Below are 57,671 nucleotides of genomic sequence, written 5' to 3' on the forward strand. Positions count from 1 at the left end.
CCCATCCCGAACAGGACCGTGAAACGACTTTGCGCCGATGATAGTGCTGCAACCAGTGTGAAAGTAGGTTATCGTCAGGCTAATTAATAGCAGTAAGTAAAGTAGTAATGCAAAACCCCACTCAGCAAGCTGAGTGGGGTTTTTTGCTTTTTGTTACCGAATTTCACAACGCGCTCGCCGTATTCCCAGTATGTGTATACTCGGGATATTTCTGATGTCGTCGTCCCATGGCTGCTGATCAACAAGACAGAACATCCCGTTTGCCCGCGCGCGCGCGCCGCGCGACTGCCGCCTACGTGGCAGCGGCTCTCCTTTCATTGGCTGCCGTGGCAGGCATCCCATCCGTGTCGGCACAGGCAACCAAGCCCCCTTCACCTGCCGCTCCCGCGGCTCCGGCTGCACCCCCACCGGTCAAGCTCGACACCGTCACCGCCCAGCGCGGCGACATCCGCGACACGATCGCGGCGACCGGCAAACTGCAGCTGCACAAATGGGCCGACGTCTATCCACAGATCGGCGGCCAGGTGAAGGATGTGCCCGTGGCCATCGGCGACACGGTCAAGGCCGACCAGCCCTTGATCGAAATTACCCCCACCCAGCAGCCGACCAAGGCCGAAAGCAATCGCGCCCAGATGGCCCGGCTGCAGGCGGACCTGGCCGACCAGCGTGCGCAACTCGATTTTGCCGAACTGCAGTTCAAGCGCCAGACCCAGCTCAAAGCCCAGAACGCGACCCGCGAGGAAGCCTTCGAATCCGCACGCATGAGCGCATCCTCGGCAAGCGCGCGCGTCGATGCGATCACCGCCCAGATCCGCGAACTGGAAGCGACCTTGAAGATCGACGAGGAAGCGCGCCAGAAAACGACGGTGAAGGCGCCGATCGCGGGTACCGTCGTATCGCTGGCCGCGCGCCCCGGACAAATGGTCACGGCGGCACAACCGGCCGCGCCGCTGCTCCGCATCGCCGACCTGTCCGACATGACGGTGGCCGCGCGCGTTGCGGAAAACGACGTGACGCGGCTGCGGCCCGGCATGGACGCGAGCTTCACCACGCCGGGCTACCCCGGCAAGCACTGGTCCGGGAAGCTGCGCCAGGTGATCCCGATTCCGGCGGACGGCACCGGGGACCAGGGCAAGCAGGCTTTTTATATCGTCCTGTTCGAAGTGAAGAATCCGAATCATGCACTGATGAGCGGCATGAGTGCGCAGGTGCAGTTCGTGGTCGCGCAGGCCAGGGATGCGCTGCTGTTGCCGGCGAAAGTCCTGGGTGCGCCCGACGACGATGGCCTGTATGACGTCAACGTCGTCGACAATGCCCGGCAGATCAGTCCGCGCAAGCTGAAGGTGGGCGTGCGTACGGGCCAGCAGGCACAGATCCTGGCCGGGCTGGATGACGGCGACAAGGTGCTGGTCGGTCCGGTGCCCAGGGGGCTTGCGCTACCCGTTGCGCCGAATGCCGGCACCAGGCCGCCGGTGGCGTCGGCGCTCGAGGCGCATCAATGAGGTTGCGCGCCCTGAAGCTGCCACTGCGCGGTGTGCCGGCAGCAACGGCATTGGCACTCGCCGGCGCCGTGCTGGCCGGCTGTGCCAGCCGCGGCCCGAGCGCCGAGCCGCCGCCCAAGGTCGACCTGCCGGCCGGGTGGTCGGCTGCAGGTACGCCTGACCATGGGGCCTGGCCCGACAAGCAGTGGTGGCAGCGCTTCGGCAGCGCCGAGCTGACCCGCCTGGTCGATGAAGGCCAGGCCGGCAACCTGGAACTGGCGGGCGCGCTCGAGCGCGTCAAGCAGGCGGAAGCCGGGGCCCGCATCGCCGGCGTGTCGCTGCTGCCGACCGCGAGCTTTTCCAGCGGCGCCAACCGGTCGGTGCCGATCGGCAGCGGCAGCGGCAGCACCTCCGCCAGCAGTGCCTTGCAGGTGTCCTACGAAGTCGATTTCTGGGGCAGGAACAAGGCCAGCGTGGCATCTGCCCAAGCCTCGCTCGCGGCCAACCGTTTCGACCGCCAGACCGTCGCCCTGACCGTCACCAGCGGCATCGTCGCGACCTATCTGCAGGTGCTGTCGCTGCGCGACCGGCTTGCCGTCGCGCGCCAGCACGTGGCAAATGCCGAGCAGTTGCTGGCCCTGGTGGAAGCGCAGAAGAGCGCAGGCGCGGCGTCGTCGCTCGACCTGGCGCGCCAGCGTTCTGCCGTGGCGCAGCGCAAGTCCGACATACCGGACCTGGTGCAGCAGGAACGCGAAGCGCAGTCGGCGCTGGCGATCCTGCTCGGCAAAGCGCCGCAGACCTTTTCGGTGGCCGAGGGAGGACTGGCGGCGATCACCTTGCCCGAGGTGGCGCCGGGGCTGCCGTCGGAACTGCTGGCGCGCCGGCCCGACATCCGCCGCGCCGAGGCCGACCTGGCGGCCGCCAATGCCAACGTGGCCGTCGCCCGTGCCAACCTGTTCCCCAGCATCAGCCTGACCGGGGCGATGGGCACGCAAAGCAGCGCCTTGCTGTCGCTGCTGAACGCGCCGAACCTGGTCGCCAACGTCAGTGCCTCGCTGTTCACGCCGATCTTCGACGGCGGCCGCCTCAAGCGCGAACGCGACATCGCCATCTCGCGCAAACAGGAAGTGGTGCAGGCCTACCGTGCGACCGTGATCGCCGCCTTGTCGGAAGTGGACAACGCACTCGGCCAGGTCCACAGCCTGGATGAGCAGCAGCGCCTGAAGACGGTCGAACTCGACCAGGCACGCCAGGCCTACGACCTGGCGGAAATCCGCTACAAGCTGGGTGCCGAGGATTTCATGACGGTGCTCGATACCCAGCGTGCCTTGTCGGACGTGCAGAACGACATGGGGATCCTGAAACTGCGGCGCCTGCAGGCGACGGTGTCCCTGTACAAGGCGCTCGGCGGCGGCTGGCAGGACGAGCCGACCGCCGGCAAGCCGGCTTCCGCAAAATCCTGATCCTTGGAGTCCTGAGGCTTTGCGGCCCTAAGGCTTTGCTAAGTCGGGTTGACTACGATTGCGGGATCTTGTTTCCCTATCGCACGTCCTTGGCGACGGCGCGCACCTGTCTGGTCGACCTCATGAAATTGTTTGCTTCCGCTCTCCTGGCAGCGGGCCTGCTGGCCGCTACCGCATCCGCAGTACAAGCCCGTGACAGGCAACCCACCCCGGTGCCGCCGGCCGCGCGCCTGACGGCGCTGCGCTCGAGCGCAGTCCTCATCCTCGATCCCAAGACAAAACAGGTCCTGTACCAGAAACATGCGGATGCGGTCATGCCGATCGCATCGCTGACCAAGCTGATGACGGCGCTGGTGGTGCTGGAAGCGAAGCAGGATATGGCGCAAACGCTGGCCATCACCGCTGCCGACGTCGACCGCCTCAAGTATTCGTCGTCGCGCCTGCGCGTCGGTACGCGCCTGCCGCGTTCGACCATGCTCCACCTCGCGCTGATGAGTTCCGAGAACCGGGCGGCGTCGGCACTGGGCCGCAACTACCCGGGCGGCACCAGGAAGTTCGTCGCCGCGATGAACGCCAAGGCGCGCGCCCTCGGCATGCGCCACACGCGCTACGTCGAGCCGACCGGCCTGTCGAGCGCGAACGTCTCGACGCCGAAAGATCTTGCCAGGCTCGTGGTCGCGGTCGAAAAACATCCGCTCGTGCGGCGCTATTCGACCGACCGCGAACACACGATCAGCCAGGGCAGGGAGCGCACCGTCTACCACAACACCAATCGCCTGACCGCCAGCCGAAGCTGGAAGATCCGGATGCAGAAGACCGGCTATATCTCGGAGGCGGGTCGCTGCATGGTCCTGCATGCGGCCGTGCGCGGACGCCCGACCGTGATGGTGTTCCTGGACGCGCAGGGCACGCGCGCGCGCGTGGCCGATGCGAACCGCGTACGCGCCTGGCTGGCCAGTCTCAATCCCTGGGCACGGAATTAGCGGCAATCTCGGTTAAGATGGACCGCTATGGAATTCCGCCAGATTAACTACTTCATCGCCCTCTACGAAGAGGGCACCGTGACCCGCGCTGCGCACCGGCTCAACATCGTGCAGCCGGCCCTGAGCATGCAGATCGCCAAGCTGGAAGAGCAGCTCGGGCAGCAGTTGTTCGAGCGCTCCAAGCAGGGCATGGTGCCGACCGCGGCCGGACGGCAGATGTACCGCCTGTTCCTGCCGATCATGCGCGACTTCTCGAACGCGCACGCGCAGCTGCTCAGCAGCGACGGCGCCATCCGCGGCGAGGTGAACGTCGGCCTGATCGCCTCGGTGACCGAGGGGGTGCTGGTCGATACGCTGAGCGAGTTCTCGAACCGCTATCCGGAGGTCGACGTGTCGGTGGCCGACGGCTATACCAGCATGCTGATCGACTGGGTGACGGCAGGGCGGCTGGATGCGGCCATCATCAACAAGCCGCGCCGTCCGCTCGCGCTCGACGTCGAGCACATCGTCGACGAAGAGATGGTCCTGATCACCAGCGCCGCATCGGACCAGGGCGTGCCGCAGAGCCTGGCCCTGCGCCAGCTGTCCTCGCTGGACCTGGCGCTGGTGCTGCCGACGCGCGGGCACGGCCTGCGCGGCACCATCGACGCGTTTGCGGAAAGCGAGAACATCGAGCTGGCGCCGAAGTTCGAGATCGATTCGCTGGTGGCGACCGTCAAGCTGGTCGAGCAGGCCCGGGTGGCGACGATCGTGCCGCGCATCGCGGTGCACCGCCAGCTCAGCAGCGGTACCCTGCGCGAGCATGCGATCACGTCGCCGCGGCTGGTGCGGCGGATGGTGAGCGTGTCGCATCCGCGGCGGCCCTTGAGCCCCGCGGCACGGCTGTTCCTGTCGATGCTGGCTGCGAACCTGCGGCTGCGTGCGCCGGCCGAGCCGGCGGGCGCAGCCGAGGCGGCACCCGGGTCGGCGCCGCCGGCCTGAGAATCAGACCAGGCCCACGCTGCGGTAGATGTGCTTGGTCTCGAGGAAGTCGTTCAAGCCCTCGTAGCCGTGCAGTCGGCCCACGCCGCTGCGCCGGTAGCCGCCGGTCTCCGCTTCCGCGAACAGCCGGTTATGGTCGTTGATCCACACCGTGCCGTTGCGCAGTGCGCGCGCGACGCGCATGCCGCGGTCGCCGTCGAGGGTCCAGACGCTGGCCGACAGCCCGAACACCGTGTGGTTGGCGCGCGCCACCGCGTCTTTTTCGTCCTCGAAACGCTCCAACACCACGAAGGGGCCGAAGATCTCGTCCTGCACGAAAAAGGCGCTGCTGTCCTGGTGCGCCACCAGCGTCGGCGTCAGGAAGTGGCCGTCCGCCAGCCGGCCGCCCGGACGGCCGCCCTGCAGCACGACCTCGTCGCAGATGTCGAACGCGCGCTCGGCCGCGCCGGCCACCTGCTCCAGCGCCTGGGCATCGATCAGCGGGCCCATGCCGGCACCCGGCGTGTCGCCCGGCGCCACCACGATGCTGCTCAGGGCGTGCTTCAGCGCCTGCTTCATCTCGTCGTAGCGCGAGGCGTGGACCAGCACGCGGCGCGCGGCCGTGCATTGCTGGCCCGAGATGACGGTCGCGGCCGCCGCGATGCGCTGGGCGCTCGCGCCGATGTCGGCGTCGGGGAACACCAGGCAGCAGGATTTGCCGCCCAGTTCCAGCGACAGCTTCTTCATGGTCGGCGCTGCCGCCGCCATGATGCGCTGGCCGGTGCCGTTGGAGCCGGTGAAGCTCAGCACGTCGACGTCCTCGGAGGCCACCAGTTCCTGGGCGGCCTCGCTGCCGGTTTCCAGCACCAGGTTCACTACGCCGCGCGGCAGGGTCTCGACCGCCGCCAGTTCGCGCAGCACCTGGGCCGTGATCTGGGCGGTCTGGTGGGCCGGCTTGACGACGACGCTGCAGCCGGCCGCCAGCGCCGGTGCCAGCGAGCGGATCAGGAGCACGACCGGCGCGTTCCAGGGAATGATCAGTCCCGCCACGCCGGCCGCCTCGCGCAGCGTCGCCGAGTAGGCACCCGGCTCGACTTCCGTGAAGTGGCCCGGCATGTGGCGCGCCAGGCCGGCGTAGTAGCGGATTTCCGAGATGGCGGCGGCCATCTCGCCGCGCGACTGCGCCATCACCTTGCCGTTTTCCTGGGTCAGCAGCGCCGCCAGCTCGTGGCGCCTTTCCAGGCGCTCGGCCCATTGCAGCAGCACGTTCTGGCGCAGGCGGGCATCGTGCGGCCACAGCGAGGTGTCGAAGGCGTGGCGCGCGCTGGCGATCGCCGCGCGCGCGTCCGCCAGGCCGCCGGCCGCGAGGCTGCCGATGACGCTGCCGTCGGCCGGATTGCGGCTGGTGGCGACGCCGCCGCCCACCGCGCTCTGCCACTGGCCGTCGATGTAGTTAAGGGCGTTCAGCTGGGTCATGCTCAGCTGCCCTTGAATTGCGGTGCGCGCTTGCCGTGGAAGGCTTCGACGCCTTCGCGGAAGTCGTCGGAAGCGCGCAGGCGGCTGTAGCAATGGCCTTCCAGTTCGATCGCGATCGACAGCGGCGAATCCTCGGTGTCGTTCAGCAGCTTCTTGGCGGTGCGCTGGGCCAGCGGCGAGAACGCGACCAGTTCCTCGACCAGGCGGTCGGTGGCGGCTTCCAGTTCCGCATCCGCCACGAACTCGGTGGCGACGCCCCAGTCGTAGGCCTGCTGGCCGGGGATGCGGCGCGAACGCATCACGATGTCCTTGGTGCGGGTGATGCCGACCATCTTCTGCAGGCGCGCCGAGCCGCCCGAACCCGGGATCTGGCCGAGCTTCTGTTCCGGCAGCGCGTAGAAGGTGGTGTCGGTGACGATGCGGAAGTCGCAGGCCAGCGAGATCTCGAAGCCGACGCCGAAGCAGAAGCCGCGGTTGGCGGCGATCACCGGCTTGCTGCAGCGCGTCGGCGCCGCGATGTTCCATGCCAGCTTGGAGACGTGTTCGGGCGAGGCTTCCAGGAAGCCCTTGATGTCGCCGCCGCTGGAGAAGTGCTGGCCTTCGGCGCGCAGCACGATCACGCGCACGCGCTCGTCCTCGTCGAGCGACTCGAACACCAGGCGCAGCTGCTCGCGCTGGCGCATCGAGATGATGTTGAACTGGCCGTTGGACAGGACGATGTCGGCGCGCTGGCGCTCGGCATCGACATCCACGCGGAAGCCGTCGAGGTTCTCGAGCAGGTCGTGGGCAGGGTGTTTCAGTTGGGTCATGCTGTTCTCCTTGGTTATTCTGTGGTGTCGTTTGCTTGCTTGGATTCGGTGGTGGCGCCCCGCGGCATGCCTTCCCAGCGCCTGACCAGGCCCTCGTGCGGCAGGTCGAACAGGTCGAGCAGGCGCCCCACCGTGTGGTCGACCAGGTCGTCGAGCGAATCCGGACGGGTGTAGAAGGCCGGCACCGGCGGGAAGATGATGCCGCCCATTTCGGTCACGGCCGTCATGTTGCGCAGGTGCGCCAGGTTCAGGGGCGTCTCGCGCGCCACCAGCACCAGCCGGCGGCGTTCCTTCAGGATCACGTCGGCGGCGCGCGATACCAGGTTGTCGGCCAGTCCGTGGGCGATGCTGGCCAGCGTCTTCATCGAGCACGGCGCCACCACCATGCCGGCCGAGCGGAACGAGCCGCTGGCGATCGTGGCGCCGATGTCCTTGACGTTGTGGACCACGTCGGCCAACGCCTCGATGTCGGCGCGGCGCATGTCGAGTTCCTGCTGCGCCGTCATCACGCCGGACGACGACATCACCAGATGGGTCTCGCAGGCGCCGGACGCGCGCAGCGCCTGCAGCATGCGCACGCCGTACACCGCGCCGCTGGCGCCGGTGATGGCGACGATCAGGCGGGGCTTGCTCATTGCAAGCCCACCCCGTGCCAGTCCACCGCGGCGCCGGGCACGATTTCCTGGGCGAGGTCGATCTCGAGTTCGCCCGGGATGCGCACCTTGGTGAAGATGTAACCGCGGTAGGATACCGGGCGCGTCGCGTCCAGGCCCATCTTGGCGCCGACGCCCTGCAGGTGCGGCGGGGCCGGTTCGTCGATGTCGTGGTGGCCGGTGGCGACGGTGGTGGAGGGATCCAGCACCGAGCCCTGGGCACCGCTGATCACGATCAGGTCGCGGTCGGCCTGGAAGCGCGTGGCCACCGCCCACTCGACCTGCTGCGGATCGTGCACGTCGACGTCGTCGTCGACCACGATCACCTGCTTGATGTCGTAGTGGGCGCCGAACGCGCCGAGGATCACGTTCTTCGGCTCGCCCTCGCGCGCCTTGCGGAACTTGACGAACAGGTGGTAGCGGCCGACGCCGCCGACCGACAGGTGAACGTCCGTCACGCCCGGGAAGCTGCGCTGCAAGTGGGCCAGCATGGTCGCCTCGCGCGGGATGGAACCCAGCAGCAGGTGTTCCATCTCGGCCGGCACGATGGTGTGGAAGATCGGGTTGGTGCGGGTGGTCACGGCATCGACCACGATCACTTCGCGCTTCTCCTGGGCGCTGTAGTACTTCGGGAATTCGCCGAACGGGCCTTCGGCTTCGCGCACTTGCGGCAGCAGCCGGCCTTCGATGACGATTTCCGCATTCGCCGGCACGCGCACGGCATTCGTCGTGCATTTCACCACCGGCAGCGGGGCGCCGTGCAGGGCGCCGGCGATTTCCAGTTCGTCGTGGTCGATCGGCGTGATCGCCTGCGACGCCAGCAGCGTGAGCGGATCGGCGCCGATGACGACCGCGACGTCGAGCGCCTGGCCTTCGGCTTCGGCCGCTTTGTAAAACGCGAGCAGGTGGCGCGGCAGCATCAGGATCGCCATGCGGTCGCGGCCGTGCACCTGGATGCGGTTGATCGAGACGTTCTGCACGCCGGTCGCCGGATTGCGCGCGATCACCAGGCCGGCCGTGATGTAGGGGCCGTTGTCATGCTCGCTGTGGGTCGGGATCGGCAGCATCGTGTTCAAATCCTTCGATGCGTCCATCGGCGTCACCACCTGCTGGCAGGGCGCCTCGCTAGACGCCACTTCGCGCCATGGCAGCGGGTGCTCGGCGGCGTGGCGGAAGGCCGCCAGCAGGCCATCCTGCTCGACGCCCATCGCCTCGGCGATCCAGCCGCGTTTCGACACGAAGCCCGACACCACCGGTATCGTGTGGCCGGCCGGCTTCGGGAAATAAGCGGCCTGCTTGCCGTCCAGGCGCTTGGCGATGGCGGCCAGGCGGTGCTTCAGCGGCACGCCCTCGCGGATCACGGCCAGGCGGCCGGTGGTCTGCAGGTGCGCGAGCCAGGTGCGCAGGTCGGTGGCCTTCGGTTTCGGCGTATCGTTTCTCATTGTTGTGCCTTTCCTTCTTCATGGGCCGGCAGGGCTTCGTAGTCGCCGGCGATCAGCTTGCGCCGCAGGATCTTCCCGACCGGCGACTTGGGGATTTCGCGCACGAACACATAGTCGCGCGGACGCTTGAAATTCTGCAGGTCCGACTGGCGCACGTGTTCGTTCAGCGCTTCCGGGCTGGTGTCGCCGCGCGGCTTGACGAAGGCGACCACGCGCTGGCCCCAGCGCTCGTCCTGCAGGCCGGCCACCGCCACCTCGTCCACGTCCGGGTGCAGCGACAGTACCGATTCGATGTCCACCGGCGAGATGTTTTCGCCGCCGCTGATGATCATGTCGTCCACGCGTCCCGTGACGAACAGGTCGCCGTCCGGGTCGAGGTAGCCGGTGTCGCCGGTGAAGTACCAGCCGGCGCGGATCGACTTGGCGTTGGCGTCGGGACGATTCCAGTAGGCCTCGAAGGCTTCGTCGCCCTGCAGTTCGCAGACGATCTGGCCTTCCTCGCCCGGTGCCACCACCTGGTCCGCGGTGTCGGCGCCGAGCGCCACCACGCGGATGCGGGTGTTGATGCCGGCGCGTCCGGCGCTGCCGGCCTTGCGGGTGGCGTCCTGGTCGAATGCGAAGGTGAAGACTTCGGACGAACCGTAGTGGTTCACGAACAGCTCGGGCTTGAAGGTCTCGTTCAGGCGCTTCAGCAGGCCGTCCTGCATCGGTGCGCCGGCGAAGCCGAGCTTGGTCACCGAGGCGATCTCGGCGCCGTGCTGCGCGCGCCATGCCAGCATGTCGTGGTACAGCGTCGGCACCAGGTACAGCGCCGTGATGCGCTCCTGCTCGATCGACTGGAAGGCGGCGGCGCAGTCGAACTTGGGCACGCACACGAACACGCCGTCGACCAGCGCCATCGCCAGCAGCGAGCGCACGCCCATCGTGTGGTACAGCGGCATGACGCCGAGCGTGCGTTCGCCGCGGCGGTACAGGTTCTGCGCCACGTGGCCGAGGGCGGCGGCGCGTTCGGCGCGGTGCTTGCGCGGCACGCCTTTCGGCTTGCCGGTGGTGCCCGAGGTGTACAGCATCAGCGAGATGTCCTCGCTGCTTGCTGCCAGCAGCGGGGCGGCCGGCGCGTGCTCGAGCAGCTGTTCGTAGCGTACGGTGCCGTCGGCGCCGCCCACGGCGATGCGGGTGAGGCGGGCCGCGGTCGGGCTGCCGGCCACCGCTTCCGCGCTGACCGGTTCGTAGACGACGGCCTTGGCCGCCGAGTCGGTGGCGCAGTATTCGACCTCGTCCGGCTTGGCGCGCCAGTTCAGCGGCGTGACGATCGCGCCCAGGAACTGGCAGGCCCAGTGGATGGTCGCCATCTCGATGCGGTTCTGCAGCACGACCATCAGGTGGTCGCCGCGTGTGACGCCGAGCACGGACAGGCCCTCGGCCACGCGTTGAATGCGCTCGTACCATTCGGCATACGTCAGGCGCTGCGCGCCGTCGACCACGGCCAGCGCATGCGGGCTGCGTTCGACGCTTTGCAGGAAGGTGCGTCCTAGATCCAGCACGGTGTTCTCCTCTATTGTCGTTGTATATAGATGTCGGTGTCGGGCGCGATGTCAGGCGTTCACGAGCCTGGCCTGCTCGGCGGCGCCGACGCCCGCATGGCCGGGCTTGTCCGCCTCCGGCGTGGCGCCGACCGGGCGGCCCAGGCGCGACGCGGCGGTCTCCAGCACCGCCTTGACGATGTTGGTGTAGCCGGTGCAGCGGCACAGGTGGCCGGACAGCATCTCGCGCACTTCCTGTTCGTTCGGATCCGGCTTGCGCGCCAGGTAGTCGGCGCAGGACATCATGATGCCGGCCGTGCAGAAGCCGCACTGCAGCGCGTGGTTGCGGCGGAAGGCTTCCTGCAGGTCGGCCAGGCCATCCTGCCCGCGATTCAGACCTTCCACGGTCTCGATGCTGCGGCCCTCGGCCTGCACCGCCAGGCTCAGGCAGGTGCGCGAGGCCACGCCGTCGATGGTGACGGTGCAGGCGCCGCACACGCCGTGCTCGCAGCCGACGTGGGTGCCGGTCGCGCCCAGCTCGTGGCGCAGGAAATCGGACAGCAGGGTGCGCGGTTCGCAGGTGCCGCTGCGGCGCTGGCCGTTCAGCACCAGTTCGATGCGCACGACGTCGTTCTTCTGGTAAGTCTTCATGACATGGCCCTGTCGATCGCGGTGCGGCCCAGGTGGCGCACCAGTTGTCTACGGAACTTGGCGGAGGCGTGGTGATCGTCCTTGGCACCCAGTTCCCATGCAAAATCGTTGATTGCCGCGTCCAGGTCGGCCCGCGACAGGCAGCCCCAGGACTTGACGCGCGGCCGGTCCGAGACGCCGCCGACCGCCAGCCGGATGCCGTCCGGGCGCACCACGGCGGCCACCGCGCAGATCGCGAAGTCGCCGTGGCGGCCGGCGAATTCCTCGAAGGCATAGCGCACGCCGGATTCCGCCAGCGGATAGCGCACTTCCTCGACCAGTTCGTCGGGCCGGCGCGCGGTCATCAGCATGCCCTGGAAAAAGTCGTCGGCAGCGACGGTGCGGCGCCCGCTGCGGCTGCGCAGCACCACCTGGCCGCCCAGCGCCAGCAGGCACAGCGGCAGTTCCGCGCTCGGGTCGGCGTGGGCGACCGAGCCGCACACGGTGCCGCGGTTGCGGATCTGGAAGTGCGAGATGTGCGGGAAGGCCTGGGCCAGCAGCGGGACTTCCGCCGCCAGGCCAGCGCGCCACTCGACGCTGCCCTGGGTGGCGGCGGCGCCGATGGCCAGCACGCCGGCCTCCTGGCGCACGTAGTCCAGGTCCGGCACGCGCGAGATGTCGATCAGCACGCTGGGCTGGGCCAGGCGCAGGTTGAGGACCGCCATCAGCGACTGGCCGCCGGCGAGGATGCGCGCGTCTTCGCCGGCATCGGCCAGCAGCGCGACCGCTTCGGCGGCGCTGTCGGGGCGGGCGTAATCGAAGGCTTGCGGTTTCATGCTTTGACTCCAAACAGGGCTTTCAGGCGCTGCCACAGGCTGCGTGGCGGCGTGGCGGCGGCGTTCCCGGTGGCGGCCGGCGCGGCGGTAGCGCCGTTCTCGTCGCGCTTGCCGCTGCCACCGGCCTCGCGGCCGAGCTGCTCGAACAGCTGGTTCAGCACGATCCTGGCCGCGCCTTCCAGCATGCGGCTGCCGACCGCCGCGACCTTGCCCGAGACGTCGGCCTCGTAGTCGTAGCGCAGCAGCGTGCCGCTACCTTGCGGTTCGAGCGTGACCAGGCCGCTGCCGCTGGCGCTGCCGACCGAAGACAGGCCGGAACCGGCCAGGCGCAGGCTGCGCGGCGGGTCGAGTTCGGACAGGGCGACTTCGGCCGAGTAGCGCGCCTTGATCATGCCGACGCCGACCGTGACGTCGGCGCGGTAGCGGTTCTCGCCGTTCGGTTCGAGTGCGTTGCAGCCGGGGATGACCTTGGCCAGCGCGGCCGGATCCAGCAGCACGCGGAACACGGCTTCCGGGGTCGCGTCGAGCACGACTTCGCCGCGCGCGCCGAGGGATTTGCCCTTGCCGGTTTTGGCGCCCTTGACCGCATCGACGGCGGCGGTCGACGGAATCGCATCGCCGCCCGCGACCGGCACCGCGCCGGTCGACGGCTGCTGTGCCTGCGCCACCGCCTTCGACGGCGGCGGTTCGTCGGCGCCGATCAGGTCCATCACCTTCGATGGCGTCAGCGGCAGCGTCAGGTCGGCCACGCCCAGGGCATCGGCGACGGCATTCGCGATGCACGGAGGCGTGCTCATGTTGTTGCCTTCGCCGAGGCCCTTGGCGCCGAGCGGCGTGAACGGGGAGGGCGTCTCGATGTGGATGATCTGCGGTTCCGGCACTTCGCAGGTGGTCGGCACCAGGTAGTCGGCGAAGGTGCCGGACTGGAAGCTGCCGTCCTCGCCGTAGCGGAACTCTTCCATCAGCGCCGCGCCCAGGCCCTGGGCGAAGGCGCCGCGGATCTGGCCGTCGGCCAGCGCCGGATTCAGGATCTTGCCGGCATCGTGGGTGGTGACGTACTTGTCGATCGTGATGCGGCCGGTGTTGCGGTCGATCTCAATGCCGCAGACGTCGAAGGCGAAGCCGTAGGCGGCCGAGGTGTTGACGCGGTCCTGCTCGTCCGGCGCGCCGAGCGATTCGGCGGTCCAGAACGCGGTTTCGCGCAGGCCCGGCTCGACCCCCTCGGGCAGCAGCGCCGGCGCCCAGTGCGGGCTGGCGGCCATGCGCAGGAAAGGCAGCGATTTACCGGGATTGGCGGGTGAGTACACCTTGCCGTCCCTGAACACGACGTCGGCGGCGGCGCAGTCGAGCTGCGGCGCGGCAATCAGGGCCAGCTTGTCGCGCAGCTTGACGGCCGCCAGGTGCAGGGTGCCGGCCACGGCGCCGGCAAAGCGGCTCGAGTAGTTGCCGGCGGCGACCGACCAGGCATCCTTCTGGGTATCGAATTCGACGTTGACCGCGACCTGGTCCGGCTGCAGCCCGAACACGTCGGCCACCACCTGGGTGCACACGGTACGGTGGCCCTGGCCGGCCGGCGCCGACGCGATCACGACGTTGATGCCGCCGAGCGGGTCGATGCCGACCGTGGCGGAGGCGATGGCGCCGTTCTTCGGGCCGGCCTTGGCGCGCGCTTCCTTGGGCAGCACCGTCGTGATGTAGCCCATGTTCGAGATCGACGGCTCGACGATGGCGGCGAAGCCGATGCCGTACAGCCGGCCTTCAGCGCGCGCCCGCTCCCTTTTCGCATAAAGGCCGGCCAGGCCGCCTTCGCTCTGCACCAGTTCCAGCGCACGCTGGTAGTTGCCGGAATCGATCAGGGCGCCGGCCGCGGCGCGGTAGGGGAAGGCGTCGGCCGGAATGAAGTTGCGGCGGTAGACCTCGAGCGGCTCGAGCTGCAGTTCGACCGCGATGCGGTGCATCAGGCGTTCCAGCGCGATGTACACCTGCGGGCCGCCGAAGCCGCGCACCAGGCCGGCCGGGGTCTTGTTGGTCAGGACCACGCGGTTGCGCACCGACAGGTTCTGGATCGCATAGGCGCCGGTGAGCACGCCGTGCATGCGGTAGAAGGTGGCCGGTTCCGGTGCGCGCAGGTAGCCGCCGACGTCGTCGAGCTGGTCGTAGTCGAGGGCCGTGATGCGGCCGTCATTCTCGACCGCGGCGCGGATCGTCGACAGGCGGTTGGTGGCCGACGTCAGGCCGACCAGGTGCTCGAGGCGGTCTTCCACCCACTTGACCGGGGCGCCGGCCTTGCGCGAGGCGAGGCACATCAGCACCGCGTACTGGAACACGGCATGCTTGACGCCGAAGCTGCCGCCCGAGTCGCGGAAGTAGCGGTGGCGCAGCTTGTGGCCGGGCACGCGCAGGGCCAGCGCCATCACGGTGTGCAGCGAGAACGGTCCCATGAAGTTGGAGCTGACGTCGTAGCCTTCTTCCTCGGACAGCCAGCCGGCGATGACGACCGCGCATTCCATCGGGGTGCACGAGTTGCGCGGATAGCGCTGGGTCAGCGACACCACGTGCGGTGCGGCGGCGAAGGCGGATTCCGGGTCGCCGTAGCGGAAGCTGCGGTCGCTGACGACGTTGCTGCCGACGCCTTCGTGCAGTACCGGTGCGTCGGCCAGGATGGCGTCGTCGATGGTGGTGACCGCCGCCAGCGGTGCGTAGTCGACCAGGATCAGGTCGGCCGCGTCTTCGGCCAGGTAGCGGGTGTCGGCGACGACGACCGCCACCGGCTCGCCGACGTAGCGCACGTGTTCGCGCGCCAGCGCCCACATCTCCATCTGCGCCTTGACGCCGACGACGAAGGGTTTCGACCAGTCGGCCAGGTCGGCGCCGGTCAGCACGGCGCGCACGCCCGGGGCGGCGTCGGCGCGGCTGCTGTCGATGCGGGTGATGGCGGCATGCGCATGCGGCGAGCGCACGATGGTCGCATGCAGGGTGCCGGGCTTGACGCCGACGTCGTCGCCGAACTGGCCGCGGCCGGTGAGCAGCGAGACGTCTTCGATGCGCTGCAGGGGGCGTCCGAGGAAGGGGCGATTCTCTGCCGCCTGTGCCGCTGATGCCTGCGCACCGTCGCCGGCGGCTGGGTGGGTTTTCATGTCCATTGTTATTGCCCTGTTACAGGTGCCTGTCTCTGTGAAACCAGTATAGGGAGACAGGCACATCACGACAAATAATGTTTGTTTATCTTACCTATCAGTGTTTGTGATTCAGTGGGCCTGAGGCTCCTGCGGCGCGTCCAGCTTGCCGACGGTCTCCGGAATCACCATTGCACCGATCAGGAACAGTACGCTGATACCGCCCAGGAACAGCGCCAGGGTGTGCGGAATGTCGGTGGGCGACGGCGAGGCCAGCGACACGAAGGTCGGCATGATGCCGCCGAGCGCGAAGCCGATGTTCCACGACAGCCCGGTGCCGGTGGCGCGGATGGTGGTGGGGAAGCGTTCGTTCAGGAAGATCAGCAGCGGCGCATAGCCGATGCTGCCGAGGGCGCCGAACGCGATCACGCACAGCGCCAGCTGCACCGTGTCGGTCACGCCGGGCATGTACAGCGCCAGTGCCGGCAGGGCGAACAGGCGCAGCAGGCCGGTGCCCAGGAAGGCCTTCTTGCGGCCGATGAAGGTGCTGAGGTGGCCCACGGCGATCGAGGCGACGATCACGCCGATGCTGGACAGCATCAGGACGAAGCCGGCGGTTTCGCTCGGGGTCTTGTTGACGACCTTCAGGTAGGTCGGAAGAAAGCCCGAGGTCAGGTAATAGCCGCTGCCGCCGCCGATGGTCAGCAGCAGGTTCACCAGCAGGATGTTGCGGTACTGGCGCGAAAACAGCGTACGCACCGGCGACACCGGCTTGCCGCCCGCGGCGGGTGCGGCCGAGGCAGCGTTCGCGGCGCTGTTCGCAGCTTTTGCGCGCGCCTTGGCTTCCTGCAGCTTCTTGAACATCGGCGATTCTTCGAGCTTGCTGAAGATGGTAATGCCCAGCACCGCGCTGATGATCCCGGTGAAGAACATGCAGCGCCAGCCCCACTCGTCGAATGCATCGCCCGGGAACAGCGCCGACATGCCGTAGAAGGTCAGCGACGCGATCAGCGCGCCGATGCCGGCACCGCCACCGCCGATCAGGCCGGAAACGGCGCCGCGGTAGCGCGGCGCCACCGATTCGGTGCCGATCGTGTGCGTGGCCGCGACCACGCCGCCGACGAACACGCCCTGGACCAGCTTCAGGACGATGAACAGGACCGGGGCCAGCACGCCGATCGTATGCACGGTCGGCAGCACGCCGAAGGCGGCGGTCGAGACGCCGACGCCGACCATCGCCGCGATCATGGCGCGCTTGCGTCCGTGGGTATCGGCGTAGGAACCGAACAGCGCCGAGCCGAGCGGGCGCATCAGCAGCGTGACGCCGAACGACGCATACACGGCCGCCAGCGACAGCATCGGGTGTTCGGACGGGAAGAACAGCCTGCCGATCACCGGTGCCACGAACAGCAGGATGAACAGGTCGTACAGGTCGAGCGCCCAACCCAGGCAGGACGCGACCACCGCCCTGAGCACGTGGCGCTGCTCCTCGCGGTCGCTGATTGCTTCTTGATTCGCTACTATAGCCATGATCGTCTCCTTGTCATTCCCGGGGATATGGCGGTGCCCCGGGTGGGGTGGGGGACCGGTTGCCGCTGTGGTTCAGCGGTCTTCTGCCAGCGCGGTCGGGCGCTGGATACCGGCGGGGTGCCGCTGCGCCAGGATGGCGCCGGCGATTTTTTCGGCCATCATGATGGTCGGAATATTGGTGTTGGCGGACGGCAGGCGCGGCATCAGCGAGGCATCCACCACGCGCAGCCCGGCGACCTTGTGCACCCGTCCTTCGCTGTCGGTGACGGCGCTCCGGTCGTGCGCCGGCCCCATGCGGCAGGTGCCGCTGGCATGCCAGACGCCGAACACGCTCTTGCGGATGAAGGCGTGCAGCGCGGCCTCGTCGGCCACCAGCGAGGCCACGGTCTGGCCACCCGTGAGGAAGCGCTCGACCAGCCAGCGCCGCAGCGGCGCCGGGGTGTCGAGCCCCAGGCCCAGGATTCTGGTCAGCCAGGCATTCGCCGGCGTGTAGCGGCTCAGCGCCTTGACGCGCGGCGAGAAGGCGGCCGGGAAGAAGTCGGCGTCATGCCGGTGCAGTTCGGTCTGCTGCACCACCTCGGCCAGGCGGCGCACGCCGATCGCCATGCGCTGCAGGTCGCGTTCGTCGTCCAGCAGGTTGAGCGCGATGTCGGCGGGCGCCAGCGGATCGTTCGAGGCCAACTGCACGCGGCCGCGCGAATAGGGCCGGTTACACCACAGGAAGAACAGGCCGAGGCGGTTGCCGAGCGCATGCCAGGCGGCGCGGGTGGCGCTCGACATGTACATGTCCGAGCCGTCGCAGGCGTCCAGCCCGGAGGAGAAGCGGGCCGCGGTCATGCTGGCGCGGCGGCGCGCCAGCGGCATGCGGAATTCGGGGTCGAGGAAATGGCAGAAGGTCAGCGACGGGTGGTCCTGCAGGTTGCGCCCGACGCCGGGCAGGTCGGCGGCCACCGGGATCGCCAGCCGCTGCAGCATGGGGCCGTCGCCGATCCCGGCATGCATCAGGAGCACCGGCGACTGCAGTGCGCCGGCCGAGACGATGACCTCGGCGCCATCCAGGCGCAGGCGGTTGCCGCTGCCGTCGATCGCCATCACTCCGCGCGCGGTGGTGCCGTCCATCAGGATGCGCTCGACGCGCATGCCGGCGAAGATACGCAGGTTGGGACGGGCGCGGGTGGCGCCGTCGAGGTAGGCCGAGGCCGTGGTCACGCGGGTGTCGTCGATGTTCGAGAAGGCCGCCGGGAACATGCCGTCGCCGAACTGGGCGTTCTGGTCGTCGAAGTAGGGCAGGCCGCTGCCGCGCAGGCCGTCCGCGAACGCATGGCAGAAGCGCGGCCAGTCGGTCGGGAAGATGCGGCGGATCGCCACCGGGCCGGTGTCGCCGTGCAGCGGCGAAGTGCCGAAATCGAGGTCGCGCTCGAGCCGGCGGAACCACGGCAGCACCTCCGGCCACGACCAGCCGGCGGCGCCGGACGCGGCCCAGTCGTCGTAGTCGCGCGGCAGGCCGCGGTTGGCGGCCTGCACGTTGATGCTGGAGCCGCCGCCCATGACGCGCCCCTGTTCGTACACCTTGAGCGGCGCCGCGGCGGTGGCGCGCGCCTTCAGCTGCGGCCAGATGAAGCGTTCGCCGCAGAACACCGGCATCGGGTAGCTGTCGCGAATCTCGGCGGGCACCGCCCCGGGCGGCGTGTCGGGGCCGGCTTCGACCAGCGCCACGCGCAGGCTCGCATCCGCCGACAGGCGGTTGGCCAGCACGCATCCGGCGGAACCGCCGCCAATGATCACATAATCGAACCGCTCGTGGGCAGCCTGCATCTTCGTCTCCTGCTGTTTTGATGCGCAGCCGGCCGAATGCCCGGATTGCCACGCTGTTGCCATAGCGTAGCGTGGATGAACCATCTATTCTAATAATGTTTATTTATGCCAAATATCAGAATAGTTGATAACGAGATGTCATTCGGAAACATGCGTGTGTGCGGCGATGAAGCGGCCGGCCGCCTCCATGACGCGGTCCGGTGCGTCGCGGTGGGGAGAATGGCCACAGGCGGGCAGCACCAGCACTTGCGCGTTTGGCACCAGGCGCCCGATCCCTTCGACCTGTTCCAATGTGCCGTACTCGTCGTCTTCGCCCTGGATGGCGAGCAGCGGCACCTCGATGCGCGCCACTTCGGCACGGATGTCCCAGCTGCGGAATGCCGGGTCGAGCCAGACGTCGTTCCAGCCCCAGAAGGCCGATTCGACGTCGGCATGATGGCGCGCCAGGCGTTCGCGCAGGGGGCCGGCGAGATAGGCGGCGCGCGCCTCGCCGATCGAGGCAATCGACAGGTCCTCGACCATGATGTGGGGCGCCGCGACGATGACGCCGCTCAGCAGCCCGCCATGGCGTGCCGCCAGCAGCAGGGCGATCGAGGCGCCGTCGCTGTGGCCGAACAGCCAGGGTTTCACCAGGCCCAGCCTGGCCAGCAGTGCCGGCACGACTTCCCAGGCCTGTTGTTGCATGAAGTCGACCGGCCAGCGCTCGTCATGCGGGCGTGCCGTGGAACGCCCGTAACCGTAGCGGGAGAAGACCAGGCCGCTCAATCCATGGGCCCGGCACAGCCGTTCCGGGAAATCCTTCCACAGCGATACCGAACCCAGGCCCTCGTGCAGGAACACCACCGGCGGATAGGCGGAGTCTGCCACGCCTACCCAGTCGAGCTCGAGCTGCAGCAGCTTGTCTCTCCAGGGAAGTTCTACGGTACGGGGGCGGGCAACGCTGGCGGAGTCGGACATGGCGGGCAAGGGCAGGAACGAAAGACGCAGTGTACCCGAGACGCATGGCGCGCCGGCAGCCGATACCGGTATCGGTATCGCAACGGATAAAAAAGTTATTGGGCGAGTATTTACTTTCTAACTTAGAATTATTCGCAAGTTAGCGCTAACAAAGTGTTTCAGAACTTGTTCGGAAAGGAGGTCCAGACACCCAACAATCGATTCGCGATCAATGGAAGTCATCGACGGCCTGGCACCGGTGAGCCACACCGGGCCATGTGGACCACTATAAGAACGGAGACACGATGCATACGCCATTCCAGAAATCCCTGGTCAGCCTCGCGGTGGCCAGCGCCTGCGCCATCCTCGCCTTGCCGGCCCATGCCCAGCAGGCCCAGGACGCCCAGCCAACCCAGCAAACCGATGCGGCGGCCACCGGCGCCGCCACCCCAGCGGCCGAAGCGGCCACCGCGGCACCCGCCACCGCTGCGCGCGACACCAGCCGCGACACGGGCGCCGTGAACACCGTCGTCGTCTCCGGCTCGCGCATCGCGACGCGCGGTTTCAACCAGCCGACGCCGACCACGACCCTGTCCACCGCCGACATCGAAAAGGCCGCCAAGCCCAACCTGTTCGATACCCTGACCGAACTGCCGGCCCTGCAGGGCAGCACCGGCCGCACCACGAATACCTTCAGCACCTCGAGCGGCATCCAGGGCCTGTCCTCGCTGTCGCTGCGCGGGCTGGGCACCATCCGCACCCTGACGCTGCTCGACGGCCAGCGCGTGGTCGGCGCCAACGTCACCGGCGTCACCGACGTCAGCCAGTTCCCGCAGCTGCTGGTCAAGCGCGTGGACGTGGTCACCGGCGGCGCCTCGGCTTCCTACGGTTCGGATGCGATCGGCGGCGTGGTCAACTTCATCACCGACAAGAAGTTCACCGGCTTCAAGGCCAACGTCGAAGGCGGCATGACCAAGTACAAGGACGACAAGAACGGCACCCTGCAGGCCGCCTGGGGCAAGGGCTTCCTCGACGACCGCCTGCACGTGACGGTGAGCGGCGAATTCACCAAGCACCAGGGTATCGATGCGCCGCGCTTCGGCCAGGTGAATGCGGGCGGGCGCTCCTGGTACGACAATCCGGCGCTGCAGGAATCGACGCCGGCGATGCAGGCCGCCGGCGCGCCGCGCTACAAGTACATCCACAACGCCCAGCACATCCAGTACGCAAAATATGGCCTGATCACCAACGGCCCGCTGCGCGGCACCGCGTTCGGGCCCGGCGGCACGCCATACCCCTTCGAATACGGTACCGATTGCATGGGCAATTTCTGCGTCGGCGGCGACCGCTCCGGCAGCGTCGGCAACGGCACCAACCTGGCCATGAACTTCAAGCGCCAGGTGGGCTACACCCGCATCTCCTGGGACCTCGACGCCGACAACGAAATCTACGTCACGGGCAACTGGGCCCAGGTGAAGTCGGTGTTCCAGCCGAATCCGGGGGCGGCCAAGCAGGGCAACCTGTCGATCGCCTGCGACAACGCCTACCTGCCGGCCAGCCTGGTCGCCGGCTGCCTGTCCGGCTACCCGAGCGGCGCGATGTCGGTGGGCACCGCCAACGCCGAGTTCCCGGCCGATATCAACGTCCATCCGACCCGCACCCAGCGCCGTTTCGTGGTGGGCGCCGACGGCCGCTTCGGCCTGTTCGGCAAGGACTGGCGCTACGACGCCTACCTGACCCACGGCGAGAACACCACCGTCATCCACGTGCAGGACATCACGCTCAACCGGCGCTACAACTTCGCCATCGATGCGGTGCGCGACGCCGCCACCGGCCAGATCGTCTGCCGCAGCGCGGCGGCGCGCGCGGCCGGCTGCCAGCCGATCAACGTGCTGGGCGACGTCCCGATCAACCTGGCGGGCTGGAACTATATCGCGCCGGTCAACGGGCCGATGCAGCATACCGATTCGAGCCAGGACGTGGCCAGCCTGAACATCAACGGCGAGGTGTGGCAGGGCTGGGCGGGACCGGTGTCGATGGCCTTCGGCGCCGAATACCGGCGCGAGAAATATGCGGTGTACGGCGACCCCTACGGCGCCGGGGTGGCGCTCGAGTCGCCGTACAGCCCGAGCTACCGGTTCGATCCGACGCTGTCGGCCACCGGCGACAACTGGTTCGCGGGTAACTATCACAACGGCAGCGGCAGCTTCAACGTGCGCGAAGCCTACGTCGAGTTCAACATCCCTTTCCTGAAGTCGGACACCTGGGGTGAAGCCAACCTGAACCTGGCCGACCGCGAGGAGAAGTACAGCACCGCCGGCAAGGCCAGCGCCTGGAAGATCGGTGCCACCTGGAAGACCCCGCTCGACGGCCTGCGCCTGCGCGCGGTGAGCTCGAAGGACGTGCGCGCGCCCAACCTGTCCGAGCTGTATGCGGCCATGACCGTCACCAACCAGGCGGTCAACAACAACCAGGGCCAGTCGGTCCAGATCCAGCAGCGCAACGTCGGCAACCCGAACCTGAAGCCCGAGGTCGCGCGCAACAATTCCTTCGGCATCGTGCTGAGCCAGCCGAGCTGGGCGCGCAACTTCAACTTCTCGGTCGACTACTTCGACATCAAGGTCGACAACGTGATCAGCTCGCTGAACCCGCAGCAGGAAGTCGACCTGTGCTACGCCGGCAACCAGGAAGTGTGCGGCTCGGTCTCGATCAACGGCCCGGCCGGCAGCAACTACGTGCTGGCGCAGAGCTTCAACTTCGCCTCGCTGCATACCCGCGGCATCGACTTCGAGACCGCCTACCGCCTGAACATGGCCGGCTGGGGCCTGCCGGGCAACGTGACCCTGCGCGGCCTGGCTTCGCGCACGATCCACGCGATCTCGGATCCGGGCGTGCCGGGCACCACCCCGAGCGAAGGCGCCGGCAACATGACCGGCGCCACGCCGAAGTGGAAGGCACTGGTGTCGCAGTCCTGGGACGGGCTGCTGGACGGCCGCCTCGGGCTGACGCTGAGCGAGCGCTGGATCGGTGCCGGCGTCTTCAACAACGAGTACATCGAGTGCCGCAGCAACTGCCCGCTGCCGACCGCCGCCCACCCGACCATCTACGACAACCACATGCCGGGCGCCGTCTACATCGACTTCGGCGGCAACTACAACATCTCGAAGCAGGTGACGGCCTACTTCAAGGTGGACAACCTGGCCGACCGGGCGCCGGTGCTGGTCCCGCAGACCAACCTCAGCCTGGCGTTGAACCCGGCCGTGTACGACGCCATCGGCCGTACCTACCGCGCCGGCGTGCGCATGACCTTCTGAAGGCGGCCGTCACGATGGATATGACATTCAAAGACAAGCCGAAACATGCGGCCAGGGCAGCGCTGGCCGTCGCCTTGGCCCTGCACGGGCTGGGCGTGGCCGCCGCGCCGCCGTCTTCGGTATCGGCCTACCAGTCGATGCCGGAGGATGCGCGCGCGGTGGTGGTGCAGGCCAGAGGCGACGGCGTCGCCGACGACAGCGACGCGATCCAGCGCGCCATCGACGGCGCCGCCAACCAGGGGCAGGGCGGCATCGTGTTCCTGCCGTCCGGGCGCTACCGCATCACCCGCAGCCTGCTGGTGCCGATCGCCGTGCGCATCTACGGCGTCGGCAAGACGCGCCCGGTGCTGGTGCTGGGGCCGCGCACGCCGGGCTTCCAGAAGGGCGTCGCCAACATGCTGATCTTCACCGGCACCGACACCTACAACATCGGCGGCGTGGCGATGCCGGTGCCGGGCGCCGTGCCCTTCGATCCGGTCAACAAGCCGGTGCGCGACGCCAATTCCTCGACCTTCTATTCGGCGCTGTCGAACGTCGACTTCGAGGTCGGCGACGGCAATCCGGCGGCTGCCGCGGTGCGCATGCACACGGCCCAGCACTCGAACCTGTCGCACATCGATTTCCGCATGGGTTCGGGGCTGGCCGGGGTCTACCAGGTCGGCAATATCGCCTACAACCTGCGCTTTTTCGGCGGCCGCTACGGCATCCTGGCCGAGAAGACCTCGCCGGCCTGGCAGTTCACGCTGCTCGACTCGACCTTCGACGGCCAGCGCGACGCCGCCATCCGCGAGCACGAAGCCGCCCTGACGCTGGCCAACACCGAGATCCGCAACACCCCGGTCGGGATCGAGATCGACCGCGGCTACGGCGACTGGCTGTGGGGGCAGGACCTGCGCCTGGAAAACGTGTCGAAGGCGGGTGTCGTCATCAGCAACGAGAACAACGTCTACACCCAGGTCGGCTTCGAGCGCGTCAGCGCGCGCAAGGTGCCGACCTTCGCGCGCTTCCGCGACAGCGGCAAGCTGGTACCCGGCAGCGGCACCGACTACCGGGTCGGCGAATTCAACCATGGCCTGAAGGTGGCCCAGGCAGGCCTGCCGGGCGCCTTCGACACCCGCTTCGTGAGCGCGGCGCTGCCGGCCAGGGAGAGCACGCGCCAGGTCATGCGCGCGCTGCCGGCCACGCGCGAGTGGGCCAGCGTGCGCAGCTTCGGTGCCAGGGGCGACGGCGTCAGCGACGACACCGCCGCCATCCAGAAGGCGATCGACAGCCGCCGCACGGTCTACCTGCCGCTCGGGATCTATGTTGTCAACGACACCATCCGCCTGAAGCCGGACACGGTGCTGATCGGCCTGCACCCGGGCCTGACCCAGCTGCGCCTGCCGAACGGCTCGCCGCTGTACCAGGGCACGGGCACGCCGCGCGCGGTGATCGAAAGCGCGCGCGGCGGCGACGCCATCGTGACCGGCATCGGCATCAACACCGGCGAAGTCAACGACCGCGCCGTGGGCCTGCTGTGGCGCGCCGGCGAACGGTCGCTGGTGGACGACATCCGCTTCCAGTGGAGCGCGGGCGCCGCCACCGATCCCTATAAAAAGGGGCCGCGCTTCGACACCAGCGCGTGGTGGGACCGCCAGGGCCCGAACCTGTGGGTCGACGGCGGCGGCGGCACCTTCACCGGCGTGTGGGCGCCGGCCGGCCACGGCCAGGCCGGCTTCTACGTGACCAATACCAAGACGCCGGGCCGCGTGTACGAGCTCTCGGCCGAGCACCATATCCGCAACGAGATCGTGCTGGACGGTGTCGAGAACTGGGAATTCCATGCGCCGCAGACCGAGGAAGAGGTGCACGACGGCGCCGACTCGGTGGCGTTGGACATCCGCAATTCGAAGAACATCCTGCTGGCCAACCTGCATTCGTACCGGGTGACGCGTTCGATCAAGCCGGCGCCGAGCGCGGTGCGGATCGCGAATTCGAGCGGCATCCGCTTCCGCAACGTCGCGGTGAATGCGGAAAGCGGCTTCCCGACCTGCGACGAGAACGGCTGCACGGCCTACCTGCGCGCCTCCAAGTACGCCTACGAGAACGCGATCACGGACGTCACCAACGGGCTGGAAGTGCGCGAGCGGATGTTCTCGGTGTTCGACTACGACGGCGCGCCGCCAGCGGCCACGCCCACTGCCACTGCCAGGGTGGACAAGCTGCAGGACGGCTTCTATTCGATCGCCGGCGGCGCGGTCGACGCCGGCGGGCGCCTGTACTTCATCGACCGCCATTTCAAGCGCATCTTCAGCTACGCCGCCGGGGAGGGCCTGAAGACGGTCAGCGACGCCCCCATCGATCCGGTCAACCTGGCGGTGGAGCGCAGCGGCAAGCTGCTGATCCTGTCTTCGAGCGGCAAAGATGCCACGGTGTATGCGCTCGATCCTGCCATGCCGGGTGCGCGGCCCGTCATCGTGGCAGCCACGCCGGCGGCGCCGCGCGCGGGCGCGCGCTTGGCCCTGCCGGTGAACTTCTGGAACAACGGCGAATTCAAGGACCAGCTGAACCTCGACACCTACGAGTTCACCACGCTGGACGAGATGTTCGCACGCGACGTGGCGCAGGCCAAGACGCGCGAGTACGTGTCGCCCGACGGCAGCCTAGTGCTGCCGGCCTTCCGCGTGGTACGCCACGGCAGCCTGGACCACCTGGGCTACCGCTGGTCGGACACGCTGGATGCCAACGGCTTCGTCACCGCGCCGGTCGGCGGGCGCGCGGTCTTCACCAATGCCTCGCGCAACCTCACCTACAGCGCGCTGGTGGGCGAGGGCGGGGCGCTCACCGGGCTGGTCAAGGTGGCCGACCGCGGCGGCGAAAGCGCAGCCCTGGGGCCGGACGGCAAGGTGTACGTGGCCAACGGCCAGGTGTTCGTCTACGGCGCTGACGGCAAGCAAGTGGGGCGCATCGACGTGCCGGCGCGTCCGCTGCAGCTGGTGTTCGGCGGACGGGACGGGCGCACGCTGTTCATCCTGACGCACCACGCGCTGTATTCGACGACGATCTGATCGTGCATGGGGGATCCGGCACGCGGGCCTATAATGGCCCCGTGTCGATTCCTGCGCGCGCCCATGCACACCTTATTGGTCTTCGATTTTGAAACGACAGGCACGGATACGGTCCGCGACCGGCCCGTCCAGTTCGCATGCGTCCGGACCGACCTCGATCTCGAGATCGTCGGCAATCCCACCACGCTGCATTGCCGGCCGACGCCGGATCACCTGCCCGATCCGGCGGCCTGCCTGCTGAACGGCATCACGCCCCAGTTCTGCCAGGACGTGGGCCTGCCCGAACTGCAGTTCGTCGATGCCGTCCACCGAGAACTGGCCGCGCCGGGCACCATCAGCTTCGGCTACAACTCGATCGCCTTCGACGACGAGATCGTGCGCTTCATGTTGTGGCGCAACCTGATGGACCCTTACGCCCGCGAATGGAAGGATGGATGCCGCCGCTGGGACCTGCTGCACCTGGTGCGCGCCACCTACGCGCTGCGCCCCGACACCCTCGAATGGCCGCGCAACGAGGACGGCACGGTCTCGTTCAGCCTGGCGCGCATGAGCGCGGCGAACGGCCTGCTGCACCAGTCGGCGCACGACGCCCTGTCCGACGTGTATGCCACGCTGTCGCTGGCGCGCCGCATCCGCGAGCGCCAGCCGCGCCTGTATGCGCATTGCTTCTCGATGATCGACAAGAACCTGGCGCTGGGCGAAATGGATGTGGCGCTGCACCAGCCCTTCATCCACGTCGGCCGCAATAGCGGGCGCGCGGCCGGCGTGCGCATCCTGCTGCCGCTGGCCCAGCATCCGGTCAACCGCAACGAAGTCATCGCCTGGGACCTGGCGGCCGATCCGCGCCAGCTGCTCGACCTCGATGCGGAAACGCTGCGCAGGCGGCTGGCGCCCGCCGGCGACGAAGGGGAGGTCGAGCCGATCCCGCTGGTCTGCATCGCTGCCAACCAGTCGCCGCCGGTGTTCCGGAACCTGAGCGTGCTGTCGCGCGAGCGCGCCGCCGAACTGGAGATCGACGTCGCGGCCGCGCTCGCCAACGTGCCGGTGACGCTGGGCGTGCTCGAGACGGTCGACCTGGCGCGGCTGCTGCAGGCCGCGTTCGACCGCCCCGCGCCCGAATGCGATCCCGAGCAGGCGCTGTATGCCGGCTTCATCGGCAATATGGACCGGCGTGCGCTGGATACGCTGCGCACCATGGACCCGGGCAACCTGGCGGCTTTCGAGCTGGAATTCAGCGACCCCAGGCTGGGCGCGCTGTTCCTGCGCTACAAGGCGCGCCATTATCCGCAGGCGCTGTCGCGGCGCGAACGGGACAAGTGGGAAGAGTACCGCTTCGACAAGCTGGTCACCGGCGAGTGCGGCAGCCGCACGGTGGCGGCGGTGCGCGCCTCGGTGGCCGGGCTGCGCGGCCAGCCGGCCGATCCTGCGGCCGCCGCGCTCCTCGACGACGTCGTGGCCTGGACCGACAGCCTGGCCGCGGAAATCGATCCTTTCGACAGCGGCACGCCGGCGCCGCCGGTCGCGCCGGAAACCCTCGCAGCGCCCGAGGCCGCGCTGCAAGCGGTGCCGCCGCAGCAGCCGGTCCAGCCCGACTTCTTCGGCGGCGCCGACACGGCGCCGGCCCCGGCCAAACGCCGCGCTACGGCGCGCCGCCGCTGAGCAGGCGCGCGACGACCAGCGCCGGGTCGGTCCCGTCGTCGAAATCGAAGCGCTGGCGCCCGGTGTCGAACACGCCGCCGGCCTGTTCCAGCAGGCGCCGGATGTCGGCGAGCCGGCTCAGGTCCTGGATCGGCAGGTTCAGGCTGCTGCCGTCCGCTTCGAGCGCGGCCAGCTGTTCGCGCAATTCCTCGTCGCTGTGCGGCGCGGGCGCTGCCGCCAGGGTAGGGAGGGGCGGCAGGTCGGGCGGGGCGCCGGCGCGCAAGCCGGCCAGCACCGGATCGGTGCCGTAGACGGCCGCCAGCCGGCCCACCAGTTGCTCGACATCGAAGCTGCCGGCGTAGCGGCGACCCGCGTGGACCCGGCACCTGAGGAACAGCCTGCCATCGTCGCCGGCTTCGAGTAGGTAGTCGTCGGCCAGGTGGTCGACGACGGCCGGGCCGCAGATGCCGACGCGGTCGATGAAGTCCGTGAGCTCGCCTTCGGCCTGCACCCGCACCGGGAAGCCGGCAGCGAATACCCGCACGTCGCCGGGATCCAGGTCCGCCAGCCCGAGCGCCTGCGTGCGGATCGCGTCGCCGACGTGCAGGGACAGTTCGCCGCGGCCATGCGCCGGCACACCGGTCGCATAGCGCACTGCGCCGGGGCTGTCGGGACGCGGCAGCAGCAGGGAGGCGAACAGCCCGGCAATGGCCTGGTCGCTGAGCACAGTGCGATAGCGCGGATCGAGGGTGGCCAGGGTGACGCCGCCGCTCAGGCCGTCGGCCAGGCAGCGCTCGCGCAGCGCACGGTAGGCCGGATCCGCCTCTAGGGCCGGCGCGGGAAAGCGCAGTTCGCGGTCGATGCGCTGGCCGTCGTAGTCGTGGACGCGCGCCGCCCGGAATTCCTCGCGGGTCGACTCGGCTGTCGGCCAGCGCTTGTGGTAGGTCGCGAAGACCTTGCCGAGGCCGATGTAATAAGACAGGTCGTGGGCGGCTTCTTGCGGGCCGAGCGGGAGTTGGAGCTGGGCCGCCGATGCCTGTGCCGGATGCGCTTTTCGCTTCATGGTCGTTCGCCTGGAAAGCTTGTTCTTTGCCTGCCAAGATACAGGATCGGCGCCGGGCCCGGCGCCGCCGTCAGGACAGCGGGCCGTCCAGCATCCTCAGCAAGGTATCGCCGAAGCCGTCGCGTGCGCGCGCCGATCCGCATTACATCGTGCCATTGATTTGCCGAATTTGAACGCTCCGGATGCGTCGGTGACAATTTCGGGGCGCGAAAACGGCGCGCCCATCGCGTCCAAATGATGAAGATGATGAAGTTCGTAGCGCCGCCCGTACGCCAGCGCGACCGTCACTGCTGCGGGCACGGCACGCGGCGCGTTCATGACGGCACCGCACCTTGGCCGGAGGTAATGCCGGATTGAACCTTTTGTATACTGCAGGGTATTTACGGCCGGGTTCCCCCAATCACGAAGTCAGTATGGCATTCAACAAGATCTCGATACCTCCCCAGGGCGCCCTGCGCCACGCCGCCATCGCCTGCGCGGCCATCGTCGGCGGCATTACCCTGTTCCTGCTGCAGGGGCACAGCGCCTCGCGCAGCGCACAACTGGCGGTGCTGATGCTGCCGGGCGTCCTTGCCCTGCTGTGGCCCTTGCCCGGCGCCCGCGCCCATGTGCTGCGCAGCGTTTTCGTCACCCTCTGGACCGGCCTGTTCCTGCTCGACGGCGCCGTGCGCTCCTATATGGGCGACGCCTATGGCGCGGCGCCGGACAGCAGCTTCGTGATCGGCGCCGTCGCCAACACCAACTGGCGCGAGGGCAGCGAATATGCGCGCACCTTCGCGCCGACGATCGGCGGCTGGGCCATCGCGCTGTGCATGGCCGTGGCCGGCGCGGCCTGGCTGGCGGCGCACGGCAACCGCCGCACCCCGGTGCCGCGGCTGGCGGCGCGGGTGCTGGTGGCGCTGCTGTGCGTGTCGGTGCTGGCCCACGCCTTCAAGCCCTGGCGCAGGCTGCAGCCTGTGGTGTTCTGGAGCGGCTGGACGCAGTCGGTGGCCGGCATGCGCGGCGAGTGGGACCGCTACGACGGCGTGCGCGCCCGCGCGCGGGCGCTGGCGGAAAGCGCGCGGCCGGCGGTGAAGGGGGATGGCCCGTCGACCGTGGTGCTGGTCCTCAGCGACAGCGTCAACCGCGACAACATGTCGCTCTACGGCTACGGCCGCGCGACGACGCCGGCGCTGGCGGCCCTCAAGCGCCAGCTCGGCGACGACATGCTGGTGATCCGCAATGCCTGGGCCGGCGAGGCGACCACGCTGCCCGCACTGAACGAACTGTTCGCCCTCGACCAGGGCAACGACGGCGGCGAGGACCTGCACCTGCTGGCGCTGGCGCGTGCCGCCGGCTACCGCACCTGGTGGATCAGCAACCACGACGACATCGGCATCGAGCAGCAGCATGCGCGCCTGGCGGACGTGGCGACCACCACCAACCGCAACCCGGGACGCTCGGGCGGCGGGCTGGACGAGGTGATCACGCACGACGTGCAGGCCGCGCTTGCCGACGGCGCGCCGCGCAAGTTCATCGTGGTGCACCTGCTCGGCGCGCATCCGTATTACAAGCTGCGCTATCCGGCCGGCACCGACGCCTTTGCCGCCGCCGATGCGGTCGATGCCGGGCTGGCTGCGGCGGGGCGTTCCTGGCGCGTCGGCACGCTGCGCAAGGAATACGATGCGGCGATCCGCTATCACGATACCGTGGTGTCGCGCATCCTCGGGCTGGTGCAGGCCGGCGCCGCGCCCCAGCCCGAGGCCAATGTGGCCTGGATGTACCTGTCCGACCACGGGCAGGAAGTCGGCCACGACGCCGACTTCGCGGGGCACAGCCCGGGCACGCCGGCCGGCTACCGGATCCCGGCCCTGGTCTGGCGCAACCGGCCGTGGCCGGCCGCGGCCGACCTGGCGAACCGCGCCTTCCGCGCCGACTGGGCCGGCTGGACGCTGGCCGACCTGCTGCAACTGCAGTGGCAGGGCCAGGCGACGCGCTACAACGTGCTGGCGGCGGACTATGCCTGGAACGAAAACCGTTTGCCCGGCCCGGTGGCGCGCGCCATTCCGGACTGATCACACCCCGAGCGCCTTGAGGCCGGCATCGACCAGCGCCTCCAGCGGATTGCGCTCACGGTAGCCGGCCTGGCCGCGCCCGGGAATCTCCTCGTACAGGTAACAGGCATCGTCCCCGGCGAAGCGGTCGTCCAGCAGCGCGCGCCGCCCCAGCATGTAGGGCAGGAAGGGCCGGGCGCGCACGGTGGAATAATGGGTGTTGGTGCTGAAGCCCAGCGTCGCATCCTGGCTGACCAGCCGTCCCGCGCCCGCGTTCTCGAGCCGGACCCCGCGCCGTCCCTTGACGATCAGCGTCGCCGGTCCTTCGAACGACAGGTAGCGCAGCTGCAGCGTCAGCCAGGCGTGCAAGGTGCCGAGCCGCCAGTGGCTGCGGATCCGGGGACGCTGGCCACGCCGGTACAGCACGCCGGCCAGGCCCCTGGCCTGCAGCACGAAGGCGGCGCCGGCCGGAATCTCGAGCAGGGCGACTTCCTCGAGCGCGTCGACGGTGGACGAGACCACGATCTCGGCCGGGCGCGGCGCGTGCAGGCGGTTCAGCAGCCACAGGTGCGCCGCGATGCTGGGCAGCCAGTAAGACCAGTCGAACAGCAGCTTGGTGCCGACTTCGACCTGTTCGGGCTGGCTCTGGCAATAAGCTGGCCGGATCAGCATCTCGTCCCCGGGACCGAGCGTGACACGCTGCGACACGGCGGAGATCTGCGGCGCGCTGCCGCGCAGGCGCCGCCAGGCGTGGAATGGCCGGTCGTCATCCGCGCGCGGGTCGGCGATGACGATGGGGCGCACCTGCGCCGCCAGCGGCGCCAGCACGAAGTAGAAGACGGCGCGGATGGCAAACGGCACCACGATCCACGACACCAGCACGGCAAGCGCGGTGCCGAGCACGGGTCGCACCGCCTTCCAGGCCTGCCACGCGATGCTCTGCGCGGCAAAGGTCTCGGCACGGCGCAGTTGCTCGGCGAGCGGGGCGGCGGCGGCGGCCAGGCGGCGCTCGTCGATTGCCAGCGTTGCCAGGTCCGGGGCGCGCGGCAGCTGCTCCACCAGCTCCTTCTGTCGACGGAAGCGCGCCAGCGCGGCATCGGTGCGCGCCGTTTGCGCCGCCACCCGGTTCTCCAGGGCGCGCACCTGCCGGCCCGCGGCCGAATACGGAAACAGGCGGCCGAACCATCCTTGCCCTGCATAGGCAGCGGCGAGCTGTTTTTTGGCGTCTTCCTGGACCTGGAATTCGCCCAGGTAGGCCAGCCGCAGGTCCTCCAGATGCCGGCGTGCCGCTTCCAGGTCGAGCGCGACGGCGAGGCGGCTGCGCAGCGTCGCCAGCCAGGCGCGCTCCTGGCGCCGCAGTTCGAGTTCGATGCCCTGCAGCGCCGCCCGTTCCAGCCGCGCGGGCAGGGCGTCCGCGCCGGCGCGCAGCAGCGCCAGCGGATCGCGCATCTGCGCCTGCTGCCGTGCGAGGCGCAGGATGTCGGCGTCGACCTCGCGCATGCGGGCGTCCAGCTGCTGCAGCGTCGCCGCCGACATCCGGCGCGCGTCCTGCATCGTCTCGGCGCGCAGCCTGGCCTGGACCGCCTCGGCGTGCTGCTGCGCGGCCCGCAGCGCCGGCAGCTCGCCGGCGACGGCGCGCACCTGCTGCCATTCGCCGCGCAGCCAGCTCCCGCACACCAGGATCAGCACGATACCGATGAACAGGAGAGCGTAACGGCGCAGCAGGGCGAAGGAGGACGACAGCAGATGACCCATGTGGCAAATCCGGCGAGGGGTGCGGCGCCGAAGCGCGATGTCGAGCTTTATATCACTGCCCGCACCGACCGGTGGTCCGGGTCAGGCAGGCAAGTGTTGTTCGCGCGCCGTCCGCACCACCTCGAGCACGTGGCGGATGCAGGCCACCTTGGGCGAAGTGATGGTGCCGGCCACGCATTTGGCGTACTCGCGGGCGATCAGGCTCGCGGCCGCGGCATCGGCCACATGGTCGCGAAACAGGGTGACCAGGCTGACGACGGCATCGTGGACCACCTGGTAGGACGCTTCGGGGATCGTCTTGCGTGGCGGGTCCTGCATCGCCGAGATCGAAATCACCTGCTCGAGCTGCTGTTCCGCGCCGACGACCGCTGTTCTTATCCGTTCGGATGTCCATGGCTGGCGCATAGTTCTGTCCCTTTCAATAATAATATTGCAACACTTTTGTTGGATCGTATACCCATCCATATAGGCGTACGATTGCAATTTGTTGCAAACCATTACACGAACGCGGGTACCTGTTAAATCCTGAACACCTGAAAATAACAATCGACCCGTATGCAGGCAAGCAACAGGTAAGATGCCCGGAAATTGACGAATTCATGGAAACGCATGACCTTTGCCAGCGATCAGAACAAGGCCCCATCCGCACTGTCCGCGAATGCCCAGCGTATGCTCGAGCTGCGCGACAAGGTATTCCGGATCTGGCTGGAGCGCGTCCGGGAAAGCGTGGCCGAGGCGCGTAACGTGGAGTCGCCCATCCTGATCGATACGCTGCCGGTCTTCTACGACAACATCGCGGAAAGTCTCAGCCCGGACTATCCGCGCACCTCCGGTGTCGACGGCACCACGGTAGCTGCCGAGCACGGCGGCGAGCGTGCGCGCATCACGGCCTATAACCAGGCTGCGCTGATCGAGGAGTACCAGATCTTCCGCGCGACGATCTTCGACGTGCTGCACCGTGAAAACGTGCTGCTCGACTTCAATGAGACCCACGCGATCAACAGTTCCATCGATTCCGGCATCCAGGAAGCGGTGGAAGCCTTTTCGCTGGTCCACAGCGGTTTCCGGGAACGCTTCGCGGCGGCGCTTACCCACGACTTGCGCGGACCGCTGGCCGCCACGATGACGGCGCTGGAACTGATCATGCTCCTCGACGATCCGGTGCGCATCAAGACCGTCGCCGCCAAGGCCCTGTCGAGCACGGCGCGGATGGCGGGCATGGTCGATGAACTGCTGCACACGATGAAGTTCCACAGCGGCGAGAAGATCGAGCTGGAGCTGGCGCGCTTCGATATCTGCGAGGTGGTCCGCGAAGTCCAGGCCGATTCGGCCTTGGGCTGGGGACAGCGCTTCGAGGTCGATGCGCGTACGGTGACGGGTTACTGGGACCGCGCCGCCCTCAAGCGCGCGCTCGAGAACCTGGTCAGCAATGCCGTCAAGTACGGCAGCGAGGGCACGCCGGTCACGATCAAGGTGGACGAGGTGTACGGGCGCCTGCTGCTGTCGGTCCACAACGAGGGCGCGCCGATCCCGCCGGACCAGCAGGAATGCATCTTCCAGATGTACCGCCGCGCGGAGTCCGCCATCAGCAGCGACAGGCAGGGATGGGGCATCGGGCTGCCCTACGTGCGCGCGGTGGCGGAAAGCCACGGCGGCAGTATCGGCCTCGACACCAGCCAGGAGCGCGGGACGACCTTCGTCATCGATATTCCCATGGATGGCAGCCTGTATCCGAACGCGCCGACCCTGAGCCAGCCTGCCTCAAGGTAGGTACAATGATATCGCCATGAACAAGACCCTCATTTCCCTTGCCTGCTGCGCGACCTTGTGCGCTTTGCTGTCCGCCTGCGACGGCAAGACGGCCGCCAACGAAAAGAATTTCGGCATCACGGTCAGCCAGTATTTCGAGAAGAAGGGCGAGATGTGCCTGGACCCGGTCACATGGCCGGTCGACGTCTACGAAACCGACCTGCGCCAGCAGAAGCTGTACCCGGACGGCGTCGCCGGCCAGATGGCGGCGCTGGCGGCGGCGGGCCTGGCCAGGGGCGAGGACGTCGAATTGCCCGGCACCCTGGCCGGCAGCAAGGTCAAGGCGCGGCGCTATACGATGGCCGATGCCGCCAGGCCCTACCTGCACGGCGCCGCGGGGCAGCCGCCGCGCCTGTGCTGGGGCCGCAAGTCGCTGGACAAGGTGGTGCGCTGGGCCGATCCGGCCAAGGCGGGCGACCACGAGGAGTCCAGCGTGATCTATACCTACCGGCTGTCGGACGTGGCCCCCTGGGCCAGGACGCCGCAGGTCAAGGAAGCGTTCCCGGTCCTGGGCCGGAGCGTCGACGGCGAACGCACGCAGCAGGAAAAGCTGTACGTCAGGTCGACGCCGCAGGGGTGGCAGGCGCTCGGCCTGAACGGCTGAGACGCGCCGCCGCCGAATCCCCCCTGGCGCACCACCCCGGTGCACCTGCCCGTGCCGCCTACGGCAGCTCGGTCGCCACTTCCGGCGCCAGCCGATTGATCACGCTGTAGTTGATGGCGGTCCACCACTCCGAGCCTTCGCCCTCGAGCGCCGCCAGCGAGGCGGCGATGGCCGGGTAGTCGGCGCCGACCAGGTAATCCTCGACGTCGTTGAGCGATGCGAACGACAGCACCGAGACGGCATCGATCCGGCTGCCTTCGGGGTCTTTCTGGGTCGAGCCGATGTTGTGCAGCTGGGCGTAGCGGCGCACCAGCTCGCGCGTGCCCGGCTGGCCCAGTACCAGCGGCGCGTGCTCGCGCAGCAGCCGGTGCTGGAACACCTCGCGCGACATGCCGGGAGCGCGCATGTGGATCATCACCAGGCTGACCGGGTCGCGGTGGCGTGCGCTCGGGACCAGTATGTATTCGCGGGTGATTTCGCGCGTCACCATGCGGAAGGCGACTTGCTCGTCGGCCACGATGCGCTTGTCGAATTTTTCCTGGCCCAGCGTGCGCTCGATGTCCGCCTCGTCGGCATAGGCGATGTAGGCGAAGCCGTCCCAGCGTGGACGCCGGTAGGCGGGCACGTGCTTTTCGGGATCGGACGGCAGCCGGCCGTCGCCGCCGACCATGGCCCGGTAGGGCGGCGGGAAGGAGGAGGAGGGGCCGGATGCCACGCGGTGTACCTGGTCGTAGCGCAGCACGGCCGCAGACGAACTGCCCGGCTCGTCCCAGGCAAACTTCGGGCCGTGTACCTTGCGCCAGTATTCGTCCCAATGCTCGTACGCCAGGTTGGGATCGCCTTCCAGCGCCAGCGCATGCGGGCGCCAGTTCGGAAAGTGCACCTCGTGGCCGTGCCGGCTTTTTGATGCGCCGGCATCCTGGGGGCGCTCGCCGCGTGCGGTGTCGTCGACGCGGCTGACGAAGGTCGGCGTGACGATCAGGGGCCTGGGGCTGGACGCCCGGGTGGCGCCCAGCGGCGGGCGGTGCTGGTTGTCGGTGCGGTCGAAATCGGTCGGCATGGGGCATCTTTCTGCTGGTGGAAGCGGAACGATACGTCGGGACAGGCGGATGCTCCGTGCGCTGCTGCACCCATGCTGCCGTCGCGGCGCTTGCCCCGATCGCGCCAGGGCGCAATGCAGGTGTGGTTTATACGCGTCCATCGCGTCGCTTGAAGCCGAATCATCCGTCGTTCGTCTGGGCGGCATCAAGGTCGCGCGCACTCGCCCGGCATGCCGGCCGGCGGCCGGCAGAATGCAGGGACATGCCGGGCCCAATCCGAGGAGATCGCGATGACGTTCCATCCTGCGCGCTTGTTCCTGCTGTCCCTGTTCATCGGCCTGCTGGTCGGCCCGCTTGCCGCCTGCAACCGCGGCGACGGCGCGCCCGGCGCCAGCGTTCCGGTCCAGCCCCAGCCGCCGGCACCGGCCGTCGGCACCCTGGTCGTGACGATCGACAATCTTCCTCCAGGCACGTCCGCATTGGTGCGGATCAGCGGTCCGGACGGTTTTGCGCGCGACCTGGGCGCCACCCAGACCTTGACCGGACTCCATCCCGGCAGCTACGCGATCACGGCGAGACCGGTGGTGGCCGGCGGCCAGACCTGGATGCCGTCCAGCGCCAGCCAGCAGGTCCTGGTCGGCGCCGGCGACACCGCCGGCGCCACCGTGCGCTATGCGGTCAACGACGTGGCGCTGGCGCTCACCCGGGTCGCCACCGGCCTCACCGAACCCGTGTACCTGAGCGCACCGCCCGGCGACACGCGCCAGTTCATCGTCGAGCGGGCAGGCCGCATCCTGGTCATGCAGGACGGCGTGCTACAGGCCCAGCCCTTCCTCGACATCCGTGTCCGCATCGATCCCATCGTGGACGGCCTGATGTCGATCGCCTTCGATCCGGGCTTTGCCGACAACGGCCATTTCTATGTCTACCGCACCGATCTCGACCGCAACATCGTGCTCGAGCGCTATACGGTGCCCTGCCATTGCGACGCGGCCGACCCCGATTCGGTCCTGACCCTGCTGCGCATTCCGCATCCGGATGCCCTGATCCATTACGGCGGCCAGGTCGCCTTTGGCCCCGACGGCTACCTGTATGTGTCGACCGGGGACGGCGGTGTCGCCAACGACGCGCCGGGCAATGCCCAGAACCTCGGGTCGCTGCTCGGCAAGCTGCTGCGCCTGGACGTCGGCGCCGCCACCGTGGCCGAGCCGTACCGGATTCCGCCCTCGAATCCTTATCTGGGCCAGCCGGGCAGGCGGCCCGAGATCTGGGCGTCCGGGCTGCGCAACCCATGGCGTTTCAGCTTCGATACGGGTGCCCCATCCGGCGCCAGCCTCTACATCGGCGACGTCGGCCAGATCGCGGTCGAGGAAATCGACCTGGTGCCGGCCTCGCAGGGCGGGCTGAACTATGGCTGGAACCGCATGGAAGGCAGCACCTGCTACCTGGCCCAGGACTGCGACCGCAGCGGTCTCACCTTGCCGGTCGCCGAATACGTCCACACCGCCGCGCTCGACACCCCTTGCGCGGTGACCGGCGGCTACGTGTATCGCGGCACGGCGATCCCGGAGCTGGCCGGGCGCTACTTCTATTCCGATTACTGCGCCGGCTTCCTGCGCAGCTTCTACGCCTACGGCACCGAGGTGTATGAGCAGCGCGAATGGAGCGTCCCCCGTCTCGGCCTGATCACGTCCTTCGGCCAGGACGGGAAGGGCGAGCTATACATGATCACGCTGACCGGCGACGTCTGGAAAATCGTCAGGGCCGTGCCCTGAGAGCGCTGCCGGCTTCAGCTGCGGCACCGTATCGCCAGCAACAACTTGAATGGCAGCGGCTGTCCATGGGCAGCCGCTGCCGTTTGCTGTTTTACAACAGCAAACGATTCACCCATCGTGCATATGCATAGTACCAATGTCAGGCCAGCGGGCGGGCCAGCCCTTCATCCCGCGGTCGCTCACCATCCCAGAGCAGACCACTTGTGGAAACGTTCCCATTGCGACGCAACATTGACGGAATTGAATAGGAAAACATCAATAAATTGGTAGTGATCTGGTATCAACCCCTTGTATATTGAACGCAGATTGGTGCTATCGCCGATAGTCCAGTCCGGCAAGCATTACCTCATCAACGAAACGGTCACCAAAGAAGCCACTCAAGGGGGAAGCAATGAAAGATTCGAAGGCAGCAGCCGGCAAGCGGCAGGGAGCACATTTCCATACCACGCTGACGCCGACGGCCTGCGCCGTCGCGCTGCTGGTGCTGGGCGCAGCCAATCCTGCGTCGGCGCAGCAGACGGCGCCCGACGATGCACCGGTCAACACGGTCGTGGTGTCCGGCATCCGTGCTTCCCTGCAGCAGTCGCTGGCGGTCAAGCGCAACGCTGCCTCGAACGTCGAAGTCATCACCGCCGAAGACGTGGGCAAGATGCCGGACAAGAACGTCGCCGACTCGCTGCAACGCCTGCCTGGCGTGAACATCAGCTCCTCGGCGGCCGGTTCCGGCGGCTTCGACGAGAACGACCGCGTCAGCCTGCGCGGCACTGCGCCCAGCCTGACCCAGACCACCATCAACGGCCATGCGCTGTCCTCGGGCGACTGGTTCGTGCTCGACCAGATCGGCGGCGCCGTCGGCCGCAGCGCCAGCTATTCGCTGCTGCCGTCCGAGATCGTCGGCCAGGTGGTCGTCCACAAGACCCCGACCGCCGACCTGATCGAAGGCGGCGTGTCCGGCACCGTCGACGTCATCACCCGCAAGCCGCTCGACTTCCGCCAGCCGCTGTCCTTCGAGGCTTCGGTGCAGGCGGTGCACTCGACGCTGGCCAAGCAGACCGACCCGCAGTTCAGCGCGCTGGTCAACTGGAAGAACGCATCGAACACCTTCGGCGTGCTGCTGCAGGGCTTTTCCGAGAAGCGCAGCCTGCGCCGCGACGGCCAGGAACTGCTGCAGTGGGCCCAGATCGCACCAGGCAGCAAGATCGCCGGCGCCCATCCGGACCTGGCCAACGTCTGGTATCCGCGCCTGATCGGTTCCTCGCTGTTCGAGCAGGAGCGCCATCGCAAGGGCGGCCTGCTCGACGTGCAGTTCAAGCCGAGCCGCGACTTCTCGCTCGACGCCACTTACTTCACGTCGAAACTGGACGCGTCGAACTACAACCGCAACTACATGACCGACATGCTGGGTTCGGGCGTGATCGGCGGCGACGTCGCGCCGGACGCCTACACGGTACGCAACGGCACCCTGACCTCGGCTTCCTGGGCCAACCGCGGCACCGCCGCCGCGCCGCTGCGCTACGGTATCGTCGACAACATCAACCGCGAAGGCGCCTACGCCAAGACCCAGTTCTTCGACCTGGCCGGCAAATGGCGCGTGACCAACGCGCTCGAGCTGAGCGCCAAGGCCGGCAAGACGCGCGGCACCGGCGCCACCCCGGCGCAGGGTGTGTACGAGGGCGACATCAACAACTCGGGCGTGAGCTACCAGCTGAATGGCCTGGGCAATCCGGCCACCGTCAAGTTCCCGAGCATTAACACGGCGAATTTCACCGGCACGATCCTGGACTGGGTGTTCGGCGCCTCGCCGGCGACCACCTTCGACGAAGAGAAATACGCGCAGATCGACGCAGCCTTCCGCCTCGACGCCGGCCCGCTGCGCGAGATCAAGTTCGGCTTGCGCGGCACCGACCACGCCCGCAGCAACCTGGAAGTGTCGCAGGGCCCGAACTGGGCCAACACCAGCCCGGGCACGGCCGACACCAACCCGGCCTGGAACGGCACCACCTACCCGGGCGACTACGCCAGCGACCTGGGCGGCGACTTCCCGCGCAACGTGTGGCAGCTCGACCCCCGCATCCTGACCGAGTGGGCCAACCTGCACTCGAACCGCGACGTCAGCCGCACCTATTACCCGGACATGTTCAACCTGAAGGAGAAGACCAAGGCGCTGTACGTCTCGGGCGACTTCGAGGGCGAGGCCTGGAGCGGCAATGCCGGCGTGCGCATCGTGCGCACCGAGGGCACTTCGAACGGCTACCAGATCCTGCCGAACCAGCTCCCGGGCGGCAACCTGCCGGCCTTCCCGTGGGGCGGCTTCGTGCAGCAGACCTCGGTCGAGAACAACAGCACCTATGCGCTGCCGAGCGCCAACGTCAAGTTCGACGTCAACAAGGACGTGGTGGCGCGCCTGGGCGTGTCGCGCACCATGACCCGGCCGGACTTCGGCGCCCTGGGCGGCACCGTCACGCTGACCGACGAGAACCACACCGGCAACGGCGGCAACGCGAAACTCAAGCCGGTCATCTCGAACAACATCGACGCCACCGTGCAGTGGTATTTCGCGCCGCGCGCGCTGGCATCGGTCGGCCTGTTCTACATGGACCTGCGCAACTACGTCGGCTACGGCCAGACCACCGGCACCTTCATCGACAGCCGCGCCTCGCAGCAGAGCGGGCAGGGCGTGTTCGCCACCTACGCCATCACCTCGCCGATCAACGTCGACGCCAGCGTCAAGGGCGCCGAGTTCAACCTGCAGCTGCCGCTGGGCGCGGGCTTCGGCACCGACGCCAACCTGACGCTGGCCGATTCCAAGCAGGATTTCGGCACCTGTCCGGCGACCCAGAACGTCACCAGCTCGGACCCGTGCGACATGCTGGGCGCGTCCAAGGTCACCGCCAACGTCGGCGCCTTCTACGAGAACGAGCGTTTCAATGCGCGCATCGGCTACGCCTGGCGCTCGTCCTACCTGGCGGCCCAGGACCGCGGCACGCCGATGTACCAGGATGCCGTCGGCCAGCTGTCGGCGTCGGTGAACTGGAACATCACCAAATACATCACCCTGACCGCCAGCGGCCAGAACCTCAACAACCCGGTCCTGAAGAACTACGTCTACAACAAGGACCAGCCGCGCAGCTTCTACGTGAACGGCGCGCAGTACTACCTGGGCGTCCGCATCAAGTATTAATATCAGGTACCGATGCACGAATACACCCACGTCGACGCCGCGCTGCTGCACGGCGAGATCGTCCCAAGGGCGGCGCCGGCCGTACTGCGCGGCGTCGCCGCCGGCTGGCCCGCCGTGCAGCGCGCCCGCGCCTCGCCCGAGGCGGTCTGCGACTACCTGCTGGCCTGCGACAGCGGCCAGCCGGTCGACGCGCTGCTGCTGGCGCCGGGCGAGAAGGGGCGCCTGTTCTACGGCCCCGGCATGGACGGCTTCAACTTCGCCCGGCGCCGGTTGCCGGTGGCGCAGGTGATCGAGCAGCTGGCGCGCTATTCGCAGTTTGCCGATCCGCCCTCGGTAGCGGTGCAGAGCGCGCCCGTCGAGTCCTGCCTGCCGCGCTTCGGGCAGGAGAACCGGCTCGACGGCTTGCTTGGCGAGTTCGATGCGCCTGCGCGCATATGGATCGGCAACGCCATCGTCACGCCGGCCCATTTCGACGAGTCGGACAACATCGCCTGCGTGGTCGCCGGCCGCCGCCGCTTCACGCTGTTCCCGCCGGAGCAGGTCGGCAACCTGTACATCGGCCCGCTGGACTACGCGCCCACGCCGACGCCGATCAGCATGGTCGATTTCAGCGCGCCCGACCTGGAACGCTTTCCGCGCTTTGCGCGCGCGCTGGAGGCGGCGCTGGTGGCCGACCTGGGGCCGGGCGACGCCATCTACATTCCGCCGCTGTGGTGGCACCACGTGCAGTCGAGCGCGCCCCTGAGCATCCTCGTCAACTACTGGTGGAAATCGGCACCGCAGCACGACAAACCGCCGCAGCCCACGCCGATGCAAGCCTTGACGGTCGCCATGGGCGCGCTGCGCGCCCTGCCGCCGGCGCAGCGCCAGGCCTGGGCCGCGCTGTTCGGCCACTACGTCTTCGATGCCGGCGTCGATCCGGCTGCCCATATCCCCGCGCACCGCCAGGGTGTGCTCGCCAAGGTCCGACCGCCATGAAACGAACGATCCTCGCTGCATTGCTGGGCGCCTCTGCACTGGCCCAGGCCGCCCCGGCCTTCGTCGCCGGTCCCTACCAGTTGCTGGCGCTGAGCGGCGGCGCGGCGCAGCCGATCCCGCACGGCACCCTGACCTGGGCCTTCGCCACCGGCGAATGCGGCGAGGAGGTCTGGCACGGCCAGGACGGCCGGCAGGTCGCGGCGCGCAACGTGGCGGCGTTCGTCAAGGCCGGCAGACCCTACATCGTCTCGACCGGCGGCGCCGAGCACAAGTTCACTTGCGCCGGCGCGGCCGGCATGGAGCGCTTCATCGCGCGCTACGATTCGCCGCAGCTGGTCGGCATCGACTTCGACATCGAGGATGGCCAGAGTCCGGCACAGGTGGACGCCCTGATGGCCGCCATCCGGGATGCGCAGCGGCGCCGCCCCCATTTGCGCTACAGCTTCACCGTCGCCACGCACGCGGCCGCCGACGGCAGCCTGGCCAGCCTGAACCCGCTCGGCGAAAGCATCCTGGCCGCGGTCAGGCGCCATGGCGTGCAGGATGCGGTGTTCAACCTGATGGTGATGGATTACGGTCCGGCCGCGCCGAACGTCTGCGTGGTAGAGGAGGGCGCGTGCGCCATGGGCCGCTCGGCGCTGCAGGCGGCGCACAACGTGCACGCCAAATACGGCATCCCGTACGAGCGCATCGCGCTGACGGCGATGATCGGCATGAACGACGTAGTGTCGAACGTGTTTTCGGTCATTGACGCGCGCACCATGGTGCACGGGGTGCGCACGCTGAAGCTGGCCGGGGTGCATTACTGGTCGCTGGGGCGCGACAAGCCGTGCGGAAAACCAATGACGGCGGCCAGCGACGCCTGCAGCGGCGTCGATGCGGCGGCCGGGGCGTTCGATACCGTGTTGTCCCTAGACCGTTAATTTCCACCTGCATCCTGAGCACGTCGCCCCTGCGAAGGCAGGGGCCCAAGTTCGGTGCGTTACTGCGCCTGCAAACTTGGGTCCCTGCCTTCGCAGGGACGACGGTTTTAGCGCTGGCGGAAAGAATCGCTTAAACCGGTCCAACAGCGCCCGCCCGAGCGGAAACGTCGTCCGACACCCTGGGCGCCTGCATCGGAATCAGCTGCGACAGCACGGCCACCGGCACTGCCGCCGCCATCACCCACAGGAAGAAATGCTGGTAGCCCAGCGCCAGCTGGATGTCGCCACTGACGTACTTGAACAACGAAAAGCCGAGCTGCATGATGCCGGTCGCAAAGGCGTAGTGCGCGGTCTGGTACTTGCCCGGCGCGACCACCTGCATCATGTACAGGATCAGGCCGACGAAGCCGAAGCCATAGCCGAACATCTCGGCCGACAGCGCCGTGCCGATGACGGCCAGGCTGTCCGGCTGCGCCATCGACAGGTAATAGAAGACGGCGTTCGGCAGGTTGACCGCCAGGATCAGCGCCAGCATCGCCCGCTTCAGGCCCAGGCGCGCGGTGAAGTAGCCGCCGGCCACGCTGCCGGCGATGAAGGCGACCGTGCCCACGGTGCCGTACACGGCGCCCACCTCCATGGTCGACAGTCCCAGGCCGCCCAGGTGGCGTGCCTCGCGCAGGAACAGCGGGCCGATGGTCTGCACCTGGGCCTCGCCGGCGCGGAACAGGATGATGAACAGGATCGAGACCCAGATCCCGGGCTTCCTGAAGAACGCGGCGATCACTTCCCACAGCGTGCCGGCGATCGCCGCGGCATTGGTGCCGACTGCCAGCGTGTTCCGGGCCGGCGGCAGCGCCCAGCTGTTGTACAGGCCGAGCGCGACCATCATCGCCGCGACGATACAGAACACGACCGTCCAGGCCGGCGCCACGCCCATGGTCTTTTCCAGCCAGCCGCCCAGCAGCAGCAGGCCGCTGGCCGAAATGAAACGGCCGGCATTGAAGAAGGTGCCGGTCCAGCCGGCGTAGCGTGCCTGACCGGTGGCGTCGAGGCTGGCGATGTACAGGCCGTCGCAGGCGACGTCGTGGGTGGCCGAACAGATCGCGACCAGCGTCAGCATGGCGACGCAGGCGCCGAACCAGAACGGCAGCTGCAGCGCCAGCCCGACCAGGCCGAGGCAGACGCCGCCGATCAGCTGGAAGCTGACCACCACCAGCTTCTTGCTGGGCGCCAGTTCGAGGAAGGGACTCCACAGCGGCTTGAAGATCCAGGCCGACATGATGGCGGCGGTCCAGTGGCCGATGGCGTCGTTGGCCAGGCCCATGCTCTTCAGCATCTGGGCGGCCACGATGGCGACGGCGTAGAAGGGCAGGCCCTGGGCGAAGTACAGGCTCGGCACCCAGCGCAGCGGGCTGTGAGGCGACGGATTCGTGTTGCTCTCCGCCGGCGCGCTCACCGGCGCACCTCGGCCACGTATTCGTAGTAGTCGCTGCGGCAGTACGAGTGGGTCAGCTCGACCGCGGCGCCGCTGTCCAGGTAGCTGACGCGGGTGATGTGCAGCATGGCGGCGCCGGGCTCGATGCCGGCCAGGCGCGCCTGTTCGGCACTGGCGTTGACGGCGCGGATGTGCTGCAGCGCGCGCGACGGAATCGCACCGCGCTGTTCCAGGTAGCCGTACAGGGAATCGACCACGCCGTGCGGGTCGGGCATGTAGACCGTCGGGATGGTGCTGGTCTCGATCGCCATGACGACGTTGTCGGCGGTGCGCAGGCGCTTCAGGCGCGCCACCGGCATCCCGGGCGACACGCCCAGCGACAGCAGCTCGAGCGGGGTGGCCATGCCGACTTCGCGCTGCAGCCAGCGCGAGCCGGCCGTGAAGCCGCGCTGCTTGAGTTCTTCGGAAAAGCTGGTGAGGCGCGACAGCGGCTGTTCCAGCTTGGGCGTGATGTAGGTGCCGGACCCGCGGCGGCGCGTCAGCATGCCGCGTTCGCACAGCATGTCGATCGCCTTGCGCGCGGTGACGCGCGAGATGTCGAGCATCTCGGACAGCGTGCGTTCGGAGGGCAGCGCCTCGTTGGCGCGCCAGTCGCCGCTGATGATGCCGCTGGAGAGCTTGTTGGCGACCTGGATGTAGAGCGGCGTGCCGCTGTTGGCATCGGGCCGGAAATCGGCAAGTTGCGCGAGCACCGTCATGTTTGATTGCCTGACTGTTCTATTGATTAGCTGTCAACGACCAAGTCCGCAGACTATAGGTTGGCAAGGTTTCCATGTCAACAGGTATTTAAGTGGTATTGCCGGGGCCGCCTGGCGCCCGGTGGCGGGCCGGATCGCCGGCGCCAGGTGGTCTGGTCCGCCGCCCGATCGGACCCGGTCAGATGCGGTCCAGGGGCAGCGCCAGCAGGAAGGTGGTGCGCGCCGGCGTGCTGTCGACGGTGATGCTGCCGCCATGCTGTTCGGCCACGGTGCGCACGTAGGGCAGGCCGATGCCCCATCCCGCAATGCCGCGCTCGCCGTCGCCGCGGGCGCGCCGGAACAGCTGGAAAATGGCTTCGGTCTGGTCCTCGGGAATCGGCGGTCCGGCGTTGCTCACGGCAATGACGGCGGCACCGTCTTTTGCATGGACGGCGACGTCGATCGGGGTCTCCCTGGTGCTGTACTTGACCGCGTTGTTGAGCAGGTTTTCGACGGCGCGGCGGATGGCCTCCGCCTGCCATTGCCCGGAGATCGGTTCGCCGTCCAGGCGGATGTCGCGGCCCGAAGAAAAGGCGACGCTGGCGACCGCCTCGCTCACCGGCTCCAGCAGCGCCGTATGGGTCACGTCGAGCACGGCCGGGCCAGCATTGAATACCATCATGTCGAGCAGGTCGCAGATCATGGTGGCGAGCCGCGCATGCTGGCGCATCGCGATCTGCGCCATCTGCTGGATGCGTACCGGATCGTCGGTCTTGTGGATGAGGGTGACCGCGGCCGTCGCCGCCGCCAGCGGGGTGCGCAGGTCATGCGTCAAGGCGCAGAAAAACTGCTCGCGGATCTGTACCTGGGCCAGCGAGAAGCCGGTCAGGGATTCGCGCAGGGCCACGTCGATCGCATGGTTCAGGCGGCCCACCTCGTCGAGGTCGAGGACGATGCCGGCCCGGTCCCAGGTATCGACGATCGCGCTGCGCAGCAACTGGAATTCGTGGACGATGGAGCCGGCATTGAAGCGCGTCACGCGGGCGCGCTGGCCACCATGTTCGGCGGCGATCCTGGCATGATCGAATGGCTCGCCGGCGCCGGTCATGGTCAGCACCAGGTGTTCGTAGAACGCCGGCAAGGTATTGACCAGAGCCGGCAGCGAAATGCTGCAAGCGTAGGGAATCTCTTTTCGAACCGCTGCCAGCCAGGCGGCAAGTACCTCGTCTTTGGCGGAAAGCAGCTGGGTGAGCCGAACGGAATGCTGGGCCGACATGTTGATCTCCAGTCGCACAAGCCCTCATTGTCCCCGCGTGAAAGCGCCCTTGCAGGCACATCGCTTGGGGCGTCCACCGCTATCGTGTTGGTATGGTTATTTACTCAAGTCATATACTACGCTTCAATAATTCTTAATTAACTAGGAGATTTCCTAAGTCAGTACTAGGAATAATCCTAATTCATCCATTCAGAATATTTTTTAGGTAAATACTAGAGAGGTATGACATGCAAGAACCGGAAAAGGCCAGCGTAGCTGAACTGGCGTTTCAACTCGGCAAGGTTACCCGGCGCGCCGTCGATCACGCGGACGGCAAGGTCGGCATGGCCGGACTGGCCGCATTCGCCAACGATCTGCTGGAAGCGGGGGAGGGAAAGGTCGCCAGCGAGCTGCTGATGATCTTCGTCGCCGGTTTCGAGGAAGGTGATCCTCCGGAGCGGCGCGCGCATCCGGAAGATCGCTGAACCGGCTCGCCCTTACGCCCGGGACGCGGCAAGCTGGCCGCCGTCCTGTTCGACGAAGGGGCGGCAGTCGACCGGGATGTCGATCAGGAAGGTGGTGCCGAGTTCCGGCGAGCTGTCCACCGTGACGCTGCCGCCGTGGCTTTCGCCCACGGCTTTCACGAACGGCAGGCCGATGCCCCAGCCGGTCGCGGACAGCGGCCCGGCTTCCCTGCGCAGGTAATCGAAGATGCGGTCGTGCTGCTCTTCCGGAATCGGATTGCCCTGGTTGTGCACGCTCAGCATCATGCGGCCGCGCGTCTGGTGCGCCAGGATGCTGACGGTGCCGCGGTCGCCATACTTGAGCGCGTTGCCGATCAGGTTTTCCAGGGCACGGCGCAGCGAGGCGCGGCACCAGTAACCCACGACCGGTTCGCCCGAGATGTCGATAGCGACGGCGTCGCCGGCGGCCGGGATGTACTGTTCGCGCGTTTCCCGCGCCAGGTCGAGGATGTCGAAGCGCGTCAGGTGCAGCGGGATCTTGGCCGCGCCTTGCAAGGTCAGGGCATCCAGCAGTTCGGCCATCATGTCTTCGAGCCGGTCCGCGTTCGATTGCACCTTGGCCGCGATCTTGCGCACCAGCGACCAGTCGTCGGTGCGGCCGAGCAGCTGGGCGCCGTTGGCGACCACCGACAGCGGCGTGCGCATGTCGTGCGACAGCGCGGCCGCCACCTTGTGGCGCAGCTCTTCGTGGCTGCGCGTGAACGAGCGGATCGCCTCGCGCGTGGCGGCGTTGATCGACTCGTCGATGATCGCCCATTCACGTTCGCCCAGCGCGACCCGGCCGCGCGCGACAAGGGCGATCGACTCGCGCAGGATCTGGTATTCGTGCACCACCTGGTCGGGCCCGAAGGGCGTCATGCGCGCACGTTCGCCGCCGTGGACCCCGGCCGCGTTGCTGCCGCTCGACGCCTGTTCGCGCGGATGGTCCGGGCTCAGGGCTTCCGCGATGTTGTCGAAAAAGGCCGGCAGGGTATTGGTCAGCACCGGACGCAGCAGGTCGCGCGCGCCGTCGACGCGCGCGCGCACTTCGCGCTCCCAGTGATCCATGACCGCGTCGCGGATGGCGATCAATTGCAGGGCGGTCGGCGACAGGCCGTGCCCGTCGGTATTTTGGTCAGTGGCCAGTGTCATGCGGTCGAAGGAAAGCGCCAGGTGGGGACAGCCTATTGTTGAACGCCAGAAACGAGCAAAACTGGCGCGAAAGTTGCTAACTTTCATTATATACGGCCATCATGCCGGGATGAAATGGCAAACGGCTATCATATTGTCGAGTTCGTTCAAACAGTGGCGTGGCCGCCACGCGCAGGGCATGGACGGCCGCGAGGACTGCTCAAGGCCGCACTGCGAGCGCGCTGCGCAGGGCATCGCGGTCGAGACTGCCGTCGCGCAGCGCCAGCACGATGCACGCCAGCCCATGCCCGAGCACGTTGGTCAGCAGCCGGCATTTCATGGTCTTGTCGATCGCGACCAGCATCGCCACCGAGTCGGCCGGCAGCACGTGCAGCAGCGCCGCCGTCGTTGCCAGCGTCGCCAGTGCCGAGCCGGCGACGCCGACCGCGCCCTTGGTGCTCAGCAGCCCGACGCCCAGCATCACGGCCAGCTCGTGCCAGCCGAGCGGGACGGCCGATGCCTCGGCCAGGAACACCAGCGCCATGGCGATATATAAATAGGTGCCGGCCAGGTTCAGCGAATACGAGAACGGCAGCACGATGTCGGTGAGCCGGCGCGGGCAGCCGAGCCGTTCGAGCTTGTCGCTCAGCGGCGCCAGCACCGCCAGCGAAGCGCCGGTGACCGCCACCAGCACCAGTTCGTCGCGCAGGAAGGCGATGAACCGCAGCAGCGGCAGGCGGATCAGGCGGGCCACGCCGCCATAGACGACGAACACGAACAGGACGCTGACCAGGTTGATGGCGAAAATGAAGCGCAGCAGCGGCAGCAGCGACGCCAGCCCGGCGCGCGCGGCCGCCGACGCCATGGCGCCGAAGGCGGCCAGCGGCGACAGCCAGAGCACGATCCTGACCGCGGCCAGCAGGATATTGCGGGCGCGGTCGACCGCGCCGAGGAAGGGCGTGCGCGCGCGCGTGCCGGCGACCAGGCCGAGCGGCAGGGCCAGCGCCAGCACCACCAGGTTGTTCGCCTGCAGCGGCGGCAGCAGATGCATCCAGTGCGGCAGCGCGTAGCCGGCAACCACTCCCGCTCCTGTACCTGCCCCCGGCTGCGCCAGCGCCGCCCCGCCGGCGGACGCGGACGCCATGCCGATGCCGGGCTCGAGCACCCAGCCGGCCAGCAGGCCGGCCACCATCGACAGCAGCGACATGGCACCGAAATAGCCCAGCATGGCCAGGCCGATACGGCCCAGGCCGCGGTTGCGGCCGAGCGCGGCGGCCCCGTCGACCAGCATGCAGAAGATCAGCGGGCACATCAGCCATCCGAGCACGCGGATGAAGGCCTCGGTCAGGACGTGCATGTGGGCGGCCGCCGCCGGCGCGGCGAGGCCGAACGCCAGCCCGGCGCCGATCGCCAGCAGCAGCGGCAAAAAGGCGAGCCGGCCCGGCAGCCGCGCGACCGCGCCCCGGCCTGCGGCCCCGGGCGCGCCGCGCACTACACGCGCCCCAGCCGCATGTTGATCGGCCAGCGCACCGCCCGCTGGCGCCCGGGGTCGCCCCACGCCGCCGCGATGTCGTCGGCAAACGCGCCCGGCAAGTCGTCGCGGCCGGCTTCGCGGGCGCTGCGCACGGCCGACCAGGTGCCGACGTAGCCGAGGAACTGGGGCAGGGTCCAGGCGCAGCGGATGTCCAGCGCCGGCGGCGCCAGTTCCTCGAAAGGGAAGTCGATCGTCGCATAGCCGGTGTCGACCAGCTTGCGCTGCGCCGGCCAGAAGGGGCCGATCTCGTAGTGGTAGAAATGCTGGAAGCGCGCGTCGAGGTCGGCGTCGAGTTCCAGGACGCCGTAGCTGACCAGCGCCAGCAGCGCACCCGGCCGCGCGATCCTGCGCACTTCGCGATAGAACGCCGGCAGGTCGAACCAGTGCGCCGCCTGCGCCGCCGTCACCAGGCTGGCGCAGCCATCGTCGACCGGCATGTGCTCGGCAGGGGCGCAGCGGTAGGCGATGCGCTCGTGCGTGCCGGCGTTGGCGATCTGGTCGGCGCTCGGATCGATGCCGATGACGTGCTCGAAGGGGGCGGCGAGCAGCTGGGTCAGCTGCCCGTTGCCGCAGCCGGCGTCGACGGCAAGCGCGCGGTCCGGCGCCGCCGCGGCCAGGAAGGCGGCGAGTGCGGGCGGATACTCGGGCCGGAAGCGGGCGTAGGCCTCGCCTCCCTGGTCGAACCAGTTGCGTGACGGCGGCGTGGGAGTCGGCATGCGTATGTTCCTCGTGCGTGGGTGTGCGCCGCCATCATAACCTGCACGGCAAGGTCAACGCACGGCCACCCGCTCCTTGACGAAGCCGCGGTAGACCAGGAAGGTGGCCAGCAGGCTGATCGCGCCGGCCCCGGCCATCCACAAACCGGGCGCCGCCTTGTCGCCGGTGGTCTCGATCAGCCAGGTCGACAGCAGCGGCGTCATGCCGCCGAACAGCGCCGTCGCCAGGCTGTAGGCCAGCGAGAAGCCGGTGGTACGGATCTGGACCGGGATGATTTCGGTGAGGGCGACGATGGTGGCGCCGTTGTAGCTGCCGTACAGGAAGGACAGCCAGAGTTCGACCATGACCATGTTGCCGAAGCTCGGGTTGGCGATCAGCCAGGACAGCGCCGGGTAGGCGGTGACCACGGTCAGGGCGGCGCACACCGCCATCACCGGCCAGCGGCCGATGCGGTCGGACAGCGCGCCCATCACCGGCAGCCAGATGAAGTTCGACACGCCGACGCACAGCGTCACCAGCAGGCTTTCCTCGGTGGACAGCTTGAGGACGCTCTTGCCGAAGGTCGGGGTGTACACGGTGATCAGGTAGAAGGCGACCGTGGTCAGCACGATCAGCATGGTGCCGGCGGTGACCAGCGGCCAGTTGGCGGCCATGGTGCGCATCATCTGGCGGAAGGTCGGACGGCTCTTCTGGGCCAGGTAGGCTTCGGTTTCCTGCAGCGACTTGCGGATGTAGAACACCACGGGGATGATCGAGCAGCCGATGAAGAACGGGATGCGCCAGCCCCAGTCGGCGATGAACTCCTTCGACAGGCCCTGGTTCAGCGCATAGCCCAGCGCGGCCGAGCAGATCACGGCGAGCTGCTGGCTGGCCGACTGCCAGCTCACGTAGAAGCCCTTGTTGCCGGGCGTGGCCATCTCGGACAGGTAGACCGACACGCCGCCCAGTTCCACGCCGGCCGAAAAGCCCTGCAGCAGGCGGCCGATCAGGACCAGCAGCGGCGCCATCAGGCCGATGCTGGCATAGCCCGGCACGAAGGCGATCAGCGCGGTGCCGGACGCCATGATCGCCAGCGTCAGCACCAGGCCCTTGCGGCGGCCGATGCGGTCGATGTAGCTGCCCAGGAAGATCGCGCCCAGCGGCCGCATGAAGAAGCCGGCGCCGAAGGTCGCGAAGGTCATCATCAGGCCCGCGTACTCGCTGGTGGCCGGGAAGAAAGCGGCGGCGATGTGGCTGGCATAGAACCCGAACAGGAAGAAGTCGTACATCTCGATGAAGTTGCCGCTGGTGACGCGGATGACGGTCGAGAGCTTCGAGTGGGAACGCGCCGGCGGCGCGGCGGGCGTTGCAACGGGCGAGGCGATTTCAGCCTTGGCGGAGGATTGGATGGACATGATGACCTCGTGGTGGTGAAGTGTTTAGTGGGCCGGGGTCGGCGGTTGATTGGGCATCTTGTTCGCGGCTTCCAGTCCGGTCGCCTCGATGGCGGCGGCGTTGGCCGGCGCGGCCAGGAAGCGCAGCAGGGCATGCGCGGCGTCGGCGTGCTGGCTGCCGCGCACCACGGCTGCGGAGAATTCGGTCTTGAGTTGCACTTCCTGCGGGAGCACGCCGACGATGTCGATGCCTTTCACCGGCTGCAGCTCGCTGCGCTGCTGGCAGCCGAAATCGGCTTCGCCGTGGGCGATGATCTCGCCGACCGGCGTGGCCGGGATCTGGGCCGCCTTGCCTTCCATCTGGCCGCGGATGCCGAGCTTGTCGAGCAGCGTGTGCTTGATGTATTCGCCGCTGGCGCTGTCGGAATAGGCCACGTGCTGCGCCTGCAGGAAAGCGGCGCGCAGGCCGTCGACGGTATGGATGTCGGGCCTGGCGGCGCCGTGGCGCACCGCGCAGGCGATCGGCGAATTGGCGAGGACGACCTTGCTGCCCGGTTCCAGGCGGCCCTCGAGCATCAGCTTGTCGAGCGCGTCGCCGACCATGATGACGACGTCGATCGGCTCGCCGCGCGCCAGCCGGGCCGGGATCGCATTCTTGGTCGCGCCCATCGACGGACCCCATTCGGCGATCAGGTGATCGCCGCTGGCGCGCTCGTAGGGGCCGGACAGGTCTTTATAGGCCTGGGCGAAGCCGCCCGAGCTGACCACGCGGATGTCGGTGGCCTGGGCCGGGGCGGCGGCCAGTGCGAAGGCGGCCAGGGCCGCGGCTGCCGTGTGCTTCAAATAGGTTGGTCGCATGGTGTCTCCTTGTCTCCGTTAGAATTTCTGCATGAGCCCGAGCGTCAGGGCGGCGCCGTGGCGGTCATTCGTGCGCGACGCCGTCAAGCCGGCGGCGTCGCCGCGCCAGGTGGTGTAGTCGGCTTCGACGTAGGCGGTGGTGCGCGGGGCCAGCGACTTTTCGATGAACAGGAATTCGCGGTCGAAGCCGTCGTCGACGAAGCCGGTGGCCGCGCGCCGCACGCCGTACCAGGCCGCGGTGACCAGCACGCCGGGGCCGGCCGGGTGGCTGACGCCGGCCGACAGCACGCGCTGCTGCACGCTGCGCGCCGGCCCCGTATCGGTGTGGTTGCGGGCGAGGTTGGCCTTGAACTGCCAGGCGTCGAGCTTGAGCGCGGCGCCGAGCGACCAGGCGTCCAGCGGCAGGCCGTCGCGGCTGCGGAACTGCATGGTGGCGCCGGACACGCTCCATGCCGGCTGCTGGTAGGCCAGCGCCACGCCGTGGCTCGACAGCGCCGCCGTCTCACCCGGCACCTCGCCGAACGAATAGGCCGCGCGCGCCTGCCACGGGCCGACGGTGGCGGTGTATTTCAGTGTGTTGTCGAGGCGGTAGAAATTGTCGGCATAGCCACTGGGGCCATACTGGGTGCCGAAGGCGTGGGTACCGAACTTCGTATTGCTCAGACCCGCGATGTTGATGTTCGGATTGAAGCTGGCGAAGCGCTTGCCGAGCGGATCGACCGGCAGCAGGGCATCCGAAAGCAGGGTCGGCTGACGGCCGAGGGCCACGGTGCCGTAGGGAGAATCGAGGCCGACCCAGGCCTGGCGGTCGAACAGGCGGTCGCTCTTGGCCGAGCTGCCGGTATCGGCATTGATGCCGCCTTCGAGCCGCAGCACGGCCTTCCAGCCGCCGCCCAGCGACTCCTGGCCGCGGATGCCCCAGCGGCTGGTGTTGTCGACGCCGCTGCTCAGGGAGTGAGTGGTGCCGGACGGCAGCGGCGTGTTGTTGGCGCTCAGGCCGTTCAGCGAACGGACACCGACATCGACGATGCCGTACAGGTCGATCCCGGACTGGGCCGGGCAGGCGCCGCTCGCGAGGAGCAGGGCAGTGAACATGCAGGAATGGCGCACGTTTGTCTCCATGGGTGTGCCTTCTTGTCGAGGCTGATTTTCGTATAACAGTTATCATCCCTGAGAATGAATGATTTGATAATTGCAATTTTCTGGCGTATTCTTGCGCTATGCGCATCAATTACGACATCCTCGACCTGCAAGCCTTCGTCGCCGTGGCCGAACGCGCCAGCTTCCGCCAGGCGGCGGCCGATTTGTTCCTGTCCCAGTCCGCGCTGAGTCGGCGCATCGACAAGCTGGAAGAAAGCCTCGGCGTCAAGCTGTTCGAGCGCACCACACGCCGGGTCCAGCTCACCAACGTCGGCGAGACCTTCCTGGTGAATGTGCGCACCGCGCTCGACGGGCTGGAAGACGCGGTGCTGGGCATCGCCGACCTGGCCGCCCACCGCACCGGTACGGTCACCTGCGCCTGCGTGCCATCTGCCGTCTGGCATTTCCTGCCCGAGGTGCTGAAGCAGTTCAGCGCGCGCTACCCGCGCATCCGCGTGCGCGTGCACGACGAGAGCGCCCAGGACGTGCTGAACCTGGTGCTGCGCGGGGAGGCGGATTTCGGGATCAACTTCGCCGGCGCGGAAAACCCGGAGATCGTGTTCGAGCCGGTGCATGTGGAAAGCTACGTGCTGGCGATGCGGCACGACCATCCGCTGGCAGGGCGCACCGTGCTGAACTGGAAGGACACGGTGGACGAACGCTATATCTCGGTCGCCAAGTCGAGCGGCAACCGCACCGTGATCGACGCCGCGCTGGCCGGCATCGAGAAGCACCCGGTCATCCTGTGCGAAGTGAATCACGTGTCCGGCGTGCTGGCGCTGGTCGAAGCCGGCATCGGCGTGGCTGCGGTGCCCGGCCTGTCGGTGCTGCCGGGACGTCCGGACGGCATCGTCGGTGTGCCGCTGGTGAACCCGGAGATCAAGCGCACGCTCGGCTTGATCACCAAGCGCGACCACAGCATGGCGCCGGCGGCGCGCACGCTGTTCGAGATGCTGTCGGAGGCGCTGCTGAAGCGCGCATCCTGAGACGGCGCGTGCCGCCCCGGACGCGCAGTGTGCCGCTTAGTCGGCCAGGGGGCGCGACGCCAGCCGTTCGGCCACGACCGCGGTAACGACGGCCTGCAGCACGTGGATCGCCCAGCGCTCGCCGGCCTTGCGCGGGCCGGCTTCGATTTCGCCTTCGGTGATGCCGAGGACCGGCGCGATGGCGCCGATGTTGACGGCATACAGCGCGGTGCCGTACAGGGCGCCCAGCGCGGCCGGGGACAGCGAGGGCGCGGCCTGGCGCAGCGCCGGCACGGCCGCCGCGAAGGCGGCCGAGGCGCCCAGGTGATTCACGAATTCCACCGCGCTGGTGCCGGCGTCGCCGATGACGGCGCGCGAACCCGAGACGCGGTCGATCCAGTCGACCGCATCGCGGTCCAGCGTCTTGGTCAGCAGGCCGGTCTTGCGGCCCACGTTCATGACCAGCGTCGTCACCACGCCCGCGACCAGGGCGCCGACGACGGCTGCTTTGTATTTTTCCATGTTAGCTCCCGTAAATTGGTGACGATACGTGCTCCCGTCGGGCATCTCAGTGCGCTGCTGCACCGAGCGTGTCAATCGTGGCGCCGCTGGGCAGCGGCATGCGCAGCGAGTATCATGCTGCAATGAAGCTCAGCCTGAAAATCGGCGCCGCGCTCGCGTTCTGTGCAGCGGCGGCGCTCGCACCCTGTTCCACCTTCGCACAACCGGCGCCCGCCACCATCCGCACCCTGGCCGTCCAGGCATCGAAGTCGTCCGCGCAGCCCACCGGCCCCTACGACGAACGCGGCTGGCTCGACCGCTTTTATGGCCCGCGCAAGTACGCGCCCGCCTGGAACCCGACGACCGCCGCCGCCGCCCTGTGGGTGCTGAACCGCGCCACGCTGCAGGGCCTCGACCCGCGCGACTACGGTGCCGATGCCTTGCAGCGGCAACTGAGCGCGGGCGGCGGCGACCCCGCCCGCTTCGACGTCGCACTGACCTCGGCGATGCTGCACTACCTGGCCGACCTGCGTGTGGGCCGCGTGCGTTCCGAATACCACACCCGCCTGCCGGACGCGCGCCTGCGCCAGTACGACCCGGTCGAGCGGCTGCGTGCCGGCCTCGCCGGCGGCAAGCTGCAGGCCGCGGTCAAGGCGGCCGAGCCGCAGCTGCGTCTTTACGGCCAGGTCAAGGCGGCGCTGGCGCACTACCGCGACCTGGCCAAGCAGCCGTATCCGGCGTTGCCGGCACCTGGCGCCAAGGTCGCCCCGGGCGGCACCTACCCGGCCGCGCGCGACCTGTTCGAGCGCCTGGTGCTGCTGGGCGACCTGCCGGCCGATGCCGCGCCGCCGCCCGATGGCACCTACAGCGAATCGATGGAAGAGGGCGTCCAGCACTTCCAGGCGCGCCACGGCCTGCTCGACGACGGCGTGCTGGGGCGCGGCACGATCGACGCGCTCAACGTGAGCCCGGCGTGGCGCGTGCGCCAGCTCGAACTGACGCTCGAGCGCCTGCGCTGGCTGCCGGAAGTCGGCCGCGGTCCGATGATCATGGTCGACCTGCCGGCCTACCGCTTGTGGGCGCTGGATAACGGCAGCGACGCCGCGCAAAGTGCCGAGGCGCCGCTCGAGATGCGCGTCGTGGTCGGCGCGCTCAAGACCGAAACCCCGCTGTTCGTCGGCCAGATGCGCTACCTCGAGTTCAACCCCTACTGGAACGTCCCGCGCAGTATCCTGGAAAAGGAAATCCTGCCCAAGATGGCGCGCAACCCCAGGTACCTCGAGCAGAACGACATGGAGACCGTGCCCGCGAACGCCTCCGTGGCCGATCTCAAGGCCGGCAAGGCCAGGGTGCGCCAGCGTCCGGGGGCGAAGAATGCGCTGGGTGCGATCAAGTTCGCGATGCCGAACCCGATGGACATCTACCTGCACTCGACGCCGGCGCGCGAAGCCTTCCAGCGCAGCCGGCGCGACCTCTCGCACGGCTGCATCCGGGTCGAGCATCCGGCGGCACTGGCGCAATTCGTGCTCGCGCGCCAGCGCCAGTGGAACGCCGACACCATCCAGGATGCGCTGCAGCCGGGACCGACGAAGCACGTCGACCTGGCGCAGTCGATCCCGGTGGTGATCTTCTATGCCACCGCCATCGTCGACACCGACGGCAGCGCGCGCTTTGCCGGGGATATCTACGGGCGCGATGCCAAGCTGCGGCAGATGCTGGCGGCGCGGCGCAGCCTCTGATCCGGTTCACCCGGTTTACTAAAACATGTAAACAGCAACGGTGCGCCGGACGCCCTTGAAATCGCTCAGGAAAGGCTCGCCCTGCGCCAAAAGCAGTGCTAGCATTCCTGTTCGATAACTCATGAGGCCAGCATGCAAGAGCAATCCGAACCCCGCCAGGCCGCCATCCCGGCGTCGCCCACCAGCGGCGCCGAAGCCGGCACCGGGATGCCGCAATCGGTGGTGGCCGGGATGCTGTTCCTCGGACTGCTGTTCTTCATCCTCGGTTTCGCCACCTGGCTGAACGGCTCGCTGGTACCTTTCCTGAAGATCGTCTGCGACCTCAACAACTTCGAGGCGCTGCTGGTCACCTCGGCCTTCTATATCGCCTACACCGTCATGGCGCTGCCGTCCGCCGCCGTGCTGAACCGGATCGGCTACAAGAACGGCATGACGCTCGGCCTGGGCCTGATGGGCGCCGGCGCGCTGCTGTTCGTGCCGGCCGCGCAGAGCCGCTACTACGGCCTGTTCCTGGCGGCCCAGTTCACGCTGGCCAGCGGCATGACGCTGATGCAGACCGCGATCAACCCCTACATCGTGCGCCTCGGTGCCCGCGAGAGCGCGGCCATGCGCATCAGTATCATGGGCCTGTTCAACAAGGGCGCCGGGGTGGTGGTGCCGCTGGTGTTCACCTCGCTGATGCTGGCCGATATCAGCCGCTTTTCCGAGAGCGAGCTGGCGGCGCTGGCCCCAAGCGCGCGCGACGCCGCGCGTGCCGTGCTGGCGCAGCGCCTGGTGTTCCCGTATGTCTGCATGGCCGGGGTGCTGTTCGCGATCATGGTGTTCATCCACTTCTCCGGCCTGCGCGACATCGCCCCCGAGACCGACGTCCAGGACGATGCCGCCACCGAGCGCGGTGGGGTGCTGCGCTTCCCGCAGCTGGTGCTGGGCGCGCTGGCGCTGTTCGCCTACGTCGGCGTCGAAGTCATCG

At 68.2% G+C, this 57,671-nt stretch carries 44 protein-coding genes (1 of these 44 running past the window's edge); 18 read left to right on the plus strand and 26 right to left on the minus strand.

The window, feature by feature from the left end; genetic code table 11:
* Positions 1 to 344 precede the first annotated feature (344 nt).
* From FBX97_RS23205 to FBX97_RS23220, 4 genes are all read left to right on the plus strand, one after another.
* Positions 345 to 1,502, plus strand: a complete 1,158-nt coding sequence (locus FBX97_RS23205; RefSeq protein WP_255517603.1) for an efflux RND transporter periplasmic adaptor subunit — start codon at positions 345 to 347, stop codon at positions 1,500 to 1,502.
* A complete protein-coding gene (locus FBX97_RS23210; RefSeq protein WP_141837168.1) occupies positions 1,499 to 2,944 on the plus strand; it encodes an efflux transporter outer membrane subunit in 1,446 nt (481 codons plus the stop codon). Before FBX97_RS23205 ends, FBX97_RS23210 begins: the two co-directional genes overlap by 4 nt.
* 122 nt (positions 2,945 to 3,066) lie before the next feature.
* Entirely contained in the window at positions 3,067 to 3,927 is an 861-nt protein-coding gene (gene pbpG, locus FBX97_RS23215; protein ID WP_141837170.1) for a D-alanyl-D-alanine endopeptidase, read from the plus strand.
* Positions 3,928 to 3,954: 27 nt separating this feature from the next.
* Positions 3,955 to 4,908, plus strand: coding sequence for a LysR family transcriptional regulator (locus FBX97_RS23220; RefSeq protein WP_141837172.1), 954 nt, complete (start codon positions 3,955 to 3,957; stop codon positions 4,906 to 4,908).
* A 3-nt stretch (positions 4,909 to 4,911) separates the two neighbouring features.
* Here the strand turns inward: FBX97_RS23220 and FBX97_RS23225 are convergent, their stop codons facing one another.
* The 11 genes from FBX97_RS23225 to FBX97_RS23275 all read right to left on the minus strand — a co-directional run bounded on the left by FBX97_RS23225 (position 4,912) and on the right by FBX97_RS23275 (position 19,674).
* The gene (locus FBX97_RS23225) at positions 4,912 to 6,363 is read right to left on the minus strand and encodes an aldehyde dehydrogenase family protein (RefSeq protein WP_141837174.1); all 1,452 of its coding nucleotides are present in this window, start codon (positions 6,361 to 6,363) and stop codon (positions 4,912 to 4,914) included.
* 2 nt (positions 6,364 to 6,365) lie between these two features.
* On the minus strand, positions 6,366 to 7,172 hold the full coding sequence (locus FBX97_RS23230) for an enoyl-CoA hydratase/isomerase family protein (RefSeq protein ID WP_141837176.1): 807 nt from the start codon (positions 7,170 to 7,172) through the stop codon (positions 6,366 to 6,368).
* A 14-nt stretch (positions 7,173 to 7,186) separates the two neighbouring features.
* Complete coding sequence (locus FBX97_RS23235; protein ID WP_141837178.1) at positions 7,187 to 7,807, minus strand: UbiX family flavin prenyltransferase; 621 nt, start codon at positions 7,805 to 7,807, stop codon at positions 7,187 to 7,189.
* Positions 7,804 to 9,267 carry a UbiD family decarboxylase gene (locus tag FBX97_RS23240; RefSeq protein ID WP_141837180.1) on the minus strand — a complete coding sequence of 488 codons (1,464 nt, stop codon included), beginning with the start codon at positions 9,265 to 9,267 and terminating at the stop codon, positions 7,804 to 7,806. The genes FBX97_RS23235 and FBX97_RS23240 overlap by 4 nt, the downstream gene beginning before the upstream one ends.
* Complete coding sequence (locus FBX97_RS23245; protein ID WP_141837182.1) at positions 9,264 to 10,811, minus strand: AMP-binding protein; 1,548 nt, start codon at positions 10,809 to 10,811, stop codon at positions 9,264 to 9,266. Before FBX97_RS23245 ends, FBX97_RS23240 begins: the two co-directional genes overlap by 4 nt.
* A gap of 51 nt (positions 10,812 to 10,862) precedes the next feature.
* Positions 10,863 to 11,441, minus strand: a complete 579-nt coding sequence (locus tag FBX97_RS23250; protein ID WP_141837184.1) for a (2Fe-2S)-binding protein — start codon at positions 11,439 to 11,441, stop codon at positions 10,863 to 10,865.
* Positions 11,438 to 12,256 carry a xanthine dehydrogenase family protein subunit M gene (locus tag FBX97_RS23255; RefSeq protein WP_141837186.1) on the minus strand — a complete coding sequence of 273 codons (819 nt, stop codon included), beginning with the start codon at positions 12,254 to 12,256 and terminating at the stop codon, positions 11,438 to 11,440. The genes FBX97_RS23250 and FBX97_RS23255 overlap by 4 nt, the downstream gene beginning before the upstream one ends.
* Positions 12,253 to 15,399: a molybdopterin cofactor-binding domain-containing protein gene (locus FBX97_RS23260; protein WP_370457328.1), complete on the minus strand. Its 3,147-nt coding sequence runs from the start codon at positions 15,397 to 15,399 to the stop codon at positions 12,253 to 12,255. The genes FBX97_RS23255 and FBX97_RS23260 overlap by 4 nt, the downstream gene beginning before the upstream one ends.
* A gap of 105 nt (positions 15,400 to 15,504) precedes the next feature.
* Positions 15,505 to 16,902, minus strand: a complete 1,398-nt coding sequence (locus tag FBX97_RS23265) for an MFS transporter (protein ID WP_141837190.1) — start codon at positions 16,900 to 16,902, stop codon at positions 15,505 to 15,507.
* Positions 16,903 to 16,974: 72 nt separating this feature from the next.
* On the minus strand, positions 16,975 to 18,717 hold the full coding sequence (locus tag FBX97_RS23270) for a GMC family oxidoreductase (protein ID WP_141837192.1): 1,743 nt from the start codon (positions 18,715 to 18,717) through the stop codon (positions 16,975 to 16,977).
* A 138-nt stretch (positions 18,718 to 18,855) separates the two neighbouring features.
* Complete coding sequence (locus FBX97_RS23275; RefSeq protein ID WP_141837195.1) at positions 18,856 to 19,674, minus strand: alpha/beta fold hydrolase; 819 nt, start codon at positions 19,672 to 19,674, stop codon at positions 18,856 to 18,858.
* A 284-nt stretch (positions 19,675 to 19,958) separates the two neighbouring features.
* Here FBX97_RS23275 and FBX97_RS23280 point away from each other — a divergent pair, with 284 nt between their 5' ends.
* From FBX97_RS23280 to sbcB, 3 genes are all read left to right on the plus strand, one after another.
* Positions 19,959 to 22,967, plus strand: coding sequence for a TonB-dependent siderophore receptor (locus FBX97_RS23280; protein ID WP_141837197.1), 3,009 nt, complete (start codon positions 19,959 to 19,961; stop codon positions 22,965 to 22,967).
* 20 nt (positions 22,968 to 22,987) lie between these two features.
* Positions 22,988 to 26,014 carry a glycosyl hydrolase family 28-related protein gene (locus FBX97_RS23285; protein WP_141837199.1) on the plus strand — a complete coding sequence of 1,009 codons (3,027 nt, stop codon included), beginning with the start codon at positions 22,988 to 22,990 and terminating at the stop codon, positions 26,012 to 26,014.
* Positions 26,015 to 26,077: 63 nt separating this feature from the next.
* On the plus strand, positions 26,078 to 27,673 hold the full coding sequence (sbcB, locus tag FBX97_RS23290) for an exodeoxyribonuclease I (protein WP_141837201.1): 1,596 nt from the start codon (positions 26,078 to 26,080) through the stop codon (positions 27,671 to 27,673).
* Here the strand turns inward: sbcB and FBX97_RS23295 are convergent.
* A complete protein-coding gene (locus FBX97_RS23295) occupies positions 27,654 to 28,715 on the minus strand; it encodes a hypothetical protein (protein ID WP_141837204.1) in 1,062 nt (353 codons plus the stop codon). The genes sbcB and FBX97_RS23295 overlap by 20 nt on opposite strands.
* A gap of 96 nt (positions 28,716 to 28,811) precedes the next feature.
* Complete coding sequence (locus FBX97_RS23300; RefSeq protein ID WP_141837206.1) at positions 28,812 to 29,033, minus strand: hypothetical protein; 222 nt, start codon at positions 29,031 to 29,033, stop codon at positions 28,812 to 28,814.
* A gap of 95 nt (positions 29,034 to 29,128) precedes the next feature.
* On the opposite strand from FBX97_RS23300, the gene FBX97_RS23305 reads away from it, so the two are divergent.
* Positions 29,129 to 30,769: a phosphoethanolamine transferase gene (locus tag FBX97_RS23305; protein WP_141837208.1), complete on the plus strand. Its 1,641-nt coding sequence runs from the start codon at positions 29,129 to 29,131 to the stop codon at positions 30,767 to 30,769.
* On the opposite strand, the gene FBX97_RS23310 is transcribed toward FBX97_RS23305, so the two are convergent.
* Positions 30,770 to 32,503, minus strand: coding sequence for a hypothetical protein (locus FBX97_RS23310; RefSeq protein WP_141837209.1), 1,734 nt, complete (start codon positions 32,501 to 32,503; stop codon positions 30,770 to 30,772). It lies immediately after the preceding gene.
* Positions 32,504 to 32,584: 81 nt separating this feature from the next.
* Positions 32,585 to 32,908, minus strand: coding sequence for a hypothetical protein (locus FBX97_RS23315; RefSeq protein WP_141837211.1), 324 nt, complete (start codon positions 32,906 to 32,908; stop codon positions 32,585 to 32,587).
* A 204-nt stretch (positions 32,909 to 33,112) separates the two neighbouring features.
* On the opposite strand from FBX97_RS23315, the gene FBX97_RS23320 reads away from it, so the two are divergent.
* Positions 33,113 to 34,273, plus strand: a complete 1,161-nt coding sequence (locus FBX97_RS23320) for a sensor histidine kinase KdpD (protein WP_255517604.1) — start codon at positions 33,113 to 33,115, stop codon at positions 34,271 to 34,273.
* 16 nt (positions 34,274 to 34,289) lie between these two features.
* Positions 34,290 to 34,916 carry a hypothetical protein gene (locus FBX97_RS23325; RefSeq protein ID WP_141837213.1) on the plus strand — a complete coding sequence of 209 codons (627 nt, stop codon included), beginning with the start codon at positions 34,290 to 34,292 and terminating at the stop codon, positions 34,914 to 34,916.
* A gap of 58 nt (positions 34,917 to 34,974) precedes the next feature.
* On the opposite strand, the gene FBX97_RS23330 is transcribed toward FBX97_RS23325, so the two are convergent.
* Positions 34,975 to 35,976, minus strand: coding sequence for an EthD domain-containing protein (locus FBX97_RS23330; protein WP_185748713.1), 1,002 nt, complete (start codon positions 35,974 to 35,976; stop codon positions 34,975 to 34,977).
* 270 nt (positions 35,977 to 36,246) lie between these two features.
* Between FBX97_RS23330 and FBX97_RS23335 the strand changes: the two genes are divergently transcribed.
* From FBX97_RS23335 to FBX97_RS23350, 4 genes are all read left to right on the plus strand, one after another.
* On the plus strand, positions 36,247 to 37,731 hold the full coding sequence (locus FBX97_RS23335) for a sorbosone dehydrogenase family protein (protein WP_141837217.1): 1,485 nt from the start codon (positions 36,247 to 36,249) through the stop codon (positions 37,729 to 37,731).
* A 391-nt stretch (positions 37,732 to 38,122) separates the two neighbouring features.
* Positions 38,123 to 40,912, plus strand: coding sequence for a TonB-dependent receptor (locus FBX97_RS23340; RefSeq protein ID WP_141837219.1), 2,790 nt, complete (start codon positions 38,123 to 38,125; stop codon positions 40,910 to 40,912).
* A 12-nt stretch (positions 40,913 to 40,924) separates the two neighbouring features.
* Positions 40,925 to 41,890 (plus strand): cupin-like domain-containing protein, encoded by a 966-nt coding sequence (locus FBX97_RS23345; RefSeq protein ID WP_141837221.1) that lies wholly within the window; start codon positions 40,925 to 40,927, stop codon positions 41,888 to 41,890.
* Positions 41,887 to 42,813, plus strand: coding sequence for a glycosyl hydrolase (locus FBX97_RS23350; protein ID WP_141837223.1), 927 nt, complete (start codon positions 41,887 to 41,889; stop codon positions 42,811 to 42,813). Before FBX97_RS23345 ends, FBX97_RS23350 begins: the two co-directional genes overlap by 4 nt.
* Before the next feature lie 130 nt (positions 42,814 to 42,943).
* Here the strand turns inward: FBX97_RS23350 and FBX97_RS23355 are convergent, their stop codons facing one another.
* The 3 genes from FBX97_RS23355 to FBX97_RS23365 form a co-directional block, all read right to left on the minus strand.
* A complete protein-coding gene (locus tag FBX97_RS23355) occupies positions 42,944 to 44,269 on the minus strand; it encodes an MFS transporter (RefSeq protein WP_141837225.1) in 1,326 nt (441 codons plus the stop codon).
* Positions 44,266 to 45,006 (minus strand): GntR family transcriptional regulator, encoded by a 741-nt coding sequence (locus FBX97_RS23360; protein WP_141837227.1) that lies wholly within the window; start codon positions 45,004 to 45,006, stop codon positions 44,266 to 44,268. The genes FBX97_RS23355 and FBX97_RS23360 overlap by 4 nt, the downstream gene beginning before the upstream one ends.
* Before the next feature lie 178 nt (positions 45,007 to 45,184).
* The gene (locus FBX97_RS23365) at positions 45,185 to 46,261 is read right to left on the minus strand and encodes a sensor histidine kinase KdpD (protein WP_141837229.1); all 1,077 of its coding nucleotides are present in this window, start codon (positions 46,259 to 46,261) and stop codon (positions 45,185 to 45,187) included.
* Positions 46,262 to 46,488: 227 nt separating this feature from the next.
* On the opposite strand from FBX97_RS23365, the gene FBX97_RS23370 reads away from it, so the two are divergent.
* Entirely contained in the window at positions 46,489 to 46,725 is a 237-nt protein-coding gene (locus FBX97_RS23370) for a hypothetical protein (RefSeq protein WP_141837231.1), read from the plus strand.
* 12 nt (positions 46,726 to 46,737) lie between these two features.
* Here the strand turns inward: FBX97_RS23370 and FBX97_RS23375 are convergent, their stop codons facing one another.
* The 6 genes from FBX97_RS23375 to FBX97_RS23400 form a co-directional block, all read right to left on the minus strand.
* Complete coding sequence (locus tag FBX97_RS23375; protein ID WP_185748714.1) at positions 46,738 to 47,895, minus strand: sensor histidine kinase KdpD; 1,158 nt, start codon at positions 47,893 to 47,895, stop codon at positions 46,738 to 46,740.
* Between the two features lie 199 nt (positions 47,896 to 48,094).
* Positions 48,095 to 49,366 carry a dicarboxylate/amino acid:cation symporter gene (locus FBX97_RS23380; RefSeq protein ID WP_185748715.1) on the minus strand — a complete coding sequence of 424 codons (1,272 nt, stop codon included), beginning with the start codon at positions 49,364 to 49,366 and terminating at the stop codon, positions 48,095 to 48,097.
* On the minus strand, positions 49,366 to 50,124 hold the full coding sequence (locus tag FBX97_RS23385) for a class I SAM-dependent methyltransferase (protein ID WP_141837237.1): 759 nt from the start codon (positions 50,122 to 50,124) through the stop codon (positions 49,366 to 49,368). Before FBX97_RS23385 ends, FBX97_RS23380 begins: the two co-directional genes overlap by 1 nt.
* A 54-nt stretch (positions 50,125 to 50,178) precedes the next feature.
* Positions 50,179 to 51,522, minus strand: a complete 1,344-nt coding sequence (locus FBX97_RS23390) for an MFS transporter (protein WP_370457352.1) — start codon at positions 51,520 to 51,522, stop codon at positions 50,179 to 50,181.
* A gap of 21 nt (positions 51,523 to 51,543) precedes the next feature.
* Complete coding sequence (locus FBX97_RS23395; RefSeq protein ID WP_141837241.1) at positions 51,544 to 52,356, minus strand: substrate-binding domain-containing protein; 813 nt, start codon at positions 52,354 to 52,356, stop codon at positions 51,544 to 51,546.
* 18 nt (positions 52,357 to 52,374) lie between these two features.
* Positions 52,375 to 53,466 carry a porin gene (locus FBX97_RS23400; protein ID WP_185748716.1) on the minus strand — a complete coding sequence of 364 codons (1,092 nt, stop codon included), beginning with the start codon at positions 53,464 to 53,466 and terminating at the stop codon, positions 52,375 to 52,377.
* Between the two features lie 110 nt (positions 53,467 to 53,576).
* Here FBX97_RS23400 and FBX97_RS23405 point away from each other — a divergent pair, with 110 nt between their 5' ends.
* Entirely contained in the window at positions 53,577 to 54,482 is a 906-nt protein-coding gene (locus FBX97_RS23405; protein ID WP_141837246.1) for a LysR family transcriptional regulator, read from the plus strand.
* 36 nt (positions 54,483 to 54,518) lie between these two features.
* Here the strand turns inward: FBX97_RS23405 and FBX97_RS23410 are convergent, their stop codons facing one another.
* Positions 54,519 to 54,983, minus strand: coding sequence for a hypothetical protein (locus tag FBX97_RS23410; RefSeq protein ID WP_141837248.1), 465 nt, complete (start codon positions 54,981 to 54,983; stop codon positions 54,519 to 54,521).
* Between the two features lie 68 nt (positions 54,984 to 55,051).
* Here FBX97_RS23410 and FBX97_RS23415 point away from each other — a divergent pair, with 68 nt between their 5' ends.
* On the plus strand, positions 55,052 to 56,701 hold the full coding sequence (locus FBX97_RS23415) for a murein L,D-transpeptidase (RefSeq protein WP_141837250.1): 1,650 nt from the start codon (positions 55,052 to 55,054) through the stop codon (positions 56,699 to 56,701).
* 132 nt (positions 56,702 to 56,833) lie between these two features.
* Positions 56,834 to 57,671: the 5' portion of a sugar MFS transporter gene (locus tag FBX97_RS23420; RefSeq protein WP_141837252.1), read on the plus strand. 551 nt of this gene lie beyond the right edge of the window; only the first 838 of its 1,389 coding nucleotides appear in the window; its start codon is at positions 56,834 to 56,836; its stop codon lies off the right edge, out of view.

The sequence above is a fragment of the Herbaspirillum sp. SJZ107 genome (genome assembly GCF_006715485.1).
In the GTDB taxonomy this organism is placed as follows: Bacteria; Pseudomonadota; Gammaproteobacteria; order Burkholderiales; family Burkholderiaceae_D; genus Telluria.

Bases quoted from the DNA above. Each gene is read 5' to 3' on its own strand.
- FBX97_RS23210 (WP_141837168.1), top strand. From the start codon at position 1,499: ATGAGGTTGCGCGCCCTGAAGCTGCCACTGCGCGGTGTGCCGGCAGCA.
- pbpG (WP_141837170.1), top strand. From the start codon at position 3,067: ATGAAATTGTTTGCTTCCGCTCTCCTGGCAGCGGGCCTGCTGGCCGCT.
- FBX97_RS23220 (WP_141837172.1), top strand. From the start codon at position 3,955: ATGGAATTCCGCCAGATTAACTACTTCATCGCCCTCTACGAAGAGGGC.
- FBX97_RS23225 (WP_141837174.1), bottom strand. From the start codon at position 6,363: ATGACCCAGCTGAACGCCCTTAACTACATCGACGGCCAGTGGCAGAGC.
- FBX97_RS23230 (WP_141837176.1), bottom strand. From the start codon at position 7,172: ATGACCCAACTGAAACACCCTGCCCACGACCTGCTCGAGAACCTCGAC.
- FBX97_RS23235 (WP_141837178.1), bottom strand. From the start codon at position 7,807: ATGAGCAAGCCCCGCCTGATCGTCGCCATCACCGGCGCCAGCGGCGCG.
- FBX97_RS23240 (WP_141837180.1), bottom strand. From the start codon at position 9,267: ATGAGAAACGATACGCCGAAACCGAAGGCCACCGACCTGCGCACCTGG.
- FBX97_RS23250 (WP_141837184.1), bottom strand. From the start codon at position 11,441: ATGAAGACTTACCAGAAGAACGACGTCGTGCGCATCGAACTGGTGCTG.
- FBX97_RS23255 (WP_141837186.1), bottom strand. From the start codon at position 12,256: ATGAAACCGCAAGCCTTCGATTACGCCCGCCCCGACAGCGCCGCCGAA.
- FBX97_RS23260 (WP_370457328.1), bottom strand. From the start codon at position 15,399: ATGGACATGAAAACCCACCCAGCCGCCGGCGACGGTGCGCAGGCATCA.
- FBX97_RS23265 (WP_141837190.1), bottom strand. From the start codon at position 16,902: ATGGCTATAGTAGCGAATCAAGAAGCAATCAGCGACCGCGAGGAGCAG.
- FBX97_RS23270 (WP_141837192.1), bottom strand. From the start codon at position 18,717: ATGCAGGCTGCCCACGAGCGGTTCGATTATGTGATCATTGGCGGCGGT.
- FBX97_RS23275 (WP_141837195.1), bottom strand. From the start codon at position 19,674: ATGTCCGACTCCGCCAGCGTTGCCCGCCCCCGTACCGTAGAACTTCCC.
- FBX97_RS23280 (WP_141837197.1), top strand. From the start codon at position 19,959: ATGCATACGCCATTCCAGAAATCCCTGGTCAGCCTCGCGGTGGCCAGC.
- FBX97_RS23285 (WP_141837199.1), top strand. From the start codon at position 22,988: ATGACATTCAAAGACAAGCCGAAACATGCGGCCAGGGCAGCGCTGGCC.
- sbcB (WP_141837201.1), top strand. From the start codon at position 26,078: ATGCACACCTTATTGGTCTTCGATTTTGAAACGACAGGCACGGATACG.
- FBX97_RS23295 (WP_141837204.1), bottom strand. From the start codon at position 28,715: ATGAAGCGAAAAGCGCATCCGGCACAGGCATCGGCGGCCCAGCTCCAA.
- FBX97_RS23300 (WP_141837206.1), bottom strand. From the start codon at position 29,033: ATGAACGCGCCGCGTGCCGTGCCCGCAGCAGTGACGGTCGCGCTGGCG.
- FBX97_RS23305 (WP_141837208.1), top strand. From the start codon at position 29,129: ATGGCATTCAACAAGATCTCGATACCTCCCCAGGGCGCCCTGCGCCAC.
- FBX97_RS23310 (WP_141837209.1), bottom strand. From the start codon at position 32,503: ATGGGTCATCTGCTGTCGTCCTCCTTCGCCCTGCTGCGCCGTTACGCT.
- FBX97_RS23315 (WP_141837211.1), bottom strand. From the start codon at position 32,908: ATGCGCCAGCCATGGACATCCGAACGGATAAGAACAGCGGTCGTCGGC.
- FBX97_RS23320 (WP_255517604.1), top strand. From the start codon at position 33,113: ATGACCTTTGCCAGCGATCAGAACAAGGCCCCATCCGCACTGTCCGCG.
- FBX97_RS23325 (WP_141837213.1), top strand. From the start codon at position 34,290: ATGAACAAGACCCTCATTTCCCTTGCCTGCTGCGCGACCTTGTGCGCT.
- FBX97_RS23330 (WP_185748713.1), bottom strand. From the start codon at position 35,976: ATGCCGACCGATTTCGACCGCACCGACAACCAGCACCGCCCGCCGCTG.
- FBX97_RS23335 (WP_141837217.1), top strand. From the start codon at position 36,247: ATGACGTTCCATCCTGCGCGCTTGTTCCTGCTGTCCCTGTTCATCGGC.
- FBX97_RS23340 (WP_141837219.1), top strand. From the start codon at position 38,123: ATGAAAGATTCGAAGGCAGCAGCCGGCAAGCGGCAGGGAGCACATTTC.
- FBX97_RS23345 (WP_141837221.1), top strand. From the start codon at position 40,925: ATGCACGAATACACCCACGTCGACGCCGCGCTGCTGCACGGCGAGATC.
- FBX97_RS23350 (WP_141837223.1), top strand. From the start codon at position 41,887: ATGAAACGAACGATCCTCGCTGCATTGCTGGGCGCCTCTGCACTGGCC.
- FBX97_RS23360 (WP_141837227.1), bottom strand. From the start codon at position 45,006: ATGACGGTGCTCGCGCAACTTGCCGATTTCCGGCCCGATGCCAACAGC.
- FBX97_RS23365 (WP_141837229.1), bottom strand. From the start codon at position 46,261: ATGTCGGCCCAGCATTCCGTTCGGCTCACCCAGCTGCTTTCCGCCAAA.
- FBX97_RS23370 (WP_141837231.1), top strand. From the start codon at position 46,489: ATGCAAGAACCGGAAAAGGCCAGCGTAGCTGAACTGGCGTTTCAACTC.
- FBX97_RS23375 (WP_185748714.1), bottom strand. From the start codon at position 47,895: ATGACACTGGCCACTGACCAAAATACCGACGGGCACGGCCTGTCGCCG.
- FBX97_RS23385 (WP_141837237.1), bottom strand. From the start codon at position 50,124: ATGCCGACTCCCACGCCGCCGTCACGCAACTGGTTCGACCAGGGAGGC.
- FBX97_RS23395 (WP_141837241.1), bottom strand. From the start codon at position 52,356: ATGCGACCAACCTATTTGAAGCACACGGCAGCCGCGGCCCTGGCCGCC.
- FBX97_RS23405 (WP_141837246.1), top strand. From the start codon at position 53,577: ATGCGCATCAATTACGACATCCTCGACCTGCAAGCCTTCGTCGCCGTG.
- FBX97_RS23410 (WP_141837248.1), bottom strand. From the start codon at position 54,983: ATGGAAAAATACAAAGCAGCCGTCGTCGGCGCCCTGGTCGCGGGCGTG.